Source organism: Paractinoplanes rishiriensis, from assembly GCF_016862375.1.
GTDB lineage: Bacteria > Actinomycetota > Actinomycetes > Mycobacteriales > Micromonosporaceae > Actinoplanes > Actinoplanes rishiriensis.
On record NZ_BOMV01000012.1, the window covers coordinates 114111 to 169094 of the forward strand.

Genomic DNA, 54984 nt, shown 5'->3' on the forward strand with positions numbered 1-54984 from the left:
GGCCGCGTTCGAGCTGGTCGACGGGGCCGGGGAGATCCGGGTGCGGGCTGAAGATCTCGGGGCGGACCTGTACCGGGTGGCCACCTCGGCGGGGAGCGGGGTCACACCGCGGGTGGACCGGGACGGGGCGGATCTCCAGCTTTTCCTGCCGCGCGGGGAGCACGGCGACGCACCGGCCGTCGATGTCTTGCTGAACGCAGACGTTCGGTGGTCGCTGCGGCTCAACGGTGGGGCTCACCGGATCACGGCGGATCTGTCCGCCACCCGGGTGGACTCGGTGGAGATCGGGGGCGGGGCGCGGGTTATCGAGCTGACGCTGCCGGCGCCGCGGGCGGTGGTGCCGGTGCGGATGACCGGTGGGGTGGATCAGTTCACGGTGGACCTGCCGGCGGCGACGCCGGTTCGGGTGCGGGTGGGATCGGGTGCCGGCCAGGTCAGCCTGGCCGGCACCACGCACCGGGGGATCGCGCCGGGGAAGTCGTTCACCACCGACGGGTGGCGGGACGGGGGTGCCACCGGGATCGACCTGGACGCGGCCGCCGGAATGAACACCCTGACCGTCACCGACCGTTAGGGGACTGCTTTCGCGTACACCTCAATCTCGCTCACCGTCATGTAGCCGCCCGGCCTGGCCGTGAGGACCACCCGGGCCGCGGTGGCCCGGGCATCGACCGGCACGTCGATGACCGGGGCGCCGTCGGCCGGCACCGGGATTTCGGCGCTGGCGTCGGTCCACGTTCCGTCGGGGCCCTGCACCTGCACGCGCAAAGTCTCCGCGGTGCTGACGTTGCTGCCGTCGCGGTAGAAGTAGGTGACCACCCGGGTCAGGTCCTTCGGGGCGGCCAGCGCGACCGTGATGGTGTCGGCTGGGTTCTTGGTGCCGGAGCGCCAGTTGGACCAGGCTTTCTCGGTGCGGTCGCCGTTGCGCAGCCCGGCCGTCGCATAACCCGGTTCCGTGTACGTGGCGCTCACCGTCACGCCCTGCTCGGTCGCGGCGTTCGCCTCCACCGGCTCGACCACCCGCACCCGGGCGGTGGCCGCCAGCCGGGTGCCGTCGACGACCGTGGCGGTGCCCCGCACGGTGACCGTCCCGAGCTGGTCGAAGGGGCCGGACGCCGCCCAGGTCACCGGCAGCGCCGCCCGTCCGCCGTGCCGGCCCAGGCCGGTCACCGTGGCCGGCAGCACGGGCTGCCCGCCGACATAGGTCGTCACCGCGACGGGCGCCGTGGCCACGAAGGTGTCGACGGTGACCAGAGCCGTCGCGGTGTGCTTGCGGCCGAGCACATCGGTGGCGACGCCACGCACCCGCACCTTGCCCGGTTTGCGCCAAGCGCTCGCCGGCGGCAGCGACCACACCACCGGCAGGCTGCCCCGCGCCCCGTCCGGGTACACCGGCGTGACGGTGGCGGGCAGCGTCGGCACCAGCTTCGGGACCGTGTACGCGACGACCTTCGACGTGCTCAGCACGGTCTCGTCGACGGCCGTCCAGCGCTGGTTGCCGCCGGATGTCGGCGTGTACGTGGACACCGGGCTGCCGTCCGCGGTCGCCTGCCCGGCCACGTCGATCAACCGGCCGGTCGCCACGTTGATCAGGGTCCAGGTGCCGTCGCCGGTGGTCGACAGGATCCACTCGGTGGCGGCGTCGGTGCCCGGGTCCAGGGTCAGCGTGCCGTCCCGGACGGCCAGCCGGGTGCCGGTCGCGGCGTTGACGACGGCGTAGCGGGCGCGGTTGCTGGTACCGCCGGCGAGCCGGGTGAAGGACCACAACTGATCCGCCGAGTCCGCGTTGTCCCGCAGGACGATGCCGGGCGCCAGGGATCGGCCACTCGCCACGCCCTCCAGGCGGTAGAAGTGGTCGGCGAGCAGCGGAGTGCCGGAGACTCCGGAAACACCGTCGACCAGGAACGTGGTCACGGATTGCCCCGGGACGGTCAGGACCGCCGACTTATGAGCAACCTTTACGGGCTTTCCGCGTACGAGACCACCGGAAGCGCTCGAAACGACCGGCGTGACCTTCGCGCCGGGCCGGATGGACCGGAAGCCTGAGAGATCCAGCGTGACCGAGCGGCTGTCGGCACCGGAGTTGACGTGGACCACGGTGACCCCGCGCGCGTTGACCGCCGCCACCGACGACGTGTCACTGACCTTGACGAAATGGTCGCCCGGCCGGATGAAGTGGGTGAAGTTGCGGATCGTGTCGTACTTGCTGTTCACCTGGATCGGGCAGTTCGCCGGGGTCGCGTCGGCCGGGCAGTTGAACGGCACGTGGATGCTGCCCCAGTTGCCGCCGCTCGCCTGCTGCGGCACCGAATCCTCGATCGGCTGCCAGAAGACCCACGCGGACGGCTCTAGTTCCCGGATGTCGTCGACGATCCGTCCCGCGATACCGAGTCCCGGCAGCATCCCGGTGTAGTCGGTGGTGCCCGGGCCCCAGTTGCCCTCGACCTCGCTCATCCACAGCTTCTTGCCGGCCGCCTTGGCCGCGTCCCGCACGCTGGTGCGCTGCCCGGTCCCGTACGTGTGCACATTCATCTGCTCGACCGCCGCGCGGGATTCCGCCGTGTACGCGTTCCAGTTCGTCATGAACGTGCCCGGGTTGGTCTCGTCCATCGCCGAGATCACGGCCCCGGTGTCCGCGTTGTTCAGCCGTTCCCGCAACGCCAGCAGCACTTGCTGTTGCAGCGCCGGCCCGGCGTGCGCGCCCTCCTGCCGCCCGCCGGTCGGCTGCCCGTCCGCGCCGAGCGTCGTGCCCCAGTAGTTGGTGTTCGGCTCGTTCAGCGGGTTGATCGTCGCGAACGAGATGCCGTGCCGCCGCTCGATCTCCTCGGTGACCCGCACCATGTACTCGGCGAACTCGTCCACCCGGTCGGCGCGGATCTGGTCGGTGCTCGGGTTGAAGCCGCCGGACACGTACCCGCTCACGGTCTGGAACCACGGCGGCGAGTTGCTGAACGCCTCCCAGTGCGTGACCTTGTCCTTGATCTGGTCGATCCACCAGCGCTGGTTGGCGTCGGCGTCCCAGTTCCAGTGGTCCGGGTTCGCGGGGTCCCACCACTCCATGTCGGCCTGCGTGGTGCCGGCCGGCGCCTTCCAGAAGCCGGGCATGGTGGCGCCCACCTTCATGTAGTCGTCGCGGACGCCGGGCGCGTTGCCGCCGCCGATGTTGTAGCGGGCGATGTTGAGGTTGAGGCCGTCGGCCCCGAACACCATGTCGACGAGCTTCTTCCGGATCTCGTCCGGATAGCCACCGGTGGCGTTGGACATCCACACCAGACTGGTGCCCCACCCCTCGAAGGTGGGCTGCCGGTAGGACGGATCGATGTGAACGTTAACTGAGTTTCCGATTGCGGCGGCCTGTGCGGGGGCGGGAGCGACGCCGAGGGTCGCGACCAGGAGCACGGCAGCCAGCATTCGGGAGGCGGCGATCATGGCGCTCCCTATCCGACAAAATTCCGCAGAACCGAACGCGACGCAACGTATAACAAAAATTGTTGCGGGTCGATGGGCTTGACGCCGGGCCGGAGAGGGGCTGACACTGACTGTTGGTGTGAACGCTAACAAGGCGCCGATGGCTCCCGGCGGCCTTCTTGGCGACCGAGTTGCAGGGCCGGGGGCGGATCACCGCTCCCGGCCCGCCACCCCCTACTGTTGCGGCTGCTGGGTGTCGCCGGCGCCGGTCCGCTTCTGCGCCTCGTCCACGCCCTTGTCCACCTGACCGGAGTACTTGTTGCCGGTGCGCTGGTCCACCTGGTCGCCGGCCTTCTCGAGGCCCTGGTCGACCTGCTTGTCGTGGTCGTCGGCGAAGTCCTTGGCCTTGTCCATGAAGCTCATCGCATGCTCCTCCGCTGGCTGTTCCCCCGGCGCATGCCCCGGACCGGCGGGGCTAAACGACGGCGCGGCCCCGGCGGCGCGCCGTCGGCAGCCTTGATCGCCTCGCGGTAGATCCCGTGGCCGTTGTCGGAGGTACCGAAGATCGGGGCGAGGCGGAGTACCGCGTCCTGGAAGCTGTCCCGGAGGCGCTCGACGGTCTCAGTGGGATCGCCCAGCGACATCACGGCGAGTTCGCGGTCCAGAGTCTCCCGGATGACGTCCGCGACCTGCACGAGAGATCGGGAAGCGAGCTCCGAGGCGGGTCGCCATCGGGCGGCCTGCCGCTCCTCCTCCTCGGCCTTCAGCGTCGCCAGGATCCCTCGCTGCGTCTCGATTCGTTCAGCAAGCAGAGCCCCGTCGATGAACCGCGGCGACGCCGGCGACGGCAGATCTCGGACAGCGAGCCGCGGGCGGCAGCCCGCCGAACCGCACGGCATGCTGGTGCCGTACATCGATTGAGGGAGTGAGATGACCCAGCAGCCTAGGGCTCTGGTGGTGCGCGGGGGTTGGGAGGGACATCAGCCGGTCAGGGCGACCGAGTTGTTCCTGCCGTTTCTCGAGCGGCACGGGTACGCGATCCGCGTCGAGGAGACGACCGAGGTCTACGCCGACGCCGGCGAGATGGGGCGCACCGACCTGATCGTGCAGTGCGTGACGATGTCGCAGATCGGTCGCGAGGAACTTGCCGGGTTGCGGGCGGCGGTCGCGGCCGGCGCCGGGTTCACCGGCTGGCACGGTGGCATCGCCGACTCGTTCCGGAACTCGTCCGACCATCTCCAGCTGATCGGCGGGCAGTTCGCCACCCACCCGAGCAAGGAACCGGGGCAGTGCGGCGGCGGGCAGGAGGACAACTACCTTCCGTACACCGTCAATCTCACCGCGCTGGGCCGCGAGCATCCGATCACCGCGGGCCTGGCCGACTTCGAGCTGGAGACCGAGCAGTACTGGGTGCTGCACGACGACCTGATCGACGTGCTCGCCACCACCACCCACCCGGTCCGGCCGTGGCACCCGTGGCACCGGCCGATCGTGTCGCCGGCGGTCTGGACCCGGCTGTGGGGAGCCGGCCGGATCGTGGTCACCACCCCGGGGCACAGCCTCGACGTCCTGGAGAACAGCAATGTCCGTACGGTCATCGAAAGGGGCATGGTGTGGGCGACCCGCACGGCATCGGCATCGTAGGGACCGGCTACATCTGCGGCGCGTACCTGGAGGTGCTCGCGACCAGCCCGGAGGTGCGGATCGCCGCGGTGGCCGACCTGGACGTCGCTCGGGCCGAGGCGGTGGCGGCCGGTCTGCCGGGCACCCGGGCGCTGCCGGTCGGCGGGCTGCTGGCCGATCCCGAGGTGCGCACGGTGCTCAACCTGACCATTCCGTCCGCGCATGCCGAGATTGCGCTCGCCGCCATAGCCAACGGCAAACAGGTGTACGGGGAGAAGCCGCTGGCCGCCGAGCTGGGGCCGGCCCGTGAGATCGTCGACCGGGCGGCCACGGCGGGGCTGTTGGTCGGCTGCGCACCGGACACCGTGCTGGGCACCGGCACCCAGACCGCGCGGCAGGCGATCGACGCGGGACTGATCGGGCGGCCGCTGGCGGCGTCCGCGGTGATGGTGACCGCGGGCCACGAGCGTTGGCATCCGAACCCGGACTTCTACTACGTGGCCGGCGGCGGCCCGCTGCTCGACATGGGTCCCTACTACCTGTCCGCGCTGGTGCAACTGCTCGGCCCGGTGCGCGCGGTGGTCGGCGCGGCCGGCCGGCTGCGGTCCGAGCGGGTGATCGGTTCGGGCCCGCGGGCGGGGGAGCGCATCCCGGTCGAGGTGGACACCCACGTGTCCGGCGTGCTCGAACACGCGAGCGGCGTGCTGTCCACGCTCACCACCAGCTTCGACGGGGTACGCACCACCGCGCAGCCGATCGAGGTGCACGGCGAGGCCGGCACGATCGCGGTGCCCGACCCCAACCGGTTCGACGGCGACGTCCGGGTGTTCGAGGCCGGCGCGACCGACTGGCGCGCCCTGCCGCCGTCCGCGGGATACGCCGGCGCCGGCCGCGGGATCGGCCTGCTCGACCTGGTAGCGGCCACCGCGGACCGCCCGCCCCGGGCCGGCGGCGACCTGGCGCTGCACGTGCTGGACGCGATGACCGGGCTGCTGCGCTCGGCCGCCGAGGGCCGCCGGATCGAGCTGAGCACCACGGTGGAGCGGCCGGCGCCCGTTCCCCTTTCCCAAAATTAGATGCACTAGTGAACCTTTCTCTGGGCACGGCCGTATCCACCGTCGATGCGTGCCGTGCTCCCGGGAGGTTTTGATGCTCCGTTCGTCACTCGCTCGACGCGCCGGCGCGGTGTTCGCCGGCGCCGCCGCCGTGCTGGCCGTGTTCGCCGCCCCGGCCGCGGCCGCGCCGGCGGTGCCGACCCAGCTGAACGCCGCCGACATGGCGCTGCTCAACGGCGTACGGCTGGCCGGTCTCTGGGAGATGCCGGCCGGGCAGATGGCCGCCGAGAAGGGCAGCTCCACCCGTGTGCGCGAGGTGGGCCGGGAGATCGCGAAGCAGCACGTCGCGCTGGACGAGCTGGTCACGGTCGCCGCCAACCAGCTGGGCGCGACCATCCCGGTCGACCCGACCGGGCAGCAGCAGGGCTGGCTCAAGGAGATGCAGAACGCGAAGGGCGTCCAGTTCGACCAGATCTTCGTGACCCGGCTGCGGGCCGCGCACGGCAAGATCTTCCCGGTGATCGGCGCGGTCCGCTCGGCCACCCGCAACCCGGTGATCCGCAAGCTGGCCGACGACGCCAACCGGTTCGTGCTGACCCACATGAGGCTGCTGGAGAGCACCGGCCTGGTCGAGTACGGGCAGCTGCCCCCGGCCGCCATGCCGCCCGCCGAGGACCTCTCCGCGATGGGTCTGGCGTCGGCAAACGCCGGCGTCGGCCCGCCGGTCAACCCGACCCTGCTGTGGTCGCTGCTGGTCGGCATGCTGGTGGTCGGCAGCTTCGCCACGTTCCGGTTGCTGCGCGGACGGTGATCCCGGCGGCACGGCGTGCCAGAGTGGAGCGGTGACAACGCAGACGACGCTGCCGGCGGGCGAGGACGAGGTGGTCGGCGCCCTGCTGGCGCTCAGCCGGGTCTTCGTCGGCGTGGCCGCCCGCTCCCTGGCCGAACTCGACGAGGACGTCACCCTGGCCCAGTTCCGCACGCTGGTGGTGCTGGGCGCCCGGGGCCCGCAGCGGATCGTCGACCTGGCCCAGGAGTTGTCGGTGACGTCGTCGACCGCGACCCGGATGTGCAACCGGCTGGTGCGTAAGGACCTGGTGGCCCGCGAGGAGCGCGCCGAGGACCGGCGGGCCGCCTGGATCACCCTCACCCCGACCGGCCGCGGCCTGGTCAGCGACGTGCTGGACCGCCGGCGCAAGGCCATCGCGACCCTGGTCGCCGACCTCACCATGACCCGGCCGCTGGCCTTCGCCGCGGTGGTCAACGCTCTGGTCGAAGCGGCCGGCGAGCCCACCGAGGCCGAGTGGCGGCGGCGCTGGCAGGAAAATTAGGTGTAGCAGTACACGCTTAGAGCACCGATCCGAACAGCCGCCGGGCCTGGTCGGCGCGCAGCGCGACGAACGTGCCGACCGCCTCGGCCAGCACCTCGTCCGGCTCGGCCACCGTGGTGATCCACCCGGTCGCGGTCACCCGGCGGCCCTCGACCGCGGTCACCTCGGCGGTCAGCCGCAGCTCGGTGAGCAGCGGCACCGGTTTCCGGTACGCGGTGTCCAGCTGCACGGTCATCCCCGGGTTGCCCGAGGCGCTCACCGCGTATCCCAGCATCTGGTCGAGCAGCATGGCGCTCACCCCGCCGTGCGCGTACGTCGGCGGTCCCTCGTACGCCATACCGAGGGTGCACCGGCCGACCGCGACGCCGTCCTCCTCGGCGATCCGCATCGGTGGCGCCAGCGCGCTGCCGGTGCCGGTCACCGGGTTGTACATCCGGATCCCGCCGAGCAGGTCGTCGGCGGCGGGCAGCACGCCGCGCTCGCGGACCCGCTCACCGAGCGGCGCGGCCACCCGGCGCACCCGCTCGGCGGCCGCCAGCAGCTCCACGGTCGGCGCCTCGGTGGTCGACGCGTACCCGATCAGTTGCCGCAGCGCCTCGCCCAGGTCGCTGATCGCCGCCCGCCGGTGCCGCAGGGCCGCCGCGGCGTCCTCGTCGACGGCACGCAGCCGGCGCCGCGGCACCGCGTCACGGTGCCAGGCGGTCGCATCACTATCGGTCACCGGGCGTTCTCCTTCAGGGTGTCGGCGCAACAGCATCAGGTTCTACCAACGTGCTCCGGAGGCGCCGTCACGGGCCTAGTGAATCTCATCACACTGCTATAACCTGTTCTAGTTCTGTGCGTCCGGCGGATGGGGATGGCATGGCGGTCACGGTGGAGTACGACGCGGTCGTGGTCGGTGCCGGTGCGGCTGGCATGGCCGGTGCGCTGGCGGCGGCCCGCAACGGGCTGCGCACGGTCGTCATCGAGAAGGCCGCGGTCTTCGGCGGCTCGGCGGCCCGCTCCGGTGCCGGCATCTGGGTGCCGAACAACGAGGTCCTGCTCGCGGCCGGCGTCCCCGACACCGCCGCCAAGGCCGGCACCTACCTGAGCGCCGTCGCGGGCGCCGGCGTACCGGCCGCGTTCCGGCAGTCCTTCCTGGCCAACGGCCCGCGGGCGATCTCGTTCCTGCTGCGCTGGACGCCGCTGCGGTTCCGCTGGATGGAGGGCTACTCGGACTACTATCCCGAGCTGCCCGGCGGCATGCCGAACGGCCGGTCGATCGAGCCGGCCGCGTTCGACGGCAACATCCTCGGCGCCGAACTCGCCAACCTCAACGCGCCCTACCTGGCCACCCCGGCTGGCACGGTGGTCTACACCACCGACTACAAGTGGCTGGCGCTGATCGCCCGGCACCCCAAGGGCCTCGCCACCGCCACCGAGATGACCTGGCGGTACCTGCAACTCGCCGCCCAGGGCCAGAAGCCGCTCACCATGGGCCAGGCGCTGGCCGGCGGCCTGCGGGCCGGCCTGCTCGCCGCGAACGTGCCGGTCTGGCTCAACACCCCGCTGGTCGACCTGATCGTCGAGGGCGGCCGGGTGGCCGGCGTGCGCGCGGTCCGCAACGGCCAGGAATACCTGATCCGGGCCCGGCGCGGGGTGCTGGTCGGCAGCGGCGGGTTCGAGCACAACGAGCGGATGCGCAAGCAGTACCAGGCCGAGCCGATCGGGGTGGACTGGACGGTCGGCACCGCGTCCAACACGGGCGACGGCATCGAGGCGGGCGAACGCGCCGGCGCCGCGCTCGGGCTGATGGACGACGCCTGGTGGGGACCGATGATCCCGCTGCCGGAGCCGGAGGGCCCGTACTTCTGCCTCTCCGAGCGCACGCTGCCCGGCAACATCTTCGTCAACCAGGCCGGCAAGCGGTTCGTCGACGAGGCCGCGCCGTACAGCGACGTCGTGCATGTCATGTACTCCAAGCACACCGCCGCGGTCCCGCACATACCGTGCTGGATGGTGACCGACCAGGAGTACCGCAACCGCTACCTGTTCAAGACCACGTCGCCGCTGCTGCCCTATCCGGATTCCTGGTACGCGAGCGGAGCCGTGCACCGGGACTGGACCATCGAGGGCCTGGCCACCCGGATCGGGGTGCCGGCCGCGGCGCTGCGGGCCACCATCGAACGCTTCAACGCCCAGGCCCGGGCCGGCCGGGACACCGACTTCGGCCGCGGCGACAGCGTTTACGACGCCTACTTCGCCGACCCCACCAACCGGCCCAGCCCGTGCCTCGCGCCGCTAGCCCTGCCGCCCTACTACGCGTTCAAGATCGTGCCCGGCGACCTGGGCACCAAGGGCGGCATGGTCACCGACGCCCGGGCCCGGGTGCTGCGCCCCGACGGCACGGTGATCCCCGGCCTGTACGCGGCCGGCAACGCCAGCGCCGCGGTGATGGGCCGCAGCTACGCCGGCGCCGGGTCGACCCTGGGGCCCGCCATGACCTTCGGCTACGTGGCCGGACTCGATCTCGCGACCGGTTGAGAGAAGCACCAGTCAAGGAGGAATGTCATGCCCAAGGTCAGTGTCTCCACCGAGACCAAAGCCGCACCCGAGCAGGTCTGGGCCGTGCTCACCGACCTGTCCCGCACGCCCGAGTGGAACGCCATGCACGAGGGCTTCACCGGCGACGTCCCGGCCACCGTGGGCGAGGGCTCCACCTACAAGCAGAAGGTCAAGCTGATGGGCATGCCCGCCGAGATGTCCTGGCGGGTCGTCACCGCGGACGCGCCGAAGCACTTCGAGCAGGCCGGCGACGGCCCGATGGGGGTCAAGGCCAAGAACCGCTTCCTGATCGAACCGACCGGCGAGGGCTCGCAGATCACGTACGAGATGGAATTCGCCGGGCCGGCCCTGAACGGACCGATGGCCGCCATGCTGGAGAAGCAGGCCGGCGCCTCGGCCAAGACCGCACTCGAGAAGCTCAGCGGCCTGCTGGGGTAGCCGCCTCGGCCTGGAGCAGCAGCCGGGTGGCCAGCTCGAGGTGGTTGACGACATCGTTCGCCGACGCCCGGCGGGTCACCCAGGCCACCAGGTTGGACAGCCACACGTCGCCGATCACCCGGGCCTTGGCGCGGTCGTCGGCGGTCGGTTCGCCGTCGTGCATGGCGCGGGTCACCATGTCCTCCATGGTGCGGGCCACCGCGTTGACCTCGCTGCTGGCCGACGGGTCGGCGAACATGAAGGCCCGGGTCATCGCCTCGGTGAGCAGCGGCTCGCGCTGCATGACCCGGGTCATCCGGCCGAGCACCGCGAGGGTCCGCTCGTACGGCGTGTCGCCGGTGATCGGCTTGCGGTCGAGCTTTTCCTGGATCGCCTCGAGCTCCAGCGACAGCGCGGAGACCAGCAGGTGGATCTTGGAAGGGAAGTACCGGTAGAGCGTGCCGAGCGCGACCTCGGCGCGTTCCGCGACCGTGCGCATCTGCACCGCGTCGTAGCCACCCTTGGACGCGAGCTGGAGCGTGGCCTCCAGGATCCGCCGCCGCCGATCGCGCTGCGCGGCCGAACCCTGCTCGGCGTCCGCACCGGTGAGTGCGGCCCGGCCGGTGCCACTGGTGGTATTCGTTCTCGCTGCTGCCATCGTTACCTCTCGCAAGGTCATCCGCGGTCGAGAGCCGCTTTTTCACTCGTTGTTCAAGGGTAGCAACGTTCTATTGCACACCTGTGTCACCCGTCGGTGGCGCCCAGGAAATGAAACATGTTCTAATCGGTCGGTGACCACTGCGGCGGAAACGGCGGCCGGGCCGGACTTCCGGCTGGACGAGGCGCAGGACACGATCGCCCGGCTGGCCGCCGAGGTGCTGTCCGGCGCGGCCGGCCAGCACCTCGACGGCCAGCCGGACCGGGCCTGGACGGCGTTGGGGCAGGCCGGGCTGCTCACCCTAGCGGTTCCGGAGGGCCTGGGCGGGGAGGGTCTCGGCCCGGCCGAGACCGCACTGGTGCTCACCGAGATCGGCCGGCGCGCGCTGCCGCTGCCGGCGCTGTCCACGCTGGCCCTGGGCGTGCTGCCGATCGCCCGCTGGGGCACCCCCGACCAGCAACGCGACCTCCTCGCCGACCTGGTCGAAGCCACCCCGAGCGCGGCCGAGCCGGGCGGGGGAGGCGCGGTCGCCGGCCGGGTGCTCACCGCCGCGGTCGCCGAGCCGGGCGCGCCGATGCCCGCCCACCCCACCGCGACTGCCACCAGGGACTGGCGGATCACCGGCCACGTGACCGGTGCGCCGGATGCCGAGCGCGCCCACCGCATCCTCATCCCGGTCCGCACGGCCGGCGACGGGCTCGCGGTCGTCGTGGTCGACCTGGCCGCGCCGGGCGTCACCGTCCGGCCCGGCTCGGTGCGCCTGGATGCGGCCGAGGCGGAGCCACTGGGTGGCGACACCACCGGCCGGGCGGTCGCCGACCTCTATCGCTTCGCGACGCTGGGTGCCTGTGCGCTCGGCGACGGCGCGCTGGCCGGGGCGCTCGACCTGACCGCCGGGCACGTGCGCACGAGGGAGCAGTTCGGCCGGCCGCTCGCCACCTTCCAGGCCGTCGCGCAGCAGATCGCCGACGTCTACGTCACCGCGCGCACCCTGCACCTGGCCGTGCAGGCCGCGTCCTGGGCGCTGGGCGCCGGCCGGGACGCCGACGCCGACCTCGCCGTCGCCGCGCAGTGGTTCACCGCCGAGGCGCCGCCGGCCGTGCGCACCTGTCACCACCTGCACGGCGGGCTGGGCCTCACCGCGGACTATCCGCTGCACCGGCACAGTTCCCTCATCCGCGACCTGGTCCGGTTCCTCGGTGGCAGCGAGCACTGCCTGCAGCGGCTGGGAGGGCACGTTGTTCATCGATCTCACTGAGGAGCAGCACGCGCTCCGGGCGCGCCTGCGCGCGTACCTCCACAACCTGCTCACCCAGGAGCAACGCGCCGCACTCCAGCGTGAGCGGCACGGCGCCGCGCATCGCGACCTGGTGGCCCGGCTCGGCCAGGACGGCTGGCTCGGCCTCGGATTCCCGGCCAAGTACGGCGGGAGCGGCGACGGTCCGGTCGAGCAACAGATCTTCGTGAACGAGGCGGCGCGGGCCGACGTGCCGCTGCCCGCGGTGACCCTGCAGACGGTGGCGCCCACGCTGCTCGCGCACGGCACCGACGAGCAGCGCGAGTTCTTCCTGCCGCGGATCCTGGCCGGCGAGTTGCACTTCGCGATCGGGTACACCGAACCGGAGGCCGGCACCGACCTGGCCGCACTGCGCACCCGGGCGGTCCGGGACGGCGACGAATACGTGGTGAACGGCCAGAAGACCTTCACCACCGGCGCGCACGACGCCGACTACCTGTGGCTGGCCTGCCGCACCGACCCGGACGCCGCCCGGCACCGCGGCCTGTCGATCCTGATCGTGGACACCGGCGATCCGGGCTACGCGTGGACGCCGATCATCACCTGCGACGGCGCGCACCACGTCAACGCCACCTATCTTACGGATGTACGGGTGCCGGTCAGCCGGCGGGTCGGCCCGGAGAACGGCGGCTGGAAACTGCTGACCACCCAGCTCAACCACGAGCGCGTGATGCTCGGGCCGGCCGGCCGACTCGGTGCCGTCTACGACCGGGTGCACGCCTGGGCCACCGCGGCCGGCGTGCTCGACCGGCCGGACGTGCGGCGCTCGCTGGCCCGCGCCTACGCCACGCTGCGGGTCAACGAGCTGCTCAACTGGCAGGTGTCCGGCGCCGAACCGCCACCCGCGGACGCCTCGGCCACCAAGGTCTTCGCCTCCGAGCGGTTGTTGCGCCTCGGCCAGGAACTGGAGGAGATGGTGGCCCGCTACGGCGACCCGGACGGCGACCTGCTCGCCTGGCTCGACCTGCAGGCCAAGCGCAACCTGGTGCTCACGTTCGGCGGCGGCGTCAACGAGATCCAGCGGGAGATCATCGCGGCCGCGGGCCTCGGCCTGCCCCGGGTGCCGAGGTAGGGAGGCCGGGATGGACCCGATCAGGCAGGCGGCGGCCCGGCTGACCGGCGAGTCGGCGCCGCGCGCCGGGCGCGACCCGGTCAACCGGCCGATGATCCGCAGCTGGCTGGAGGCGATCGGCGACGCCAACCCGCGCTACGAGCGCGACGGCACCGCGCCGCCCGCGATGATCCAGGTGTGGACCATGCGCGGCCTGCACCCGGCCGCCGACCCGGCCGACCCGCTGCGGGTCATGTCGGAGGTCCTCGACCAGGCCGGCTACACGTCCGTGGTGGCCACCAACTGCGAGCAGACCTACCACCGCTACCTGCGCGAGGGCGAGGAGGTCGCGGTCCGCAGCCGCCTGGTCGAGGTGACCGGTCCCAAGCGGACGGCGCTCGGCGAGGGCTGGTTCGTCACCACCGAGAGCACCTGGTACGCCGGCGCCGAACCGGTCGCCACCATGATGTTCCGGGTTCTCAAGTTCAAACCGGCCGACCGCCCCCTGGCCCGGCCACCGCAGACCCCGGACACCGCGTTCTTCTGGGCCGGCACCCGCCGGGGCGAGCTGCGCATCCAGAGCTGCGGCGAGTGCGGGGCGCTGCGGCATCCGCCGGGTCCGGCCTGCCCGGCCTGCGGCGCCACCAAACCGGCTCACGTGCTGGCGGCCGGGACCGGGGTGATTCACAGCTTCGTGGTGCATCACCATCCGCCGCTGCCGGGGGTTGCGCTTCCCGCGGTGGTCGCGCTGGTCGACCTCGATGAGGGGGTACGCATGGTAGGTGCGTTACGGGGTGCCGAGCCGGCCGAGGTACGCATCGGCGCCGCGGTCCGGGTGGAGTTCGTGCGGGTCGACAACGAGCTGACCCTGCCCGCGTGGCGGCTCGCATGAGCACCGAACTGCCGCCGTGGACCCTCGAGGTCTCCCCGACGCTGATCGTCAGCACCGCGCTGGCCACCCGCGACTTCCAGGACGTGCACCACGACCGGGACGCGGCCGTGCGTCGCGGCAGCCAGGACATCTTCCTCAACATCCTGACCACCACCGGGCTGGTGCAGCGCTACGTGACCGACTGGGCCGGGCCGCGGGCGGTGGTGCACGGCATCGCGATCCGGCTGGGCGCACCCTGCCACGCCTACGACACCCTCACCTTCACCGGCCGGGTCACCTCGGCCGCCGAGGGCGGCGAGTGGGTGGTCGCGGTGGCCGGGCACACCGCCGGCGGCGAGCACGTCTCGGGCACCGTACGGGTGACGCCGTGATCGCCCGGACCGCGGCGATCGCGGGCATCGGAGCCACCGAGTTCTCCAAGGACTCCGGCCGCAGCGAACTCCGGCTCGCGGTCGAGGCCGTCCGGGCCGCGCTCGACGACGCCGGCCTGTCCGCGGCCGACGTGCGGGGCCTGGTCACGTTCACGATGGACCAGAACGCCGAGATCGAGGTGGCCCGCGAACTGGGCATCGGCGAGCTGACCTTCCTGAGCCGGATCAGCTACGGCGGGGGAGCGGCGTGCGCGGTCGTCCAGCAGGCGGTGCTCGCGGTGGCGGCCGGCCTGGCGGAGGTGGTCGTCTGCTACCGGGCCATGAACGAGCGCTCCGGCCGCCGCTTCGGCCAGGCCACCACGCCGCCCGGGGTGGATGCCGGCTGGCACTACCCGATGGGCCTGGCCACGCCCGCGGCCCAGGTCGCCATGGTGGCCCGGCGCTACCTGCACGACTACGGTGCCACCACCGAGGACCTGGGCCGGATCGCGGTGGCCGGCCGCCGGCACGCCGCCACCAATCCGCAGGCCTGGTTCTACGGCCGCCCGATCACGCTCGACGACCATCGGGCGTCCCGCTGGATCGCCGAGCCGCTGCGCCTGCTGGACTGCTGCCAGGAGAGCGACGGCGCGGTGGCCGTGGTGGTGACGTCGGCGGCCCGGGCCCGCGACCTGCGCCGCCCACCGGCCGTGATCGCGGCCGCGGCCCAGGGCAGCGGCCCCGGCCAGTTCGTGATGACCAGCTACTACCGCGACGACATCGCGGCCCTGCCGGAGATGGGCGTGGTGGCCCGGCAACTGTGGGAGCAGTCCGGTTTCACCCCCGCCGACGTGCGCACCGCCGTGCTGTACGACCACTTCACCCCCTATGTGCTCCTGCAGTTGGAGGAACTTGGCTTCTGCGGCCGGGGCGAGGCGAGACACCTGATCGCGGACGGCGGCATCGAACTCGGCGGCCACCTGCCGGTGAACCCGCACGGCGGCCAGCTGGGCGAGGCCTACATCCACGGCATGAACGGCATAGCCGAGGCGGTGCGCCAGATCCGAGGCACCGCCGCAAACCAGATCAAAGGCGACGGCCCGGTCCTGGTAACGGCCGGCACCGGCGTCCCGACGAGCGGCCTGCTCCTCACCCGCGGTTGATCAGCCGAACGGTCCTGGCTCGCGGCTACGTGTCGCGCTGGGCCAGCTGGACGGCGATGTCGATCAGCTGGTCTTCCTGGCCGCCGACCAGACGGCGTTCGCCGGCCTTTACCAGGATCTCGGCGCCGGACACCCCATACCGCTGGCCCAGCGTGAAGGCGTGCATCAGGAAGCTCGAGTAGACCCCGGCATACCCCATGATCAAAGCCATCCGGTCCAGCTTGCACTCGTCCGGCATGGCCGGGCGCACCACGTCCTCGGCGGCGTCCACGATGGCGAAGAAGTCCACGCCCGTGCGGATGCCCAATTTGTCGCAGACGCCGACGAAGGCCTCGACCGGCGTGTTGCCCGCGCCGGCGCCGAACCGCCTCGTGCTGCCGTCGATCTGGGTGGCTCCGGCGCGGGCGGCCAGCACCGAGTTGGCCACGCCGAGGCCCAGGTTTTCGTGGCCGTGGAAACCCACCTGGGCGTCGTCGCCCAGTTCGGCCACCAGCGCGGCCACCCGGTCGCTCACCTGGTCGAGCACCAGCGCGCCGGCCGAGTCGACCACGTACACGCACTGACATCCCGCGTCGGCCATGATCCGGGCCTGCTTGGCCAGGTCGGCCGGGGGCTGCGAGTGGGCCATCATCAGGAAGCCGACCGTCTCCAGGCCGATCTCCCGGGCCAGGCCGAAGTGCTGGACCGCGATGTCCGCCTCGGTGCAGTGGGTGGCGATCCGGCAGACCGTCGCGCCGTTGCCGGCCGCCGCGCGGATGTCGTCGATCACGCCGACGCCGGGCAGCATCAGGAAGGCGATCTTCGCGCGGGTGGCGTTGGCGACCGCGGTTCTGATCAGCTCCTGTTCGGGGGTGTGGCTGAGGCCGTAGGTGAACGACGAGCCGCCCAGGCCGTCGCCGTGGGTCACCTCGATCACCGGGACGCCGGCCGCGTCCAGGGCGGTGACCACGGCGGCCACCTCGGCGGCGGTGAACTGGTGGCGCTTGGCGTGCGAGCCGTCGCGCAGGGACGAGTCGGTGATCCGCAGGTCCAGCTCTGCGGAGAAGTGTCGGGACAGCAACGTCAACCTCCCAGCGACTCGCCCACGCGGGTGGCGGCCGCGGTCATGATGTCGAGATTTCCGGCGTACGCGGGCAGGAAGTCCCCGGCCCCGGCGATCTCCACGAAGATCGCCACCCGGGTGGTGCCGCCGGGGACCGGGTCGAACTGGGGTTCGTTGAGCAGGCGGTACCCGGGGACGTAGCGGGCCACCTCGCCGGCCATCTCCTCGACCGACTTCGCGACCGCCGTGGTGTCGGCGTCCTCGTCGATCGCGCAGAAGATGGTGTCCCGCATGATCAGCGGCGGGTCGGCCGGGTTCAGCACCACGATGGCCTTGCCGCGGGCCGCGCCGCCGACGAGTTCCAGGCCCCGGCTCGTGGTGCGGGTGAACTCGTCGATGTTGGCCCGGGTGCCCGGCCCGGCCGAGCGGGACGCCACCGAGGCGACGATCTCGGCGTAGCTGACCGGGGTCACCCGCGACACCGCGTAGACCATCGGGATGGTGGCCTGGCCGCCGCAGGTGATGAGGTTGACGTTGGTGGCGTCGCGATGGTCGCCCAGATTCACTTCGGGGACCACGTACGGGCCCACCGCGGCCGGGGTCAGGTCGACGGCCCGGATGCCGGCCTCGGCGTAGCGCGGCGCGTTCGCCCGGTGCACGGCCGCCGACGTCGCCTCGAAGACCAGATCCGGCAGCGGGTCCTGGCGCAGCAGCCAGTCGGTGCCGTCGCTGCTCACCGCGAGCCCGGCATCGGCGGCGCGGCGCAGCCCGGGGCTGTCCGGGTCGATGCCGACCATCCAGCGCGGCTCGATCACCGGCGAGCGCAGCAGCTTGTACATCAGGTCGGTGCCGATGTTGCCGGAGCCCACGACGGCCGCGGTCAGCTCAGCCATGCTGTGTCCCTTCGAAGGTCAACCGGACCTCGCCGAGTCCGCTGAACGAGGCCCGGAACTCGTCGCCCGGCCGCGCGTCGATCGCCCGGGCGCAGGCACCGGGCAGCACCAGGTGCCCGGCCCGCAGGCGGACCCCAAAACCGGCGACCGTACGCGCGAGCCAGGCCACCGCGGTCGCCGGGTTGCCGAGCACCGCGTCGGACCGCCCCTGCGCCACGATCTCGTCGCCGCGATACAGCACCGCCTCGATCCCGCGCAGGTCGATCCGCTCCGGCGGCACCCGCGCCGCACCCACCACGAAGCCGGCCGACGACGCGTTGTCGGCGATCGTGTCGGCCAGGCTGATCTGCCAGTTCTCGATCCGGCTGTCGATCAGCTCGATGGACGGCGCCACCGCCTCGGTCGCATCCAGCACGTCCCGTTCGGTGCAACCCTCGCCCGGCAGGTCGGCGCCCAGCAGGAAGGCCACCTCGATCTCCACCCGCGGATAGCAGTACCGCCCCGCGTCGGCCGGCTCGCCCTCGGAGAGCCGCATGTCGGCCAGCAGGTGCCCGTAGTCCGGTTCGTCCACGCCCATCATCTGCTGCATGGCCTTGGACGACAGGCCCACCTTGTGGCCGACCACGGTGCCCGCCCGCCGCCGGATGTTGTGCAGCTGAATGGCATAAGCCTCGGCCGCTCCCAGGCCGGGCCGGTCCCGGGTGAGCGGCGGGATCGGCTTGCGGTCCCGTTCCGCGGCGGCCAGCCGTTCGGCCAGTTCCACGCAGTCAGCCTCGGTGAGCATGCAGTCCTCCCCGGTCCGGAACCGCCGCGTGCCGCCCGGCCCGCCGTCCGGACCACACGCAGTCGGCCAGCGACAACCCGCTCACATAGGAGCGGGAGCAGATCCCGGCGGCGGTCCGCCCGGCGCTGTAGAGCCCCGGCACGCCACTGCCGTCCGCCCGCAGCACCTGCCCGGTCTCCTCGTCGACCCGGAGGCCACCGAGGGTGAGCATGGGCGCGGGCACGGCGTTCCGCTTACGCACCGAGACATCAATGAGCGAGTACGGCGAACGCGCGATCGCCCGGACAAACGCGGCCGGCTTGCCGGAGGGGTCCGCCATCCCCGCACCCGACCCACCGAGGTGTCCGGCCCTGTCCGCGCCGGCCCTGTCCGCGCCGGCCCTGTCCGCGCCGGCCCTGTCCGCGCCGGCCCTGTCCGCCCCGGCCCTGTCCGCCCCTGCCTCGCGCGCAAATGCGGAAAGTCGGTTATATGCGGCCAAGGTAGTGGCCAGGCCGTCCGGGTCTACGCCGGCTTTGGCGGCCACCGCCGCGACCGTGCGGGCGCTCACCCGGCCGCGGCCCAGCAGCCAGCGGGCCTGGACGCGCTGGAACCACAGCGTCTGGCCGCGCACCTGGCGCCGGGCCTCGGCCAGGATCGCCGCGTCCACCAGCAGCCAGGCGTTGCCGCCGGCCCGGTGCAGGATGGCGGCGCCGATCGCGGCGCCGTAGCGGGACTCGTCGCAGACACGGCGGCCGGCGCGGTCGACCAGCAGGCCGCCGAGCAGGGCCGACGGCGGGCTCAGGAAGCGCCACAGCGTGACCCGGTCCAGGAACCTGGTGGCGCCGCCCGCGGAAATGCCCAGCCGGATGCCGGAGCCGTCGTCCCCGACCGTCCCCAGGCGCAGGCCGTCGCGGTAGGCCGGGGCGTGTTCGCGCATCATGTCCCGGTCGAACACGAAGCCGCCGGTGGTCAGCACCACGCCCCAGCGGCTCGCGATGCGCAGCGGCCGGGCGTACCGGCTCTCCAGGCCGGACACCCAGCGGTGCAGCGTGCGGCCCAGGCCGGCCAGGTAGACGCCGGGCTTCACCGACCAGCGGTGCAGCACGCGATGGCCGAGCCGGGCCCAGAGCGGGGCGTCGCGCAGCGTGCGGCACTCGACGCCGGTGACGCGGCCGGCCGGGTCGGTGGTGAGGGCGTCCACCCGGGTCTGCGGCAGGATGGTGGCGCCGGTGTCGCGGGCCGCGGTGGCCAGGCGGGCATAGAACGTCCGGCCGGACGTGCCGCGGGCCAGGGTCCGGTGGCCGCGGGCGGCGGGCGGGGCGACGTGGGCGAAGGACTGCTCGCTGCCGGACTGGTAGAGGTAGTGCCGATCGGTGGGATACGAGGTCTTGTACGGGCACAGCCGCGCGTCGAACGGCACGCCCCGGTCGGCCAGCCAGTCGAGCATGCCCGCGCTCTGCGCGCAGAACTGCCGCAGCGTGCCGGCCGAGACCGCGTCGCCGACCTCCTCGCGCAGGTACGCGTACATGGCCTCGGGTGTGTCCTGGACGCCGGCGACCTGTTGCTGCCGGGTGCCGCCGCCGGCATAGACGATGCCGCCCGAGATGGCTGTGGCGCCGCCGCCGGTGAAGCGGTCGAGCACGAGCACGCGGGCGCCGGACTCGGCGGCCTCGATCGCTGCGCACGCGCCGGCCGCGCCGAAGCCGACCACCACGACGTCCCACGTCTCGGTCACCGGCGTCCTCCGATCTGAAACACGTACCAGGCGGCAGGGGCCGCGACTCAGTGGTGTCAGAGCGGCAATAACTATAACCTGTTCTAGTGTCAGAAGAGGATGCTGTATTCGACCTGGTGGTGGTCGGCAGCGGCGCCGCCGGGATGACCGCGGCGCTGGCCGCGGCGCACCACGGGCTGACCGTGGTGGTCGTCGAGAAGGATGCGGTCTACGGCGGTTCGACGGCCCGGTCCGGGGGCGGGCTGTGGCTGCCGGGCAACGAGGTGCTGCGTGCCGCGGGCGTGGCCGACGATCCGGACGGCGCCCGCGACTACCTGGCGCACGTGGCCGGGCCCGAGATTCCGGCGGCGCGGCGGGCGGCTTTCCTGTCCCAAGGGCCAAAAATGCTGGAGCTGGTACGCGACCACACGCCGCTCGACTTCGCCTGGGTGCCCGGCTATCCCGACTACTACCCCGAGGCGGCCGGCGGCCGGCCCCGGGGGCGCACCGTCGAACCCCGGCCGCTGGACACCCGGCGCATCGGGCCCGACCTCGCGACGCTGGCCCCGCCGTATCTGGCCGCGCCGAACGGCATGGCGGTGACCGCGGTCGACTACCGGTGGCTGTCGCTCGGCGTCCGGCACCCGCAGGCGGTGCTGGCCGCGGCCCGGCTGGCCGCCGGCAGCGCGCTCGACCGGCTGCGCGGCCGGCGCCGGCTGACGATGGGCCAGGCCCTGGCCGCCGGCCTGCGGGCGGGCCTGCGCGCGGCGGGCGTGGAGGTGCGGCTCGGCACGGCGATGGCGGGCCTGCTGGTCGAAGACGACCGGGTGACCGGCATCGAGGTGACGGCCGGTGGCGGGTCGGCGGCCGGTGGCGGGTCGGCTGGCCGGCCGGCGCCGTCCGCCTCGGACGGGCGGCCGGGGCGGCTGCGGGCGCGGCTCGGGGTGCTGCTGGCGAGCGGCGGCTTCGAGCGCAACGGCGAGATGCGGGCGCAGTACCAGCGGATCGGCACCGAGTGGACGGTCGGCGCGCCGGGCAACACCGGGGACGGCATCGAGGCCGGCCACCGCCTCGGTGCCGCGCTCGACCTGATGGACGAGGCGTGGTGGGGGCCGTCGCTGCCGCTGACCGGTGGGCCGTACTTCTGCCTCGCCGAGCGGAACCTGCCCGGGTGCATCGTGGTGGACGGCGACGGCCGCCGGTTCGTGAACGAGGCGGCGCCATACGTGGACGCCGTGCACGCCATGCGCGACGGTCACCTGCCGGCCTGGCTGGTCGCCGACCAGACCTACCGGGACCGTTACCTGTTCGCCGGCCGGGGTCCGCGCCAGCCGCTGCCGCGCCGCTGGTACGCGGCCGGGATCGTGCACAGGGCGCCGACCCTGGACGACCTGGCCGGCCGGATCGGCGTGCCGGCCGGCGCGCTGGGCGAGACGGTGGACCGCTTCAACGGCTTCGCGGACGCCGGGAGCGACGACGACTTCGGGCGCGGCGAATCGGCCTACGACCGCTACTACGGCGACCCGCGGCAGCGGCCGAACCCGTGCCTGGGCGCGCTGCGCAAACCACCGTTCTACGCCTTTGCAATGGTCCCCGGCGACCTGGGCACGAAGGGCGGCCTGCGCACCGACGAGCGGGCCCGCGTCCTGCGCGCCGACGGCACCCCGATACCGGGCCTGTACGCGGCCGGCAACGCGAGCGCCGCCGTGATGGGCCGCAGCTACGCCGGCGCCGGCGCCACCCTGGGCCCGGCCATGACGTTCGGCTACCTGGCCGCCCTCGACCTGGCCGCCGCCCGAGCAACAGCCACCGCTTCCGCACCCGCCGGGGAGGACTGATGCCGATCGATCCGGACGTCGCCGTGGGGGCCGACCTCGGTGGGCGCGAGCTCAGCTGGACGTCGACCGACGTGCTGCTCTACCACCTCGCGGTCGGGGCGGGGGCGGACGAGTTGGGCTACGTCTATGAGCGGGAACTGCGTGGGGTGCTGCCCACATTTGCGACCGTGGCCAGCACGCTGCGGGACACCGGGCCGCCCAGAGTCTCCATGCCCGGCATTGAGATCGATCTGAGCCGGGTGGTGCACGGCCGGCAGGAGATCGTGCTGCACGGGCCGATACCGGCGGACGGCTGCGAGTGGGCCACGTCCCGGGTGGCGGCCGTCTACGACAAGGGCAGCGCCGCGGTTGTCGTCACCGAGACCAGCACGGCGTTGTTCACGAGCCGGATCAGCATCTTCGCCAAGGGGGAGGGCGGCTTCGGCGGCGACCGCGGGCCGTCGACCGCGGTGCCGGTGCCGGACCGCGCGCCCGACCATGAGGTGCTGTCGGCTACCGATCCGCGGCAGGCGCTGTGGTACCGGTTGTGTGGCGACCGGAACCCGTTGCATGTTGATCCGGCGTTCGCGGCCTCGGCCGGCTTTCCGCGTCCGATCCTGCACGGGCTCTGCACGTACGGCATCGTCGGCAAAACTGCCATCGACGTCGCGCTCCGCGGTGACGTCGCGCGCGTGGTCGCGTACTCCTGCAGGTTTTCGGGTGTGGTCTTTCCCGGCGAAACGCTGCGCACGCGGATCTGGCAGGAGGACGGGCATCTGGTGCTGACCGCCACCGTGGCCGACCGGGACGACGCGCCGGCGATCGCGGACGCGCTCATCCGGTGCTCGTGAGGCTTGGTCCGGTACGCGGCCGGATTGACAGCCGGTCCGGGCCCTCCAACCATCGAACCGTGCATCTTCGCCATCTCGGGCTGCCGGTCCGTGACCGGGACCGCAGCCTGCGCTTCTACGCGACGTACTTCGGCTTCGACCCGGCCACCGCCCAGGCCTACCCGGACGGCACCGTCATCGTGCGCGACGCCGACCGGTTCGACCTGGCCCTGCATCCGGCGACCGAGACCCCGCCAGCCGCGACCTTCCTGCACGTCGGGTTCGCGATGGCCGACGCGGACGCGGTCCGCGACCTGCGCACCCGCTTGGCGGACGACGGCGTGCCGATCGTCGAGCGCGACGACGAGCCGGACCTGGTCTCGTTCAAATGCCTCGACCCCGACGGCTGGCGGGTCGAGGTCTACTGGGAGCGCTAGCCGCAGCAGTCACCCACGTCCTGCCCGGCGGTGCGGATCTTCGGCGAGCCGCCGCATCGCGGGCCGACAGGACTGAGTGGTGGGGTCCGCCGTCGGCAACTGTTCGGGTCACGGCACTGCCGGGGTCTGACAAACCGCTCCATCGAAGGATTATCGGTTCATTAAGCCCGGTGCCGCGTCACCCGGCCCCATGGCGTGCGGCCAGCGCTATCGCACCTTATGAATATCTTAGGTCTGCGATCTTGAATGGGTTTGGCGAAACGTTGAACCCGGCCCGGGATCGGCCCGTGTCCTCGAATGCAGAGACGCGGGACCGGCCGGAGCGAGGTGCGCATGATCGTTCGGATCATGGATCGGGTGCAGGCGGCGGTGGCGCGGGCGCGGCCGAGACACGGCGGCTCCTACCCGCGGGTGCTGGCGGCTTTGCGGCGGATTGCCGGGATGCTGGCGCTGCACGGTCGGCCGCTGCCGGCGCGCCTGGCCGTGGTGCTGCTGCCGGTGACGCTGGTGGCGACGACGCTGGGGCTGCTGCGCGTCGCCGACACCCGGGCCGAGGGGCGGCCGCTCGCCGACGCCGAGCGGTACGTCGAGGTCAGCCGGGCCGCGGTGGCCGCCTCGAACGCCCTCGAGGACGAGCGTGACCTGGCCGCCCGGGCGGTGGCCGGCGGGCGCGAGCGGCTCGACCTGGACGGCGCGTTCGCGGCCTCGGACCAGGAGCTCAACCGGCTCGAGGCGGCGGTCGACCAGGTCGGCGACCCGTCGCTCGCGTTCGCCCGCGGGGAACTGCGCAGCCGGCTGCGCGGCCTCGACGAGCTGCGCATCGAGGGCTTCGGCCCGGACCTTCCGGCGACCACGACGGTGAGCAGGTACGGCGCCATCGTGCTGAACGTGATCCAGCTGGGCCGGGCGGCGGACGGGCTGGCCGTGCGGCACGGTGGGATTGCGGGGGACACCGCCGGGGTGTTCGACCTGCTGGTGGCGGCCGGTCTCAACTCGCAGCGCCGGGCGCTCGGCACCGCCCTGCTGACCCGCGGCAGCGCGGAACGGGGCGAACGGGCCACGCTCGGTGGCTTCACGGTCCTGGTCGACGTGCAGACCGAGACGTTCCGCTCGGTGGCGTCGGCCGGCACGCTGGCCCTCTTCCAGGCGGCCGGGGTCGAGGCCGCCGCGAGCGACGTCGACCTGCTGGCCCAGCGCATCGCCGCCGGCAGCACCGAGATCGCGGCCCGCGACTGGATCGACCTCACCACGCTGTACCTCGCCAAGGTGCGCCAGGTGATCCAGACCGTGGTGGACCGCGGCGCGGACCAGATCGCGGCACTGCGGGCGGCGTACGCGGAGGACCTGCGCCGGGACGTGGCGGTGGTGCTGGTCGTGCTGTTCGGCACGGTGCTCGCGGCCGGGCTGGTCGGCTACGGGCTGATCGCGGACCTGCGCCGGCTGCGGAACCGGATGCGGCACATCGCCGAGGAGCGGCTGCCCCGCGCGGTGGCGGCGATCGGTGCGGGCAGCCCGCCCGAACATCCGGACGACGCCCCGGCCCCTCCGGATGAGATCGGCGACCTGACCAGGGCCTTCGAAGTGGTGCAGGACGAGGCCATCCGGCTCGCGTCGGCCGAGGCGATGCTGCGGGTCACGATGGCCGGCGTGTCGCGGACCGTCACCCAGCGCACCGAGGACCTGGTGGCCCGCCAGCTGGAGCTGATCACCGACCTGGAGCAGCGCCAGGTCGAGCCCGCGACGCTGGAGCGTCTGTTCCAGCTCGACCACCTGTCCACCCGGATCCGGCGGCACAGCGACAACCTGCTGGTGCTGGCCGGCGCCGGGCCGGGCTGGCGGTGGCCCCGGCCGGCCATGCTGCAGGACGTGGTCCAGGCCGCCACGGCCGCGATCGAGCAGTACCGGCGGGTCGAGGTGGCCCAGCTGCCGGCCGTCGCGGTGGCCGCGCCCGTGGTGGTCGACATGATCCAGATCCTGACCGAGCTGATCGACAACGCGGCCAAGTTTTCACCGCCGGACCGGCCGGTGCGGGTCACGGCCGGGCCGCTGTCCGACGGCGGATACCGGATCGAGGTGCGCGACGCGGGCGACGGACTGGGCAGCCGCCGGGCTGCGGCCCTGAACGCCCGGCTGTCCCGCCCGGCCCTGGACGACCTGGGCGACGAGCCGACGCTGGGGTTGTACGTGGTGTCCGCGCTCGCGGCCCGGGCCGGGATCGGTGTCCACCTGATCCCGATCGAGCGCGGTTGCGTGGCGGCGGTGGCGGTGCCGGGCCGGCTGCTCACGGCGTCGGCCGCGCCGGCCGACCTGCGGCAGCGGGAGCCGCTGCTCGCGGCGGCCCGCGAAGCCCGGCCATGACGGGGGCGTGGATCTGCGAGCTGACCGCGTGGGTCAACGAGCGGACCGCCTGGGGCGCCGACCGGCAACCGGTCGTCACCCGGCTGGCCCGTCAGGGCAGCCTTGCTCACCCTCTGCCCGCCGCCCGCTCCGGCCGGATGGCATGCTCGTGACCACCCCGGACGTCGACCACGTGTTTCTGGGCCGGCCCGTGCCGCTGCGCCTGTTCCGCGACGTCGCGGCGCATCTGCGAACGTTGGGCGAGGTTCGCACCGGCGTGACCAGGACGCAGGTCTCCTTCGCCGCGAAGCGGCAGTTCGCCTGGGTGTGGCTGCCCACCCGCTGGACCACGAACCGGCCCGAGGACAGCATCGTCATCTCGTTCGCGCTGGCCCGCCGGGTCGAGCACCCGCGCGTCGTGGAGGCCACCGAGGCCCGGCCGGGGCGGTGGACACACCACGTGATCGTGCAGCGTGCGGCGGACCTCGGCCCTGAGGTGCGGCAGTGGCTGCGGGAAGCGTACGAGCAGGCATCGGCGTGACCTATCCGTATCTGCGCATCAGCTCGGAAATCTCCTCCTCGTCGGGTTTCTTGTCGAAGTAGCCGTACGGCGCCACCGAGACGCCCTCGACCACCACCCGCGGATCGTCGTCGGCGGCGGTGTCGTCGAGGTCGCCCGCGCAGCGTGAACCCATCGAGTAGATGGCGAAGCCAGGCTCGAAGTAATAGCCGATGTCGAACGGCTCGGCCGCATAGCCCCGGGCCGCCAGGTCGCGCAGCACGTCGTCCATGAAGCGGTAGGTCAGCTGGACGCCGTCGAAGAACACCTCCTCGCCGTCGCCGCCCGAATAGCCCAGTTCGACGATCTCGACAGTCTCGTCGCCGGCGTAGGTCAGCACCAGTATCGGGTTGGTGTCGTACACCGCTCGGCTGTCGCGGCCGGGATGCACGGGCCGGCCGATCCGCGCCTCGACCACGTCGCGGTGCTCGCCGACCTTGGCGCTGGGAACGCCCTCACCGGGCAGGATTTCCATGCCGTGGATGCTGCCACGGGGGTACGACAAAAATGCGCCCGCCGATCCACTGAGGAGGGTCGCGGTGCGCGGTCGATTCTGGTTGACTCCGGGGCCGGTTCTCGACGACGGGGGAAATTCCATGAGACGCCTGCTTGTTTCCGTGTCCGCGCTCGGCCTCGCCGCGCCGCTGCTGGGGGCGGTGCCCGCGGCGGCCGCACCGGTGCCCACCTTCTTCGCCCCGGTGGAGATCCGCAGCGTCGGTGCACAGCCCGCCGCGGTGGCCATCGGCGACGTTACCGGTGACGGCCGGCCGGACGTGCTGATGACCACCAACAACACGTCGCACCCGGACAGCGACAAGGTCCTGGTGTTCGCCCAGAACGCCGCCGGCGGGCTCGGCGCTCCGGTCTCGTACCAGACCCGCATGTCGTTTTTTGACCACGACGGACGCGGGCTCGCCCTGCTCGACAACGACGGCGACGGCCGGCTGGACGTGGCGCTCGGCACGCTCGCCGGGGTCGAGATCCTGCGGCAGACCGACGCCGGCACGCTGGTCAGCCAGGGTGTGCTGCCCGGATCGCCGCAGGCCGGGCAGATCATGGCCGCCGACGTGGACGCCGACGGCGACACCGACCTGGTCACCAGCACCAACGCGCTGGCCGGCAATGCGCGCGCCGGAATCCGCCTGCTGACCCGGGAGCCGGGCGGTTCCTACACGCTGTCGACCGTTTCCACCGACGAGACCGAAGGCCTGGGGGTCGGCGACCTCGACGGCGACGCACAGGCCGAAATCGTCGGCTGGAACATTCGCAGCCTCTACATCATGGATCGCACCGGCACCGGCTGGTCGCGCCGGCTGCCGCCCGAATCCGGAAAGGGCGCGAACGGCGTCGAGGTCGCCGATGTCACCAACGACGGCCGCGACGACATCATCGCGACCCGAGGCGGCAACTACCTCCCCAACGTGGCCGTCTTTCCGCAGTCCGCGACGGGGACCATAGGCGCGCCGGCCGGCTATTTGACAAAAGACATTCCGGAGCCCGTACGCGCTGCCGACCTCGACAACAACGGCCGCGCCGACCTGGTGCTCGCGCACGGCGGCTGGTACACGATGAGCACCCTGCTCCAGATCAGCAACGGAATGGCGCCCCCGGTCGAGGAGCCGTTGCCGTACGCGTCCAGCTACAACGCCCAGGGCCTGGCCGCCGGCGACATCAGCGGCGACGGAAAAGCGGACGTGGTGATAGCCGACTACAACCACGGTCTGCTGGTGCTGCGCAACGCCCTCCCGATCTGATTCACGGATGCCCGGCGCGCGCCGGAGCGCCCGCGGCGGTGGTGACGGTGCCGAGGTCGGGGAGGCGCGCGCCGGCCCGGGGTGGCCATGAGGGCGAAAATCGCGGAGATCGGGGCGGGCGCGGTGCCGATGCCGGTGTAAGTCGGACACGTCCCGTTGACAGGTGTGGCTTACTTTGAACATTCGATTTCGCTGGGGAGGGCGTCATGTCGGCCGAGCATGAAGTGAGATCTCCGAAGCTGCCGCCGCGCTGGTTCATCCGGGCCGCCTGGGCTGTCCATCGTGGCATCTACAAGGTGTTTCGCGGGCGGGTCGGGCTCTGGGCGCCGCGCGCGGGCAAGTGGGGCACCTGCCGGCTCAGCACCGTGGGCCGGCGCACCGGGCAGGAGCGCAGCGTCATCCTCGGCTACCTCGAGGACGGACCGAACTTGTACACACTGGCCATGAACGGGTGGGGCGAGGGCGAACCGGCCTGGTGGCTCAACCTGCAGGCCCAGCCGGACGTGACCGTCGAGACCGTGCAGGGCCGCCGGCCGGTGCGCGGGCGGGCCGCCGTCGGCGAGGAGCGCGCCCGGCTCTGGCAGATATGGCAGGGCATCGACAAGGACCTGGACGCCTTCGCGGCCCGCCGCTCCACCGAGACCGCCGTGGTGATCCTCGAACCGCGCGCCTAGGCACACGCCTTCAGCAGGGCGTTCAGGACCTCGCGGGTGTGCGGCTCGTCCAGCGACTCACGGATCCACGCCTCGGCCGCCGTCTGCGTCGGGGTGCGCTCGTTCGGCTCCAGCCAGTCGTTGGCGGCCAGTTCGACGATGTGGCCCAGCTGGGCGATCAGCATCGAGAACTGGCCGGCCCGGGTCAGCGTTCCCGGGCCGCCGGCATCGGCGTACGCCGCCGTTAAGGCTCTTGCCCGGCCCGGATCTGACCGGCCGAATTCGAACACCACGCAGCCCAGCTCCTGGCTCGGATCCATGGCACCGCTGTTCTCCCAGTCGATCACGCAGATGCCGCCCTGCGCGGTGGGCAGGACGTTGTCGGCCCACAGGTCGCGGTGGCAGGTCTGCAGCGACGCCGCCGGTTCCAGCCATGACTCGAGCGCGACCAGTTCGTCCCGCAGGTCGGCGAGCCGTCCCGCGAAGGGGGCGCCGGCCGCGTACAGCCTTGAAATCAGCGGGTCCCAGCCCGCCGCGCCGACCGGTTCCGTGTACCAGGCGTCCGGCACCCCGCCCGGCAACCGCACGCTGTGTATGCGCGCCACCGCCGAGCCGACCTGCTCCGGGTCGAGGCCGGTGGTGGGCGGCAGCAGGTCGGCCCACGAATAGACGCGCACCTGCCGTCCGCCGATCAAAGCAAAGATCAAACCATCGGTGGTACGCCGTACGAGCGGAGCGGGCACCCCGGCCGCGCACGCCGCCTCCTGGAAAGACGTGGCAGCGCGTACCGAATCCTCGGTGGTCTGGTGAAACGGCACCTTGACCGCCCACCGGCCGTCGGCCGTCTCCAGCTGCCACACCGAACCCTGCCGGCCCCGCGCCACCGGGCCGTCCGACAGTCGAATCGCGCGGCCGAGACCGAACCGGTCCGCAAGTTCCACGGCATCCACGCGGTCCACTAGAGCACACCGGCATGATCGGGGGCATGGAGTTTTTCGTCTACCACCGGGACCGGCCGGGATCGCTGGCGCTGCGCGCGGAACTCGTCGAGGCGCACTGGGCGTACATGGACCGGTTTGCCGACCGGATGATCGCCCGCGGCCCGACCTTCACCGGCGACATCCCGACCGGCAGCATGCACATCGTCGACCTGCCCGACCCGGCGGCCGCCCGCGCGTTCGCCTTCGACGAGCCCAGCTACCAGGCCGGCGTCTACCGCGACGTGCTGATCCGCCGCTGGCACCGGGTGCACGGCGGCGGCACCGGAGAGGGCGACCGATATCTGGTGCTGGGCCTCGGGCAGGGCGAGGCGCCGCCGGCTCCGCAAAACCCCAAGGGCCTGATCGCGTACGGCTCACTGCTGTCGGACGACGGCGCGGCCTGGCTCGGCACCGCGGCTCTCACCACCGCGCCCGCCGTGCTGAAACCCGAACACTACGCCGCGATAGAGGTGCACAACTGGACCGTCGGCGGCCGCCGGTAGGGGACCACAGATGTGCACTGTGGACGGTATCGTGTCCGGATGGCCCGGATCGAGCTGAACACCGAGGTTCCGCACTCCGCCCGCATCTACGACTACCTGCTCGGCGGCAAGGACAACTTCGTGGCCGACCGGGCCGCCGCCGCGGCGATCACGGTGGACTGGCCGCACCTGGCCATCTCGATGCGGGCCAACCGCAACTACATGGCGAGGCAGGCCCGGTTCATCGCGGCCGAGCTGGGCATCCGGCAGTTCCTCGACATCGGCGCCGGGCTGCCGACCGCCCCCAACCTGCACGAGGTGGTGCAGGAGGTCGCGCCGGAGTCGCGGGTGCTCTATGTGGACAACGACCCGCTGGTCCTGGTGCACGCCCGGGCCCTGCTCACCGGTTCGCCGCAGGGCCGCACCGCCTACCTGGACGCGGATCTGCACGACCCGGACGCGATCGTCCGCTCCGCGGAGTTCCACGAGACCTTCGACCTGACCCGCCCGGTGGCCCTGAGCCTCATCGCGATCCTCCAGTTCATCGTCGACGACGCCGAGGCGCACCGCATCATCGACACCCTGATGGCGCCCCTCCCGCCGGGCAGCGTGCTGGCCCTGTCCACGGTCACCGCGGCGAGCGCACCCGACGAGGTCAACCGGGGCGTGGCCGCGTACGTGGCCCGCGGCATCGACGAAAAGGCCCGCGACCGCGCCGAGGTCGAGAAACTGTTCCGCGGCCTCGATCTGATCGACCCGGGCGTCACCCTGGTCAACCACTGGCGCCCGGACGAGGCAGCCCGCGCGGTCCCGGACGCCCACGTGCACATGTACGGCGGCGTCGCGGTCAAACGCTAGGCAGCCGCCCGGAAGGTTCAGCGGAGTCGCGCCGGCCCCGGAAGCTGTTCAGTGGCCGATGCCCTGGTAGTGGCGTAGCTGCCGGCTCCAGAAGAGGTACGCCAGAGTGAACAGCGCCACCCCCACCACCGGCGTCAAATAGCCCAGCGCCGCCGGGACCGCCAGCTCGTCCGTCTGGCCCAGCACCACGCTCGCGGGCAGGAAGGCGATGAACGCGACCGGCAGCGCGTATGTCAGCACCTGTTGGATGCCGGAACCGAAAATGCCGAGGGGATACGAGGCCAGTGTGTCGATCGTGTCGTAGGCGGCGGTGCGGATGGCCCACGTGCTGATCACCCGCACTGCGATCCCCGCGATCAGCACGGTCACCGACGCCTCGATCAGCGCGCCGCCCACTACGGCCAGGATCAGGAACAGCACCGAGCCGGGGGACCAGTTCACGTCGCCGATCGTCACGGCCAGCACGAAGATCAACAGACCCATCGAGAGATCGCCGTACGGGAGCAGCGAGCGGCTCGTGTTGGCCAGGTGGGACAGCGTGTTGACGGGGCGCAGCAGCATCCGGTCGAAATGGCCGTCCCGGATCGCGCCGTCGGCCTGCGTCACCCCGTCGAGCGTCACCAGCCAGAGCGCGTGCGAGAGCAGCCTCATCCCGTACAGGAAAGCGATTTGCCCGAGCGTCCATCCGGCCACCGTGCCGAAGGTGTGCAGCAAAACCCAGACAAAGGCAAAACCACTGCCCTGGTACGCGGCGCCGGCCAGCACCATGACGGCGATGTTGCCCCGGTACTGCAGGGCGCTGCGCAGGGCCGCACCCCGCATGGTCAGGTAGAGCCGGATCTCCCGGCGCAGGTCAACCACCGTGCACCATGGTTTTCCGGTATGCGCGGCGCCAGATCAGGCCGGTCAGCGCGACGAGCACCACGACCCACCCGGCGGCGAGCGCGAACCCCTGGATCATCTCCCGGCCGTGCACCTGCCCGACGTAGATGGCCGCCGGTTGGTAGGCGATGAAGCGGAACGGCAGGGCCCCGGCCAGCGCCCGCAGCGGCCCCGGCATCAGGGTCAGCGGCACGCTGGCGCCGGCCAGGAACGCCGCGATGAAGCGGAACAGCGTGGACAGCCCCATGTTGTCGACGGTCCAGAACGCGGACAGGCCGATCAGGAACGTGAGCAGCGCGTTCAGCAGCCAGCCGAACAGCACCGCCACCGGGTAGAGCAGACCCGCGGCCGCGCTCGCCGGTGCGGCCAGCCCGCCGAGCAGCGCCGCGAGCGGGGCGACCAGCAGCACGATCGAGGTCTGGGTCAGCGTCTGACCGGCCTGCAGGGCGAGCATCTGCCCCGGGTAGCTGAGCGGCCGGCTCACGTCGAAGACCACCTCGCCGCTGCGCACCCGGCCGGCGATGATGTGCGCCAGCGGCGAGATGATGATCATGGCCTGCAGGCTGCTCAGCGTCAGGTAGACCACCATCTGGTCCAGGGTGAACCCGGCCACCGCGGGCCGGTCCTGGTAGGCGGCGGTCCACAGCCGGGTGAGCAGCACGATCCAGAGCAGGGTCACGAACGCGAAGGCGAAGATGACCACCCGGTACTGCAGCGCCATCCGCACCGACGCCCGCATGTAGGCGCGGTACGCGCGTACCTGCCTCATTCGCCGCGCCGTTCCCGGTACAGCTCGCGGACCACGCTCTCCAGGTTCGACTCCTCGACCGCGAGGTCGCGCACCTGCCAGCCGTCGCTGACCGCGACCAGCAGGTGGTGCACGGGCTGGTCGCGGCGCACCCGGAACCGCCAGCGGCCGTCCGCCTCCCGCTCGCCGGTGAACCCGCCGAGCGTCCAGCGTTCGCCCGCCGGCTCGGCGGCGCCGTCCAGCCGGATCCGGACGTCCTGGTACGGCGCGTACCGGGCGACCAGCCCGTCGACCGGCCCGTCGTAGAGCACCCGGCCGTGGTCGATGAGCAGGATCCGCTTGCAGAGCCGTTCCACGTCGGCCAGGTCGTGGGTGGTGAGCAGGATCGTGGTGCGCCCGCTGCGGTTGGCGTCCTCGACGAAGCCGCGCACCGCCTCCTTGGCCAGCACGTCCAGCCCCACGGTCGGCTCGTCGAGGTAGAGCAGCGGCGGGTCGTACAGCAGCGCGGCCGCCAGGTCACCCCGCATCCGCTGGCCGAGGCTCAGCTGCCGCACCGGCGTCTGGAGGAAGGGATCGAGGTCGAGCAGATCACGCAGGCGCGCCAGGTTTTGCCGATAACGATCAGGAGGTACGTCGTACATCGCGCCGACCAGCCGGAACGACTCGACCAGCGGCAGATCCCACCACAGCTGCGTCCGCTGCCCGAACACCACCCCGACCTGCCGCGCGTGCCGCTGCCGGTCCCGCCACGGCACGATCGGCCCGCCCGGCCCGGCCACCTCGACGGTCCCGCTGGTCGGCCACAGCACCCCGGTGAGCAACTTGATGGTGGTGGACTTGCCGGCCCCGTTGGGCCCGAGATAACCGACGACCTCACCCTGCTCGATGCTGAAGTCGATGTGGTCGACCGCCGTGGTCCGCACCTGCTGCCGGGTGAACAGCGTCCGCACCGCCCCGAACCGCCCCTCGACGGGCCTGGTCCGTACGTACTCTTTGGTCAGTTGGCGGACGTCGATGAGCGGCACACGCCCCTGTCTAACGAACCGCTTCCACGACCGTCAAACGGATTTGCCGCTCCGGCGGTGGCGCAGCACGGCGCGGATCGCGTAGACGAGGGCGCCGAGGATCAGCAGGAAGCCGATCATGCCGAGGCCCGGTGAGTCGTCGTAGCCGCCACCCAGGACGGCGAGGACGCCGACCACGATGAGGGCCAGCGCGATGGCGAAGGGTTTCATCAGACTTCCTCCTGAGGGGTGGGCGCGGCGCCGCCAGGAGACGTCGGCGGCCAGACCGCGCAGCATGCGGGAAAGCAGGGTCAGCGCGATCCGCCGCTCGCTGGTGCCGCGGTCGCGTTCGTAGGCGATGTGGTCGTGCAGGTCGGCGCCGATCTCGTCGAGCCGGCGTTCGGCGACGGGGGCGGGCAGCCGCCGGGTGTAGTGCCGCACCCACCGGGTGACCAGCCCGGCGGCGCGTTCGGGAGTCACGCCGGCCCCGGGGCGATGCGCGGGACCCGGCCGGCGGCGCGGTCGGCGCCGGCCCGCTCGGCGGCGTGCACGCCCCGGCCGGTGAGTTCGTAGAGGCGGCGGCGCGGCCGGCCCTCGGACTCCGGGTTTTCCTGCCAGGCCGAGCTGAGCAGGCCGAGTTCCTCGAGCCGGCCCAGCGCCTTGTAGAGGGTGCCGTGCGCGGTCAGCGACCGGGAACCCTGCTGCTCGCGCATGGCCTGGGCCAGCCCGAACCCGTGGAACGAGCCCTGGCCGGTGCGGTGCATGGCCAGGGCCGTGGTGAGGATCTCGACCTCGAGGGGGAGCAGCGTCCCGGGTTTCCGCGGCGGCATGCCAGCCATGTTAGGAAGATATCTTCCTAACGGCAAGTGGGCAGGTTGGCCAACGAGAGCGTCTCGATCGACCGAGGGCTTGACGCCGAGGCGTCACGGTTCACGCAGAAGACTGCGGCGGAACAGCGATCAACAGGATCTGCCGATGCGCGGGCGGAATAGGCAGTATGCGAACCTTGCGCCGTGAGTGCCCCGGACTGCGGAAAGATCACCCAATTCGGGACGGCGGGACCCGGGAAGCGCTGCTCAGGGGACGGTGACCACCACGTTGCCGACCTTGCGGCCGGTGTCCACGTAGCGGTGCGCCGTGACGATCTCGGACAGCGGATAGGTGCGGTCGATCACGATCCGCAGCTCCTCGCGGTCGAGCAGGCCGCGCAGCTCGGCGAGCGCCTCGTGCTTGCGCACCGAGAAGCCGGTCTTTACCCGCCGGGTCCGCAGCGCGTGCACGTTGTTGACCAGCCCGGTGGTGGGCAGATAGACGCCGCTCCCGCTGAGCACCGGCCGGCACCGTCCGAACGAGCTGCGCCCGACCGTGTCGAACACCGCGTCGTAGCGCTCGCCGCTGGTCGTGAAGTCTTCGGCGGTGTAGTCGAAAACCCGGGCCGCGCCGAGCGATTCGACCAGCTTGACGTTGCGCCCGCTGCATACGCCGTGCACCTCGGCCCCGGCGCGGGCGGCCAGCTGGACCGCGTACGTGCCGATGCTGCCGGACGCGCCGATCACGAGAACCCGCTGCCCGGCCCGGATCCCGGCGAGTTTGTGCAGGAAGTACCAGGCCGTGGTGAACCCGTCGACCGTAGCGGCGGCCTCCGCATACGGCACATCGGCCGGGACGGTGGTCAGCGACGCTTTTTCGGACAGGCACTTGAACTCGGCATTGGCACCGACCCCGAACCCGGTGAAACCGAAAACCCGGTCGCCGGCCCGGTATGTTGCGGCGTCCGGCCCGGTCGCGGCGACCTCACCGGCGAACTCCAGCCCGAGCACCCGGATCGCCCGGCGCGGCCGGACCGGCCCGATGATGACCCGCCCCCAGCGCGGCTCGCCCCGGCGCATCCCGCACTCGGCCGACGTGACCGTGGTGGCGTGCACCCGGATCAGCAGCTCGTCGCCGCGCGGCACCGGCACGGGCAACTCGGCCTGCCGCAGCACCTCCGGCGGACCGTATCTGTCGAAGACCACCGCTCGCATGCCGGCCAGTGTGCGGATCCCCGCCTGTGACGACGCTGAGCCGTTGGTCAGTAGTAGGTGACGCTCACGTGCTCCGAGCGGGGCAGCGCCTGGCAGGCCAAAATGTAGCCGTCGGCGAAGTCCTCCTCCTCGAGCACCTCGTTGTTGACCAGCTCGACCTCGCCGTCCAGCAGGCGGAGCGCGCACGCGCCGCACTGGCCCTGGCGGCAGGAGAACGGCGGGTTCAGGCCGGCCGCCACGATCACGTCGAGCAGCCGCTTGCCGGCCGGCCACGGCAGCAGGTGGGTCTGTCCGTCCAGGGTGACCTCGGCGGTGGCGTCCGGACCGTCGCCCGCGACCGCCTCGAGTTCGAACCGCTCGACGCGCACCCGCTCCGCGGGCACGCCGGCCTTCTGCAACGCCTGCTGAGCGACCACCACGAACGGTTCCGGGCCACAGACAAAGGCTTCGCGATTGCCGTACGCCTGCACGGCGCCGGCAAGTGCGGCGGCCGTCGGCGCCCCGCGCTCGCTGTCCAGCCAGTGCACCACCTCCAGCCGGTCACCGGCCAGGGCGGCCAGCTCGGCCCGGAAGATGACCGAGTCGGCGTCCCGGTTCGCGTACACCAGCGCGAGCCGCCCGGTGCCGCCGGCCAGCACCGACTTGATGATTGCCATGACCGGCGTGATGCCGCTGCCGCCGGCCAGCAGCAGCAGGTCGTCGTCCAGCGAGCCGGGTGTGAACGTGCCGGCCGGCGGCGCCAGGTCCAGCGTGCTGCCGGGGCGTACGTGATCGCAGATCCAGTTCGACGCCTGGCCGTCGCGTACCCGCTTGATCGTGATTTTGGGCTGCTCGCCGGTGTGCGGCGAGCTGGACAGCGAATAGCAGCGCGCCACCGGACCGCCGTCATCGGGCACCCGGACCGTCAGGTATTGCCCGGGCCGGTAGGCGAATGCGGCGGCCAGCGCGGGCGGCACCGCGAGCACGAGCGAGTGCGCGTCGGGCGTCTCGGTGATGACGTCGGCCACCCGGATCCGGTGGAACGGCGGGGGAGCCGTCATCCGGTCACCTCCAGGCGGCCCTCGCGCACCGCGCGGTCCAGGCTGTCGCGCAGGTCGGGGCAGGTGGGCACGAGCGCCGCCGGCCGGTCGCCGGCGGCCGCGGCGAGCCGGGGGCAGGCACCGGCCGAGGGCGTCGTCCACTGCACGCTGGTCTGCATCGGGCTGAGCTTGCGGGCCCGGACCACGGTGCCGCAACTGCCGCACTCGACCTTGGTGAGATTGCCGTCCAGGTACGCGCGGCGCTCGGCCAGCGAGTCGGCGCGGGTCATGTGGCCGGCTCGGCGGCCTGGCGGGCCTGATTTTCCGCCACCTCGGCCTCCCAGGTCTGCACCGCGCGCGCGGTGTCGACCTCGAACTCGTAGCGCGCCACCATGTCGTCGGTGATGTCCTCGACGTCCACGTAGAACTGCTCGTACCAGCGGCGCAACTGGTAGACCGGGCCGTCCTCGGCGCACAGCAGCGGGTTGTCGATCCGGCTCTTGTGCTTCCAGATCTCCACGTCCTGCATGAAGCCCAGCCCGATGCCCTTGGCGAACTTGCCGGCCGCCTTGGCCGCCTGCTCGGTGGTGAGCCCCGGCAGTCGCTTGACGATCACGCCCCACTGGAGCACGAACGAGTTCGGCGAGACCGGGTAGTGACAGTTGATCAGCACCGACTCGACGTCGATGCCGTGCCAGTTGTGGTACAGGTTGTCGATCATGTAGGACGGGCCGTAGTACGCCGCCTCGGACCGCAGCGTGGCGTCGCCCGACTGGCTCACGCCGGCCGGCACGTCCGGCCGCGGCCGGGTGTGCAGGAACTGCGCCGCCACGTGCCCCTCCAGCACGTTCTTGAAGAACGTCGGGAAGGCGAAGTGGATGTAGAAGAAGTGCGCCATGTCGACCACGTTGTCGATGACCTCGCGGCAGTTCGCCCCGTCGATCCGGATCGAGTCCCAGGTCCAGTCGCTCCACTCGTCGCTGAACGCGCCCTCGATGCGGGGGATCACGATGCCGGCCGGCGGCGGCTTGCCCTGCGGGTCGTTCCAGACGAACAGCTGGCGATTTTCCTCCAGCGTGGTCCACGACCGGGTGCGGGCGCGCATCGGCACCCGGTACGCGTACGGGACCGACTCGCACCGGCCGTCGCCCCGCCACCGCCAGTCGTGGAACGGGCAGGCGACGGTGTCGCCCTTGATCGTCCCCATGGTCAGGTCGCCGCCCATGTGCCGGCAGTACCCGTCCAGCACGTGCAGGGCGCCGGCCGAGTCGGCGAACACCACCAGCTTGGTGCCGAACGCCTCGATGGCGTGCGGCTTGCCGTCGCGGTAGGTGTCGGCCAGGCCGAGGCAGTGCCAGCCGCGGGCGAACCTGGCCGGCGGGGCCCCGGTGTCGATCGTGCGTGGTTGGCTCATCAATCGCTCCCAGGTGTGGAACGCGTTGCGATGCGGAGACGTCAGCTGTGGTCCGAAGAGTAGAACGTGTTCTAGTATAGGGGCCGTCTAGGAGCCGGCCAACCCGGTGGAGGGGATCACATGGAGCCTGCCGTCGTTTCCGCGGTGCGCGAGCTGTTACCGGTTCTGCGGGACCGGGCACAGGACGTCGAGGACCGCCGGCAACTGGCACCCGAGACCGTCAAATCGCTCGCCGAGACCGGCTTCTTCCGGCTGCTGCAACCCGCGAGGTTCGGCGGGTTCGAGGCCGATCCGCGGACGTTCCTGACCTGCGTGCGGGACATCGCCGGGGCGTGCGGCTCGACCGGCTGGGTGGCCTCGGTGATCGGGGTGCACAACTGGCAACTCGGCCTGTTTCCCGACCAGGCCCAGCAGGACGTCTGGGCCGACGACCAGGGCATCCGGATGTCCTCGTCGTACGCGCCCACCGGCAAGATCAGGGCGGTCGACGGCGGTTACCGGGTGAGCGGCCGGTGGAGTTTCTCGTCCGGGTGTGACCACGCCACCTGGGTGCTGCTCGGCGGCATCGTCCCGCCCGGCGAGGACGGCGCGCCGGCCGACTTCCGCACGTTCCTGCTGCCGAACACCGACTACCTGATCGAGGACGTCTGGAACACGGTCGGGCTGCGCGGCACCGGGAGCAACGACATCGTGGTCAAGGACGCGTTCGTGCCGGCCTACCGCTCGCTCAGCTTCAACGACACGGCCCGCTGCCTGTGCCCCGGCCAGGAGCAGAATCCGGCCCCGCTCTACAAGATCCCGTACGGCTCCATTTTCTCGTACGCGATCACCACGCCCATCATCGGCATGGCCACCGGTGCCTACGAGGCGCACGTGAGCTACACCCGCGAGCGGGTCCGCGCCGCCTATGCCGGGGTGCGCGCCGCCGAGGACCCGTACTCGCAGGTCCGGGTGGCGAACGCGGCCAGCGACATCGACTCGGCCTGGCTGGCGCTGGAAAACAACATGCGCGAGCTGATGGCGCACGTCACCGCCGGCACCAAGCTGCCCATGCCGCTGCGGCTGCGGGTCCGGCGCGATCAGGTACGCGGTACCGAGCTGGCGATCCAGGCGGTGGACCGCCTGTTCGAGAACTCCGGCGGCCGGGCGCTCGCGGTGGGCACCCCGATCCAGCGGTTCTGGCGGGACGCGCACGCCGGCCGGGTGCACGCGATCAACGACCCGGAACGGGCACTGTCCATGTACGGGCGCGGCGAGTTCGGCCTGTCCACCGCGGACGCGATGGTGTGAGGTGGCGATGACGACGACTCTGCACTTCCACCGGTCCGGTCCGGCCGGGCATCACCCGGTGGTCCTGCTGCACGGCGGCGGTCCCGGTGCGTCGGCGTCGAGCAATTTCGGCCGTACGGTGCCGGTGTTCGCGAAACGGTTCGACACGATCGCGGTGGACCAGCCCGGCTACGGCGGCTCGAGCGGCGTCCCGATCACCGGGCAGTACTTCACGTCGTCCGCGGACGCGCTGCTCGGCCTGCTCGACGACCTCGGCCTCGACCGGGTCGACCTGGTCGGCAACTCGCTGGGCGGCGGCACCGCGGTCCGGTTCGCGTTGCGGCACCCGGACCGGGCCGGCCGGCTGCTGTTGATGGGGCCCGGCGGCCTGAGCCTCAACGTCTTCCACGCCGACCCGACCGAGGGCGTCAAGCGCCTGGCCGCGTTCGGCGCTCCGCCCGGCCCGACCCGCGACAAGCTGGCCGCGTTCCTGCGCACCCTGGTCTTTGATCCGGCCCTGATCACCGATGAGCTGATCGACGAACGCTTCCGCGCCGCCAGCACCCCCGAGGCATTGCAGGCGATGCGCGCGATGGGCCGGTCCTTCACCGACCCCGAGCGCTACGAGGAGGGCCTGCTGTGGCGCGACGCGCACCGGCTGCGCCACGAGGTGCTGCTGGTGTGGGGCCGGGAGGACCGGGTCAACCCGCTGGACGGCGCGCTGGTCGCGCTCAAGCTGATCCGGCGCGCCCGGCTGCACGTCTTCGGCGGCTGCGGCCACTGGGCCCACCTGGAGAAATTCGACGAGTTCAACCGCTTGGCGATCGACTTCCTGGAAGGGGACCGTCCGTGAGTCTCATCCGCTCCCTCGGCTACCTGCGCGTCGAGGCCACCGACGTGGACGCGTGGCGCGAGTTCGGCGTCAAGGTGCTCGGCATGGTGGCCGGCCGCGGGCCCGACCCGTCGGCGGCTTATCTGCGCATGGACGACCTGCCGGCCCGGATCGTGGTGGTACCCGGCGAACGCGACCGGCTGGCCGCCTCGGGCTGGGAACTGGCCGACCCGGCCGCCCTGGCCCGGCTCACCGCGGTGCTGGAGGAGTCCGGTACGGCGATCAAACCGGCCGGCGCCGACGAACTGGCCGAGCGCCGGGTGGACCGGATGATCAGCGTGGACGACCCGTCCGGTAACCGCCTGGAGTTCTTCTGCGGCGCGGCCCTCGACACGCGACCGGCGATTTCCTCGTACGGGAACAGGTTTGTCACCGGCGATCAGGGCATGGGCCACGTGGTGCTCCCGGCGACGGACGATGCCGCGGCGCTGCGCTTCTGGGGCGAGGTGCTCGGCTTCCGGCTGCGCGACTCGATGCGCCTGGTGCCCGAACACATCGGCATGCCACCGAGCGACAAGCCGATGTGGATGCGCTTCCTGGGCTGCAACCCCCGCCACCACAGCGTCGCGCTGGCGCCGATCCCCGCACCCTCCGGCCTGATCCACCTGATGGTCGAGACCGAGACCATCGACGACGTGGGCCTGGCCATGGACCGCTGCGCGCGCAACAAGGCCCCGCTGGTCTCCACCCTGGGCCGGCACGCCAACGACGCGATGATCTCGTTCTACCTGCGCACCCCCAGCGGCTTCGACATCGAATACGGCACCGGCGGCCGCACGGTAGACGACACCACGTGGGTGGCCCGCCAGACCACCGCGCACAGCGTGTGGGGTCACCGTTTCCTGCGCGGCGGCGGGCATTAGTGGCGGCTGCCCCGGTGGGCTTCGACACCCGGCGCTTCCGCCGGGTGTTCGGCCACTTCTGCACCGGCGTCACGGTGATCACCACGGCCGACGCCGCCGGCCCGGCCGGCTTCGCCTGCCAGTCCTTCACCCCGCTGTCGCTGGACCCGCCGCTGGTCCTGTTCTGTCCCCAGCAGACCTCGGCGACGTGGCAGCGCATCCGTTCCGCGGGCGTGTTCTGCGTCAACATCCTGGCGGACGAACACCGCGACGTGTCCCGGACCTTCGGCACCAGCGGCCCGGACAAGTTCGCGGGCCTGGCCTGGCGCCCGGCACCGTCCGGAGCGCCGATCCTGCCGGACGCACTGACCTGGGCGGACTGCCAGATCACGGAGATCCATCCGGGCGGCGACCACGACATCGTGGTGGGCCGCGTGACGTCGCTGGGTGAGTGCCGCGATGCGGGGCCGCTGCTGTTCTACCGGGGCCGCTACACGGGGACGGCACCGGTGTCGCCGCACGAGGTCCCCGAGGTGGTCGACACGCTGCTGGCCTGGCCCCGCCACACCGACTGGATCTAGATCACCGTGACCGGAGGGTAGGCTGCGGCTGACGGAGGCGTCTCGGACTGGGGGTAAGGCGCATGGGCGCGGAGCCGGTGGTCGAATGGCCCATCCCGCCTGCCGAAGGCTACTTCGCCGAGGACCTCGATCGGATCCCCGGCCTTCCGTCGCGCACCGAACTCATCGACGGAACCTTGGTGCACGAGAGCCCGCAGAAGCTCTTCCACGAACGGGTGAAGCTTTCGCTGCCGTTCGCCATCGACATCGACCTCACGGCGATCGATCGCATGTGATCGTCCGCTACCGCAGCAAGCTGGCGGCCAGGCGTTCGATGTGGGTGGCGGGGGTGCCGAACAGCTGGGCCGACGACCATGCTCGGCGCAGGTAGAGGTGGGCGTCGTGTTCCCAAGTTATGGCCAGGCCGCCGTGCATCTGGGTCATCTCGGCGGCGATCGCCTGCAGGGTCTCGGAGCAGGTGACCTTGGCGACTGCCGCGCGTTCGGAGGCGTCGGGGGCTCCGGACACCAGGGCGTCTGCCGCGGCCTCCGCGGCGGCGGTTGCGGCCTCCAGGCGTACGTGTGCCTCGGCCAGCCGGTGTTGCAGCACCTGGAACGAGCCGATCGGGCGGCCGAACTGGACGCGGGTTTTGGTGTAGTCGAGCGTGAGCTCGAGGGCTCGGGTCGCGGTGCCCACCTGCTCGGCGGCCAGTGCCACCAGGGCGGTGTCGCGCAGAGCCGGCAGCGGATTGTCGCCGGGCAGGCGGCGGCCGGGCGTGTCGTCCAGGGTGACCGTGCCGAGGCGGCGGGTGGGGTCGAGGGCGTCGGCGTCCCGGGCGGTGAGGCCGGGCGCGGCGGCGTCCACCTCGTAGAGGGCGTCGCCGGTGGCCACCAGGAAGGTGTCGGCGGCGGACGCGTCCAGGACCTGGTGCGCCTCGCCGGTCAGCCTGGAGCCGGCGGCCCCGACAGGATCCAGGATCACGACGGCGGTGCGGTCGCCGGTGGCCAGGCCGGGCAGCAGGCGGGCGCGGGCCTCCTCGTCGGTGGTCAGCAGCAGCGCCTGCCCGGCGAGGACCGTGGAGAACAGCGGGGCGGGCATCAGGGTGCGGCCCAGTTCGGCCAGCACCACGCAGCTTTCCAGCAGGGTCGCGCCGGCGCCGCCGTACTCCTCCGGTACGGCCAATCCCGCGACCCCGATCTCCTTGCACAGCCGCGTCCACAACGCGGGGTCGTATCCGGCGGGAAGCGAGGCCGCCTGCCGTGCGTCGTAGCCGGACAGCAGGCCGCGCACCGCGTCGGCGAGCGCCCGGCGTTCCTCGGTCTGTTCCATGCTCACCTCGTCAGTTCCGCCATCAGCCGGGCCCGGTGCTGGGCGGACGTGCCCCAGGCCAGTTCGAGAACCCGCACTTTTGTCAGCCATCGGCCCAACCCGTGCTCGTGCGTGTAGCCGATGGCCCCGTGCACCTGCAGCGCCGCCCGCGCGGCCCGGTGCGCGGCGTCACCGCACGCAACCTTGGCCGCCGAGACGTCACGCGCCGTGCCGGTGACCGCCGCCGCGTAGAGCAACGGCCGCGCAAACTCGAGCCCCACCGCGACGTCGGCCAGCAGATGCTGAACGGCCTGGAACGACCCGATCGCCCGGCCGAACTGCCGGCGCGTCCTCGCATACTCGACCGAGGTTTCGAGGAGCGCCCGCCCGGCGCCGAGCAACTGCGCAGCGGTGGTCAGGGCGCCAAGATTCACGGCGCGCTCGACGGCGGCGGCCGCACCGGTCGCGAGGGTGCCGGCCGCGGTGACCTCGACCAACCGCCGGGACGGATCCATGGAGGCGTGTGCCCGGCCCGGTCGTGCCAGCTGCACGGTGTCGCCCGCGGTGAGCAGGATGAGGTCGGCCTCCTCGGCGAGCGGGAGCCACGGTGGTCCCGCGAGGGAGGCGACGACGCGGCCGGCGGCGAGTTCGGGCAGCCATTTGTCGCAGAGGGCGTCGTCGCCGAGCGCGATCAGCAGGGCGGGCACCGCGGCGACGGACGCCGCCACCGGGCCTGGGGTCGCGTGGTGGCCGAGTTCCTCGGCGGCGACGACGAGGTCGGCGGGTGTGCCGTCCCCGCCACCCCACCGGGCCGGGACCAGCAGCCCCGTCACCCCGATGTGGGCTAGGCGCTCCCAGGTGGTGCGGTCGCCGTCGGCCAGGAGGTCGTGCAGGGTCGCGGCGAAGGCGGTCTGTTCCGGGGCCGGGGTGAGGTTCATCGGGGCAGGCCCAGCACTCGCTGTGCGAGGATGTTGCGCTGGATCTCGTTGGTGCCGGCGTAGATCGGGCCGGCCAGCGCGAACAGGTAACCGTCCGTCCACTCCGGAGAGATCTCGGCGCGCGGGCCCAGCACGTCCAGCGCCGACTCGTGCAGGGCCACGTCCAAGGTCGACCAGAACAGCTTGGTGGCGCTCGGGGCGGCGTCCACGCCGGTGAAAGCGCGCATCCGGTAGGCCTGGCTCGCGATCCACGCGTCGGCCACCCGGTCCCGTAGCGCGGGGTCGGCACCGCAGGACTGCCACAGGGTCACCAGGCGGGCTGCGGCGGCGACGTACCGGCCGGGGCTGCGGAGGGTGAGGCCGCGTTCGTGACCGGCGGTGCTCATCGCCACCCGCCAGCCGTCGCCGGGAGTGCCGATCACGTCGTCGTCGGGGACGAAGACGTCGTCCAGGAAGATTTCGGCGAAGCCCGGGTCGCCGTCCAGCTGGGCTATCGGGCGTACGGTCACACCCGGGGCTCGGAGGTCGAACATCAGGTAGGTCAGGCCGTGGTGGCGGGACGCCGCGGGGTCGGTGCGGAACAGGCCGAACGCCCGGTCGGCCACCACCGCGCGGGAGCTCCACGTCTTCTGGCCGGTCAGCAGCCAGCCGCCGTCGGCCCGGCGGCCGCGGGAGCGGATGGCGGCCAGGTCGCTGCCGGCCTCCGGCTCGGACCACGCCTGGGCCCAGACGACCTCGGCGCGGGCCATCGGCGGCAGGATCCGGTCGCGCTGCTCGAGAGTGCCGTGTGCCAGCAGTGTGGGCGCGAGGAGGAACAGGCCGTTCTGGCCGATCCGGACCGGCGCGCCGGCGGCGTAGTACTCCTCCTCGAACAGCAGCGCGTGCAGCGGGGGTGCCTCGCGACCGCCGTAGGCGACGGGCCACGAGACGACCGCGAGTCCGGCCGCGGCGAGGCTCCGCTCCCAGGCCCGGTGCGCCTCGTTGCCCTCCGGGGTGTCCACGCTGGGCAGCGGCGGCGGCACGTGGGAGGGCAGCCAGGAGCGCACCTCGTCGCGAAAGGCGACCGCGTCCGCGTCCAGGTCCAGATTCACTGGGCGGCCTTCTTCATCGCGGCGGGATCCATGCCGGCCAGCGGATCGGCACTCACCTCGGCGTTGTGCGCGTGGGCGACGTGGTGCAGGCCGAAGACCGCGTCCATGCCGGTGCGCATGCCCATACAGTCCTCGCACTGGTTGATCGCGCGCTTGGCCAGCGCGAGGCCGAACGCGGGCATCGCGGCGATCTTCTCGGCCAGTTCGAACGTCGAGGTTTCGAGCTCGGCGCGGGGCACCACCCGGTTGACCATGCCGATCTCGTACGCCCGCCGCGCGCTGAACCGTTCGCCGGTGAAGAGCACCTCGCGGGCGAACCGCGGGCCGAGCACCCAGGGATGGGCGAAGTATTCGACACCGGGAATGCCCATGCGCAGCACCGGATCGGCGAAGAACGCGTCGTCGGCCGCCACGATCAGGTCGCACACCCACGCCAGCATCAGGCCGCCCGCGATGCACGCGCCCTGCACCATGGCCACGGCCGGTTTCGGCATCTCCCGCCAGCGCCGGCACATGCCCAGGTAGACCTCGGTCTCCCGGGCGTACCGGCGGTCGGCGCCGGCCTTGTCGGTGTGGTCCCACCAGAGCGCGGCGCGGCGCTCGAACGACGTGTCGGCGTCCCGTTCGGGTGTGCCGATGTCGTGGCCGGCCGAGAAGTGGTCGCCGGCACCGGCCAGCACGATGACAGCCACCTCGGGGTCGTCCACCGCTCGTCCGAATGCCGCGTCCAAGGCGTACGTCATCTTGGAATTTTGGGCATTGCGGTAGCGCGGCCGGTTCATGGTGACCAGGGCGATCCGGCCACGGGTTTCGTACTGCACCACGTCGGTCATGGCGTCGCCTCCGCGCGCAGCAGGTATTTGAGGACCTTGCCGGAGGCGTTGCGCGGCAGGCCGGCCCGGAACCGCACGGCGCGCGGCACCTTGTAGTTGGCCAGGCGTCCGCGGCAGAAGCCGATCACCTCCAGCTCCGAAAGATCAAAACCAGGACGGCGGACGACGTACGCGGTGCCGACCTCACCCATGCGCTCGTCCGGCACACCGACCACGGCCGACTCGGAGATCCCGGGCATCGCGGCCAGGGCGCGTTCCACCTCGGCCGGGTACACGTTGAAGCCGCCGCAGATGTACATGTCCTTGAGCCGGTCGGTGATGCTGAGGTAGCCGCGGGAGTCCAGCCGGCCCACGTCCCCGGTGTGCAGCCAGCCGTCCGGGTCGATCGCGGCGGCGGTGGCCTCCGGGTCGTCGAGGTAGCCGAGCATCAGGTTGGGCCCGCGCAGCAGCACCTCGCCGTCCTTGTCGCCGATCCGCACCTCGAACCCGCCCGCGGCCCGCCCGCACGTGTGCGCGATGGTGTGCGCGTCGTCGCCCGGCCGGCACATGGTGGCCACCACGGCCTCGGTCAGCCCGTACGCCGTCAGGACCGTCTCCATGCCCAGCTCGGACCACATCCGCTCGATGAGCGCGGGCGGCACGGTGGCCGCACCGGTGACCGCGAGCCGCAGCGTGGACAGGTCGTGTGCCGCGCGCTCCGGATGATCGAGAATGCTGGTGTAGAGGGTGGGCGGCCCGGGCAGCACCGTGATCCGCTCACGCGCGATGAGCTCCATCGCCTGAGCCACGTCGAAAACCGGCTGCGGAACGATGGTGGCGCCGCTGACCAGACAGGCCAGGATGCCCGCCTTGAGCCCGAAACTGTGGAAGAACGGGTTGATCACGAGGTACCGGTCGCCGGGCCGCAGTCCGCCGATCCGGGCCCAGTCGGCCGCGACGGCCAGCGACTGCCGGTGCGCGCTCATCGCCCCTTTGCTGCGCCCGGTGGTCCCGGAGGTGAAGAGGATGTCGCTGACGTCATCGGGCGAAATATCCGGCAACACCGAATCATCGGCGCGGAGAAGGAGGGCGCTCCAGGCGAGCGCGGCGGCGGAGGCACCGCGGGCAGCCGAGGCCGAGTGTCGGGCCGCGCCGGGCTGCTCGCCGGAGCTGCCCGGGCTTGGCAGCTCCACTATCAAGCCGGGGAGCGGCACCCCAGCCTCCGTTGCCGCTGCCCGCAACGCCGCCAGCCGGTCCACTCCCAGGAAAGGCCCGGTCACCACCAGCGCGGTCGCGCCGCTGCGGCCGATGATGTCGAGCGCCTCGACAGCGGTGAAGCGCGTGTTGACCGGCACCAGCGTCGCGCCCGCGCGGCTCGCGCCCAGCGCCGCCAGCACCCAGTGCGCCGTGTTGGGCGCCCAGATCGCGACCCGCTCGCCCGGCCGCACCCCGCTCGCCGCGAACGCCCGCGCCACCACGCCGGCCTGCTCATCCAGTTCCGCGAAAGACCATCGGCCGGCCGCCGGTTCGACCAGGGCGGGCGCCGGTCCGTAACGCTGCGCGGCGGCCGCCAGGGCCGCCGGGATGGTGTCTCCCAACCTGGCCTCCCACGGGTCATCGCGGTCATGGTCAGCCAAGCAAGTGCTTGGTAGGGTGAGCCTACGCGCGGTCCGGGAGGTGGCGCCAGTGGACGGTGACGAGGAGTTCCGCCGCGAGGTGCGCGAGTGGCTGGCCGAGAATCTGACCGGCGAGTTGCGCGGCGCCGGCGGTCCCGGCCGGGAAAACGAGGCGTTTCCGCAACGGCTCGCGTTCGCCCGCCGGCTCGCCGCGGACGGCTGGAGCACCCTCGCCTGGCCGGTCGAGCACGGCGGCCGCGGTGCCCCGCTGAGCCGGCAGGTGATCTTCCACGAGGAATATGCGAAGGCCGGCGCCCCCAGCCGGGTCGACCACATCGGCACCACCATGGTCGGCCCCACCCTGATGGCGCTCGGCACGCCCGGGCAGCAGCGCCGCTTCCTGCCCCGGATCGCCGCGGTCGACGAGTTGTGGTGCCAGGGCTATTCCGAACCCGGCGCGGGCTCCGATCTGGCCGGCGTCACCACCCGGGCCCGGCTGGACGGCGACCAGTGGGTGCTGACCGGGCAGAAGGTGTGGACGTCCCTCGCGCACGTGGCCGACTGGTGCTTCGTGCTGGCCCGCACCGAGCCGGTCCCGCCCGGCGCTTCCCGGCACGCCGGACTGTCCTACCTGCTCGTGCCGATGCGCCAGCCGGGCGTCACGGTCCGCCCGATCCGGCAGTCGACCGGCGACAGCGAGTTCAACGAGGTCTTCTTCGACGGCGCCCGCACCGGCCGCGACCTCGTGGTCGGCGAGCCGGGACAGGGCTGGCGGGTCGCCATGGCCACCCTCGCGTTCGAGCGCGGCGCCGCGACCGTGGGCCAGCAGGTCGGGTTCCAGCGCGACCTGGACGACCTGGTCGACCTGGCCCGGCGCACCGGCGCGGCGGCCGACCCGGCCCTGCGCGAACGGCTCACCCGGGCCTGGATCGACCTGTCGGCGCTACGCGCATACACGATGCGGGCGCTGTCCGCCGCGGAGCCGCCACCGACCACCGCCTCGGTCATCAAGCTGCTCTGGACCCGCTGGCGGCAGGGCGTCGGCGAACTGGCCATGGACGTGCTCGGCCCGGCCGGCGCGGCCGCCGTGGCGGGGGACGCCGACGTCGAGCGGTGGCGGCGGTTCTTCCTGTTCAGCCGGGCCGACACCATCTACGGCGGGTCCAACGAGATCCAGCGCGGCATCGTGGCCGAGCGGGTCCTCGGGCTGCCCCGCCAGGACCGCCGATGACTGGACCGCCGATGACTGGACCGCTGGGGCACGCCCTGCTGGACGGCAAGTCCGTGGTGGTCACCGCGGCCGCCGGCACCGGGATCGGCGCCGCGGTGGCGCGCCGCTGCCTCGACGAGGGCGCCCGGGTGGTGCTCAGCGACAGTCACGGGCGGCGACTGGACGAGGCCGCCGGCAAACTGAGCGGTGAATACCCGGGGAGAGTCTGGGCGGTCCCCTGTGACGTGACCGACGAAGACGCCGTTCAAAAACTGATCAAGACTGCCGCCGACCGGTGCGGGCGGATCGACGTCCTCGTCAACAATGCGGGCCTCGGCGGCAACCGGCCGGTCATCGAGATGGCCGACGAGGAGTGGCACCGGGTCCTCGACGTCACGCTGACCGGCACCTTCCGCTGCACCCGGGCCGCGCTGCGCCACATGATCGCGCAGGGCGGCGGCGGTGCGGTGGTCAACAACGCCTCGGTGCTGGGCTGGCGCGCGCAGGCCGGGCAGGCCCACTACGCGGCGGCCAAGGCGGGCGTCATGGCGTTCACCCGCTGCACCGCGCTCGATGTGGCCGCGTACGGCATCAGGGTCAATGCGGTGGCACCCAGCCTGGCCACCCACCCCCACCTCAGCAAGGTGATCAGCGAGGAGGAACTCGCCGGGCTGGCGGCGCGCGAGGCCTTCGGCCGTGCCGCCCGGCCCTGGGAGGTGGCCACCGTGGTCGCGTTCCTGGCCAGCGACTACGCGTCCTATCTCACCGGCGAGGTGATCTCCGTGAGCAGCCAGCACCCGTGACCGGGACGGTGGTGTGGCGGCTGCGCGTGGCCACCGGTTGCGTGCTGCTCACCGCGCTGTCGTTCCTGCAACAGCCGGGCCGGATCGCGGCCGACACCAAGGTGGATCTGGTGGTCTCGCCGCTCGCCTGGCTGGGGCGCGCGCTGCACGCCTGGGATCCGGCCGGCAACTTCGGGCAGATGCAGAATCAGGCGTACGGATACCTGTTCCCGATGGGGCCGTTCTTCGCTCTCGGTGATCTGCTCGGGATGCCGGCCTGGGTGGTGCAGCGGCTGTGGTGGGCGCTGCTGCTGTGTGTGGCGTTCACCGGTGTCGTGGTGCTGGCCGGACGGCTCGGGATCGGCACGCCCGCGGCCCGCCTGATCGGGGGAGTAGCGTTCGCGCTGTCGCCCCGCATCCTCAGCGAACTGGGTCCGGTCTCGGTCGAGGCCTGGCCCAGCGCGGTGGCGCCCTGGGTGCTGGTGCCGCTGGTCACCCGCGCGCCGGGCTGGCGGGCGCTGGCCCTCTCCGGCCTGGCGGTGGCCGCGGCCGGCGGGGTGAACGCCACCGCGGTGCTGGCCGTGCTGCCGCTGGCGGTGTTGTGGCTGCGCCGGCTGACCCTCGTGATCGGCTGGGGCATCGCGGTGGCGCTGGCCACCGCCTGGTGGGTGGCGCCGCTGCTGCTGCTCGGCCGGTTCAGCCCGCCGTTCCTGGACTACATCGAGACCGCCGGCACCACCACCCGCCCCACCGACGCGGTGTCCACGCTGCGCGGTGCGTCGCACTGGCTGGCGTACCTCTCCGGTGTCTACGGCCCGGGCTGGCCGGCCGGCTGGCAACTGGCCACCGGGACCACGTTCGTGCTGGCCACCGTGGCGGTGGCCGGCTTCGGCATCGCCGGGCTGTGCCGGCGCGGGATGCCGCACCGGCGCTTCCTGATCACCGGCGTGCTGGCCGGCGTGGCGATCGTCGGGCTGGGCCATCTCGGGCAGATCAACGGCCTGTTCGCGTGGCCGCTGCACCAGTGGCTCGACGGCGCCGGAGCGCCGCTGCGCAACCTGCACAAGTTCGATGTGGTGCTGCGACTTCCGCTCACGCTGGGTTTCATCCATTTTGCCGCTACGGCGTTCCGGGCGGTTGCCATGTCCGGCAGGTGGCACCGCGGGGCGCCGGCTGGTGCCGCCGGGGGGTGGCAGGGTGCGTCGCCGGCCGGTGCCGCTGGGTGGCAGCGTGGGTCAGCGGCCGGCCCCGGCGGGTGGCAGCGCGGGGCGCTGGCCGGTGCCGCCGCGTTGGCGGCTGTGGCGGTGGCGGCCGGGCCGGCGCTGACCGGCGGGCTGGTGGGGAACGGCAGCTTCCTCAACGTCCCCGGCTACTGGCGCAACGCCGCCGCGTGGCTGGACGCGCACGCCGGCACCGGGCGGATTTTGGTGGTGCCGGGCGCGCGGTTCCCGAGCTACCTTTGGGGCGCACCGGGAGACGAAATGGTGCAGCCGCTGTTGCGGTCGGCCTGGGCCGTGCGCAACTCGATTCCGCTCGTGCCGCCGACGACGGTTCGGATGCTCGACACGGTGGAGACAGCCCTGGCCGCGGGCCGGGGGTCGACGGGCCTGGCCTCGCTGCTGGCGCGGTCCGGGGTGCGTTATCTGCTGGTGCGGGCCGACCTGGACACCGGCCGGTCCGGTGCGGCGCGGCAGCTGGCGGTGCGGTCCGCGCTGGAGTCGTCGCCCGGCTTCACGCCGGTGGCCAGGTTCGGGCCTGCGGTCGGTGGGCAGCCGGCCGACTCGTTCCTGGACAACGGCCTGGACGTGCCGGTGCCGGCGCTGGAGGTCTTTGCGGTCACGCCGGCGGCTTCCGGCGGCGCTCCCGGGGCGGCCCGCGCGGCGGTTCCGGGGGCTTCGGGGGCGGCCCGGGCGGGGGCTTCGGGGGCGGCCCGGGCGGGGGCTTCGGGGGCGGCCCGGGCGGGGGCTTCTGGTGCGGCCCGGGCGGCGGTTCCTGGTGCGGCCCGGGCGGTGGCTCCGGTGGCGGCTTTTGACGTGGCCGACGCTCGGACCGTGGTGGGTGGGCCGGAGTCGCTGCTCGCGCTGGCCGACGCGGGGCAACTGGGGCCGGGGCCGGCGGTGCTCGCGGGTGACCTGCCGGCCGGGGTGACGACCGGCGGCACCGTGCTGACCGACGGGTTGCGGCGCCGGGAGGTGACGTTCGGGCAGGCGCGGGACAACGCGTCGGCCACGCTCACCGCGGAGCAGCCTTACCGGCTGCGCCAACCCGCGCACGACTACGGTCCGGCGTGGGCTTCCGGGCGCGAGACCGTCACGCGATTTTTGGGCGTACGCGACGTCACGGCGTCCAGTTCGTACGCGCAGGCCCTGCCGCTCACCGGGAACCGGACCGAGCACCACCCGTTCGCCGCCCTGGACGGCGATCCCGGCACGTCGTGGCGCTCGGCGCCGGGCACGGCCGGGATCGGGCAGTGGCTGGAAGTCGCGTTCGAGCGACCCCGCACGGTCCGCCAGGTGCGGCTGACCGTCGACCGGGGCGCCGACGCGATACCGACCCGGGTCACCGTGCAGGCCGGTCACGAGCGGCAGAGCGCCGACCTGACCGGTGAGTCGGTGACCGTGTCGCTGGACGGCCTGCTCGCCGTGGACCGGGTGCGCGTGACCGTGGACCAGGTGTGGAGCGTACGGCTCGGGTACGGCGGGGTGGGCATCAGCGAACTGGCCGTTCCCGGCCTGAAGGCGCACCGCACGCTGGTCCTGCCCGGCCCGCGACCCGCCACCGGCGGCCTCACCCCGGTGGCCGCGGTGACCGGCCCGTCCACGGTGGTGGCCGCCGCCGCGCCGTCCACGCCGGCCTGCTATTTCCTCGCGTCGCGGCCGTACTGCTCATCCGAGGCCGGCCGGGCCTCCGAGGACGGCGGCGTCCTCGACCGCACCATCCCCGGCGCCACCGGCGACTACGACCTGCGGCTGTGGGCCCGCCCGCGCGCCGGACCGCAGCTGTCCACGGCCATCGACAACGCACTGGCCGGCCTCAACACACCCCGGGTCACCGCGTCGTCGGTGGGCCTGTCCGAACCCGCGGCCCGCCCCGGCGCCGCGCTCGACGGCGACCTCGACACCGCCTGGTACGCCGCCGACGAGGACCGCAACCCGTGGCTGCGCCTGGACTGGTCGTCGTCCCAGATCCTCACCGGCATCCGGGTCGGCCTGGGCCCCCGCACGGCCGCGTCCCGGCCGTGGTCGGTGACGGTCCTGACCGACTCGGGCCCGCGAACCGGAACCCTGGACCGAACCGGACTGCTCAAGTTCGAACCCCGCGTCCACACGAACGACATCACGGTCCTGTTCACCGGCGGCACGGCCGCGTTCTCGTTCGCGCCCTACTCGGCCCGCACCGAGCGCCTGCCGATGGCCGTGGGCACACTCGCGGTCCTGCCCGACAACGCCACGGTCGACGGCGACCGTGACACGGTGGTCCGCCTGCCCTGCGGCTCCGGCCCGTCGGTGTCATCCGGCGACCGGGTCATCAAGACGGCTTTCACCGCAACGGTCGACGACCTGCTGCAACGGCGCGAACTCCCGATGCGACTGTGCGGCCCGGACGCCCCGCTGTCGTTGAGTGGTTCCCGGGTGGTGGCCACCGCGAGCCGCTACGCCGAGCCGACCCGCCTGACCCTGCTCCCGCCGAACGCCGGACCCCCGTCCGCCACCCCGATCGACACGGTCCAGTCGATAGACCGGTGGTCCCCGACGTCCCGCGAAATCACCCTCGACCATTGGCCCAACCAGCGAATCCTCCTCGTCCGCGAAAACACCAACCCGGGCTGGGAGGCGCGACTGGCCGGCCAGCGCCTCGAGCCGCTGGTGGTCGACGGCTGGCAGCAGGGCTGGATCGTCCCCGCCGGCGTCTCCGGACCGGTCCAGATCGTGTTCGCCCCGGACCGCCTCTACCGAACGGGGCTGATCGTCGGCGGCGTCCTCGCATTGGGCCTGGTGCTGACCGTGCTGCTGATTCCCGCCTCGCCGCTCTCGCGGCCACTCGAGAGACGTTCGGGGCGGCGGTCCGTCCTGTTGCTTGTCATCGGCGCGGTGGCGCTCGTCGGCGTCGGTGGCTATGCCGCGACGGGGCTCATGGCCGCCGGACTCGCGCTTCTCGTCGCCGTCAACCTGGCCGGCCGGGGCGGGACCCCGGGCGTCCGGCGGGGGTTTCTGCGCGTTGAGTGGTGGGCCGCGAGCACCGCGTTCGCCGTCGCGGGGCTGTTGAGCGTACGGGCTAATGAACCTCATGTGGCCGCGGCGCCGCAGCTTGCCGCCCTGGCCGCACTCACGCTGCTCTGGCTTTCGCTCTGGCGCGGGCCCGCCGCGGGTGGCCGAGGAACTGCAGTGGCTTCTCCAGCAGATACCAGCTCAGCGACGCCAGGATCAGCGCCCCCGCCACGGTGAGCGCGTACGTCACGGCGAAGCCCCGCGGTGGCAGCACCGTCAGCACCAGCGGATGCCAGAGGAAGAGGCCGTACGAGACCAGGCCGAGCCAGCGCGCCACCGGGCCGGACAACGACGACCGCACCGGGCCGGCGGAAACGAACGCGACCGGGGCGACCACCGCGACCGCGACGCCAAGGAACAGCACCATCCGCGCCCCGAACTCGCCCGCCGTCGGCTCGGCCAGGTCGCGCGGGCCGGTCAGCGGGGTGCTCGCGATCAGCAACAGGCCGGCGGCCAGGGCCCAGCAGGTCAGCGGCGCCCGGCCCACGTCGGCGAAGCGGGTCCAGCGGCCCTGCGAAACCGCTACGTGCACCGTGGCCAGCGCCATCCCGGCCGCGAACCAGGTCGCGAAGGACGGCAGCCACATCGTGTGCAGGCCCATGTCGAGCCAGCCGGCCGCCATCGCCGCCAGCCAGCCCCCGGTCACCAGCGCCCCGCCCAGGCACAGCACCGTCACCGTCCAACTCGGACGCCATCGCCGGTGGGGCAGCACCAGCACGGCCAGCAGCGGCAGCAGCAGGTAGAACGCGGCCTCGGTGGCCAGGCTCCAGGTGTGCCCCAGCGCCTCGCGCAGGTGGTGCGGCTGGTAGATCTGGGTGAGCGTGACGTGCCGCAGCCAGTCCGCGCGGGTCGCGTCGGCGTTGCCGGGCAGCAGCAGGAGGCAGGCCGCGACGGTCAGCCAGTACGCCGGCAGGATGCGCAGCGCGCGGCGCCACAGGTAGCGGCCCGTGCCGGGGCGGGGTGCGCCGGTCGCGGCGGCGTGCGCGTGCGGGCGGAACAGCAGGAACCCGGACAGCACGAAGAAGATGGCGACGCCGACGTCCAATCTGGCCAGTACGCCGCCCCACACCGGCTGGAACGTCGCGCCGGTCGCGAAACCGACGTGCGTGCCCACCACGGCGGCGGCGCCGACGGCACGCAGGGCGTCCAGCGCGGGGAGCCTTCTCAGTGCTTCGGAAGACATCGGACACCAGGGCTTCCGCTGAATGTTACGGGGCAGTAGATTGTAACGCGTTCTACTTCCTTGGAGGGCGCCATGAAGCGGCGGATCGCGGGTGCGGCACTCTTCGGGCTGGGACTGCTCAGCCTCATCGTCGCCGCGGCCCTGGCCTGGGTCATTGTTCCGGCTCAGAAACAGGTGCCGTACGACCTCCAGCCGCCGGACGTTGTGGTGGAAG

Annotated in this window: 57 protein-coding genes (2 of these 57 running past the window's edge); 31 read left to right on the forward strand and 26 right to left on the reverse strand. The window is 72.3% G+C overall.

Annotated elements, in window-relative coordinates; translation table 11 throughout:
- Positions 1-574, forward strand: partial view of a hypothetical protein gene (locus Ari01nite_RS08835; protein ID WP_203780624.1) — the 3' end only. Its footprint begins 1328 nt before the window's first position; the window shows 574 of its 1902 coding nt (coding positions 1329-1902); its start codon lies beyond the left edge, outside the window; the stop codon is at positions 572-574.
- Here Ari01nite_RS08835 and Ari01nite_RS08840 read toward each other — a convergent pair.
- The 3 genes from Ari01nite_RS08840 to Ari01nite_RS08850 form a co-directional block, all read right to left on the reverse strand.
- Positions 571-3429, reverse strand: a complete 2859-nt coding sequence (locus Ari01nite_RS08840; RefSeq protein ID WP_203780625.1) for an RICIN domain-containing protein — start codon at positions 3427-3429, stop codon at positions 571-573. The two genes, Ari01nite_RS08835 and Ari01nite_RS08840, sit on opposite strands and share 4 nt — an antisense overlap.
- A gap of 213 nt (positions 3430-3642) precedes the next feature.
- Positions 3643-3831 carry an antitoxin gene (locus Ari01nite_RS08845; protein WP_203780626.1) on the reverse strand — a complete coding sequence of 63 codons (189 nt, stop codon included), beginning with the start codon at positions 3829-3831 and terminating at the stop codon, positions 3643-3645.
- A complete protein-coding gene (locus tag Ari01nite_RS08850; protein ID WP_203780627.1) occupies positions 3828-4322 on the reverse strand; it encodes a hypothetical protein in 495 nt (164 codons plus the stop codon). The genes Ari01nite_RS08845 and Ari01nite_RS08850 overlap by 4 nt, the downstream gene beginning before the upstream one ends.
- Positions 4323-4338: 16 nt before the next feature.
- On the opposite strand from Ari01nite_RS08850, the gene Ari01nite_RS08855 reads away from it, so the two are divergent.
- The 4 genes from Ari01nite_RS08855 (at position 4339) to Ari01nite_RS08870 (ending at position 7417) form a co-directional block, all read left to right on the forward strand.
- Entirely contained in the window at positions 4339-5052 is a 714-nt protein-coding gene (locus tag Ari01nite_RS08855) for a ThuA domain-containing protein (protein WP_203780628.1), read from the forward strand.
- Positions 5022-6107 (forward strand): Gfo/Idh/MocA family protein, encoded by a 1086-nt coding sequence (locus tag Ari01nite_RS08860; RefSeq protein ID WP_203780629.1) that lies wholly within the window; start codon positions 5022-5024, stop codon positions 6105-6107. Before Ari01nite_RS08855 ends, Ari01nite_RS08860 begins: the two co-directional genes overlap by 31 nt.
- A 73-nt stretch (positions 6108-6180) precedes the next feature.
- On the forward strand, positions 6181-6897 hold the full coding sequence (locus Ari01nite_RS08865) for a DUF4142 domain-containing protein (RefSeq protein WP_203780630.1): 717 nt from the start codon (positions 6181-6183) through the stop codon (positions 6895-6897).
- 31 nt (positions 6898-6928) lie between these two features.
- Positions 6929-7417 (forward strand): MarR family winged helix-turn-helix transcriptional regulator, encoded by a 489-nt coding sequence (locus Ari01nite_RS08870; RefSeq protein WP_239162592.1) that lies wholly within the window; start codon positions 6929-6931, stop codon positions 7415-7417.
- 16 nt (positions 7418-7433) lie between these two features.
- Here the strand turns inward: Ari01nite_RS08870 and Ari01nite_RS08875 are convergent, their stop codons facing one another.
- Positions 7434-8099 (reverse strand): PaaI family thioesterase, encoded by a 666-nt coding sequence (locus tag Ari01nite_RS08875; RefSeq protein WP_239162600.1) that lies wholly within the window; start codon positions 8097-8099, stop codon positions 7434-7436.
- Positions 8100-8278: 179 nt separating this feature from the next.
- On the opposite strand from Ari01nite_RS08875, the gene kstD (Ari01nite_RS08880) reads away from it, so the two are divergent.
- Both kstD (Ari01nite_RS08880) and Ari01nite_RS08885 read left to right on the forward strand, forming a co-directional pair.
- On the forward strand, positions 8279-9940 hold the full coding sequence (gene kstD, locus Ari01nite_RS08880) for a 3-oxosteroid 1-dehydrogenase (RefSeq protein WP_203780632.1): 1662 nt from the start codon (positions 8279-8281) through the stop codon (positions 9938-9940).
- 27 nt (positions 9941-9967) lie between these two features.
- On the forward strand, positions 9968-10399 hold the full coding sequence (locus Ari01nite_RS08885) for a type II toxin-antitoxin system Rv0910 family toxin (RefSeq protein ID WP_203780633.1): 432 nt from the start codon (positions 9968-9970) through the stop codon (positions 10397-10399).
- Here Ari01nite_RS08885 and kstR read toward each other — a convergent pair.
- Complete coding sequence (gene kstR / locus Ari01nite_RS08890) at positions 10380-11036, reverse strand: cholesterol catabolism transcriptional regulator KstR (RefSeq protein WP_203780634.1); 657 nt, start codon at positions 11034-11036, stop codon at positions 10380-10382. The genes Ari01nite_RS08885 and kstR overlap by 20 nt on opposite strands.
- A 133-nt stretch (positions 11037-11169) precedes the next feature.
- Between kstR and Ari01nite_RS08895 the strand changes: the two genes are divergently transcribed.
- From Ari01nite_RS08895 to Ari01nite_RS08915, 5 genes are read left to right on the forward strand one after another with little or no spacing between them, the layout of a single operon-like run.
- Positions 11170-12294 (forward strand): acyl-CoA dehydrogenase family protein, encoded by a 1125-nt coding sequence (locus Ari01nite_RS08895; protein WP_203780635.1) that lies wholly within the window; start codon positions 11170-11172, stop codon positions 12292-12294.
- Positions 12275-13405: an acyl-CoA dehydrogenase family protein gene (locus Ari01nite_RS08900; protein WP_203780686.1), complete on the forward strand. Its 1131-nt coding sequence runs from the start codon at positions 12275-12277 to the stop codon at positions 13403-13405. Before Ari01nite_RS08895 ends, Ari01nite_RS08900 begins: the two co-directional genes overlap by 20 nt.
- A 10-nt stretch (positions 13406-13415) precedes the next feature.
- Complete coding sequence (locus Ari01nite_RS08905; RefSeq protein WP_203780636.1) at positions 13416-14276, forward strand: bifunctional MaoC family dehydratase N-terminal/OB-fold nucleic acid binding domain-containing protein; 861 nt, start codon at positions 13416-13418, stop codon at positions 14274-14276.
- Positions 14273-14647: a hotdog family protein gene (locus tag Ari01nite_RS08910; protein WP_203780637.1), complete on the forward strand. Its 375-nt coding sequence runs from the start codon at positions 14273-14275 to the stop codon at positions 14645-14647. Before Ari01nite_RS08905 ends, Ari01nite_RS08910 begins: the two co-directional genes overlap by 4 nt.
- The gene (locus tag Ari01nite_RS08915) at positions 14644-15789 is read left to right on the forward strand and encodes a lipid-transfer protein (protein WP_203780638.1); all 1146 of its coding nucleotides are present in this window, start codon (positions 14644-14646) and stop codon (positions 15787-15789) included. Before Ari01nite_RS08910 ends, Ari01nite_RS08915 begins: the two co-directional genes overlap by 4 nt.
- A 25-nt stretch (positions 15790-15814) precedes the next feature.
- On the opposite strand, the gene dmpG is transcribed toward Ari01nite_RS08915, so the two are convergent.
- The 4 genes from dmpG to Ari01nite_RS08935 are packed head-to-tail and all read right to left on the reverse strand — an operon-like array spanning position 15815 to position 20330.
- The gene (gene dmpG, locus Ari01nite_RS08920) at positions 15815-16849 is read right to left on the reverse strand and encodes a 4-hydroxy-2-oxovalerate aldolase (protein ID WP_239162593.1); all 1035 of its coding nucleotides are present in this window, start codon (positions 16847-16849) and stop codon (positions 15815-15817) included.
- A 2-nt stretch (positions 16850-16851) separates the two neighbouring features.
- Entirely contained in the window at positions 16852-17724 is an 873-nt protein-coding gene (locus Ari01nite_RS08925) for an acetaldehyde dehydrogenase (acetylating) (protein ID WP_203780639.1), read from the reverse strand.
- Positions 17717-18508, reverse strand: coding sequence for a 2-keto-4-pentenoate hydratase (locus Ari01nite_RS08930; RefSeq protein WP_203780640.1), 792 nt, complete (start codon positions 18506-18508; stop codon positions 17717-17719). The genes Ari01nite_RS08925 and Ari01nite_RS08930 overlap by 8 nt, the downstream gene beginning before the upstream one ends.
- The gene (locus tag Ari01nite_RS08935) at positions 18492-20330 is read right to left on the reverse strand and encodes an FAD-binding protein (RefSeq protein WP_275410834.1); all 1839 of its coding nucleotides are present in this window, start codon (positions 20328-20330) and stop codon (positions 18492-18494) included. Before Ari01nite_RS08935 ends, Ari01nite_RS08930 begins: the two co-directional genes overlap by 17 nt.
- On the opposite strand from Ari01nite_RS08935, the gene kstD (Ari01nite_RS08940) reads away from it, so the two are divergent.
- The 6 genes from kstD (Ari01nite_RS08940) to Ari01nite_RS08965 all read left to right on the forward strand — a co-directional run bounded on the left by kstD (Ari01nite_RS08940) (position 20309) and on the right by Ari01nite_RS08965 (position 26163).
- Positions 20309-22039, forward strand: coding sequence for a 3-oxosteroid 1-dehydrogenase (gene kstD, locus Ari01nite_RS08940; RefSeq protein ID WP_239162594.1), 1731 nt, complete (start codon positions 20309-20311; stop codon positions 22037-22039). The two genes, Ari01nite_RS08935 and kstD (Ari01nite_RS08940), sit on opposite strands and share 22 nt — an antisense overlap.
- A complete protein-coding gene (chsH3, locus tag Ari01nite_RS08945) occupies positions 22039-22869 on the forward strand; it encodes an enoyl-CoA hydratase ChsH3 (protein ID WP_203780642.1) in 831 nt (276 codons plus the stop codon). The genes kstD (Ari01nite_RS08940) and chsH3 overlap by 1 nt, the downstream gene beginning before the upstream one ends.
- Before the next feature lie 59 nt (positions 22870-22928).
- The gene (locus Ari01nite_RS08950) at positions 22929-23285 is read left to right on the forward strand and encodes a VOC family protein (RefSeq protein ID WP_203780643.1); all 357 of its coding nucleotides are present in this window, start codon (positions 22929-22931) and stop codon (positions 23283-23285) included.
- A gap of 333 nt (positions 23286-23618) precedes the next feature.
- Positions 23619-25643, forward strand: coding sequence for a nitrate- and nitrite sensing domain-containing protein (locus tag Ari01nite_RS08955; RefSeq protein WP_203780644.1), 2025 nt, complete (start codon positions 23619-23621; stop codon positions 25641-25643).
- Positions 25640-25795, forward strand: a complete 156-nt coding sequence (locus Ari01nite_RS08960; protein WP_203780645.1) for a hypothetical protein — start codon at positions 25640-25642, stop codon at positions 25793-25795. The genes Ari01nite_RS08955 and Ari01nite_RS08960 overlap by 4 nt, the downstream gene beginning before the upstream one ends.
- On the forward strand, positions 25786-26163 hold the full coding sequence (locus tag Ari01nite_RS08965) for a DUF5655 domain-containing protein (RefSeq protein ID WP_203780646.1): 378 nt from the start codon (positions 25786-25788) through the stop codon (positions 26161-26163). The genes Ari01nite_RS08960 and Ari01nite_RS08965 overlap by 10 nt, the downstream gene beginning before the upstream one ends.
- Before the next feature lies 1 nt (position 26164).
- On the opposite strand, the gene Ari01nite_RS08970 is transcribed toward Ari01nite_RS08965, so the two are convergent.
- Positions 26165-26656, reverse strand: a complete 492-nt coding sequence (locus tag Ari01nite_RS08970; protein WP_203780647.1) for a hypothetical protein — start codon at positions 26654-26656, stop codon at positions 26165-26167.
- Positions 26657-26777: 121 nt separating this feature from the next.
- Between Ari01nite_RS08970 and Ari01nite_RS08975 the strand changes: the two genes are divergently transcribed.
- Complete coding sequence (locus Ari01nite_RS08975; RefSeq protein ID WP_203780648.1) at positions 26778-27935, forward strand: FG-GAP repeat domain-containing protein; 1158 nt, start codon at positions 26778-26780, stop codon at positions 27933-27935.
- A gap of 206 nt (positions 27936-28141) precedes the next feature.
- The gene (locus Ari01nite_RS08980) at positions 28142-28609 is read left to right on the forward strand and encodes a nitroreductase/quinone reductase family protein (protein WP_203780649.1); all 468 of its coding nucleotides are present in this window, start codon (positions 28142-28144) and stop codon (positions 28607-28609) included.
- Here Ari01nite_RS08980 and Ari01nite_RS08985 read toward each other — a convergent pair.
- Positions 28606-29538: a phosphotransferase gene (locus tag Ari01nite_RS08985; RefSeq protein ID WP_203780650.1), complete on the reverse strand. Its 933-nt coding sequence runs from the start codon at positions 29536-29538 to the stop codon at positions 28606-28608. The two genes, Ari01nite_RS08980 and Ari01nite_RS08985, sit on opposite strands and share 4 nt — an antisense overlap.
- A 35-nt stretch (positions 29539-29573) precedes the next feature.
- Here Ari01nite_RS08985 and Ari01nite_RS08990 point away from each other — a divergent pair, with 35 nt between their 5' ends.
- Together Ari01nite_RS08990 and Ari01nite_RS08995 are read left to right on the forward strand one after the other, a co-directional pair.
- Positions 29574-30071, forward strand: a complete 498-nt coding sequence (locus tag Ari01nite_RS08990) for a YciI family protein (RefSeq protein ID WP_203780651.1) — start codon at positions 29574-29576, stop codon at positions 30069-30071.
- Positions 30072-30110: 39 nt separating this feature from the next.
- Positions 30111-30908, forward strand: a complete 798-nt coding sequence (locus tag Ari01nite_RS08995) for an SAM-dependent methyltransferase (RefSeq protein ID WP_203780652.1) — start codon at positions 30111-30113, stop codon at positions 30906-30908.
- A 48-nt stretch (positions 30909-30956) separates the two neighbouring features.
- On the opposite strand, the gene Ari01nite_RS09000 is transcribed toward Ari01nite_RS08995, so the two are convergent.
- From Ari01nite_RS09000 to Ari01nite_RS09040, 9 genes are all read right to left on the reverse strand, one after another.
- A complete protein-coding gene (locus tag Ari01nite_RS09000) occupies positions 30957-31769 on the reverse strand; it encodes an ABC transporter permease (RefSeq protein WP_203780653.1) in 813 nt (270 codons plus the stop codon).
- Positions 31762-32559, reverse strand: coding sequence for an ABC transporter permease (locus Ari01nite_RS09005; RefSeq protein WP_203780654.1), 798 nt, complete (start codon positions 32557-32559; stop codon positions 31762-31764). The genes Ari01nite_RS09000 and Ari01nite_RS09005 overlap by 8 nt, the downstream gene beginning before the upstream one ends.
- Positions 32556-33563: an ABC transporter ATP-binding protein gene (locus Ari01nite_RS09010; RefSeq protein WP_203780655.1), complete on the reverse strand. Its 1008-nt coding sequence runs from the start codon at positions 33561-33563 to the stop codon at positions 32556-32558. Before Ari01nite_RS09010 ends, Ari01nite_RS09005 begins: the two co-directional genes overlap by 4 nt.
- A 33-nt stretch (positions 33564-33596) precedes the next feature.
- On the reverse strand, positions 33597-34022 hold the full coding sequence (locus Ari01nite_RS09015; RefSeq protein WP_203780656.1) for a hypothetical protein: 426 nt from the start codon (positions 34020-34022) through the stop codon (positions 33597-33599).
- Positions 34019-34372, reverse strand: coding sequence for a helix-turn-helix transcriptional regulator (locus Ari01nite_RS09020; protein WP_203780657.1), 354 nt, complete (start codon positions 34370-34372; stop codon positions 34019-34021). Before Ari01nite_RS09020 ends, Ari01nite_RS09015 begins: the two co-directional genes overlap by 4 nt.
- A gap of 246 nt (positions 34373-34618) precedes the next feature.
- Positions 34619-35566: an NAD(P)-dependent alcohol dehydrogenase gene (locus Ari01nite_RS09025; RefSeq protein ID WP_203780658.1), complete on the reverse strand. Its 948-nt coding sequence runs from the start codon at positions 35564-35566 to the stop codon at positions 34619-34621.
- Positions 35567-35613: 47 nt separating this feature from the next.
- Positions 35614-36606 carry a ferredoxin--NADP reductase gene (locus Ari01nite_RS09030; protein WP_203780659.1) on the reverse strand — a complete coding sequence of 331 codons (993 nt, stop codon included), beginning with the start codon at positions 36604-36606 and terminating at the stop codon, positions 35614-35616.
- Positions 36603-36875, reverse strand: a complete 273-nt coding sequence (locus tag Ari01nite_RS09035; protein ID WP_203780660.1) for a hypothetical protein — start codon at positions 36873-36875, stop codon at positions 36603-36605. Before Ari01nite_RS09035 ends, Ari01nite_RS09030 begins: the two co-directional genes overlap by 4 nt.
- Entirely contained in the window at positions 36872-37999 is a 1128-nt protein-coding gene (locus Ari01nite_RS09040) for a 3-ketosteroid-9-alpha-monooxygenase, oxygenase component (RefSeq protein ID WP_203780661.1), read from the reverse strand. The genes Ari01nite_RS09035 and Ari01nite_RS09040 overlap by 4 nt, the downstream gene beginning before the upstream one ends.
- A gap of 120 nt (positions 38000-38119) precedes the next feature.
- Here Ari01nite_RS09040 and hsaA point away from each other — a divergent pair, with 120 nt between their 5' ends.
- The 5 genes from hsaA to Ari01nite_RS09065 all read left to right on the forward strand — a co-directional run bounded on the left by hsaA (position 38120) and on the right by Ari01nite_RS09065 (position 41858).
- The gene (gene hsaA, locus Ari01nite_RS09045) at positions 38120-39289 is read left to right on the forward strand and encodes a 3-hydroxy-9,10-secoandrosta-1,3,5(10)-triene-9,17-dione monooxygenase oxygenase subunit (protein ID WP_203780662.1); all 1170 of its coding nucleotides are present in this window, start codon (positions 38120-38122) and stop codon (positions 39287-39289) included.
- A gap of 7 nt (positions 39290-39296) precedes the next feature.
- Positions 39297-40121 carry a 4,5:9,10-diseco-3-hydroxy-5,9,17-trioxoandrosta-1(10),2-diene-4-oate hydrolase gene (gene hsaD, locus Ari01nite_RS09050; RefSeq protein WP_203780663.1) on the forward strand — a complete coding sequence of 275 codons (825 nt, stop codon included), beginning with the start codon at positions 39297-39299 and terminating at the stop codon, positions 40119-40121.
- Positions 40118-41023, forward strand: a complete 906-nt coding sequence (gene hsaC, locus Ari01nite_RS09055; RefSeq protein ID WP_203780664.1) for an iron-dependent extradiol dioxygenase HsaC — start codon at positions 40118-40120, stop codon at positions 41021-41023. The genes hsaD and hsaC overlap by 4 nt, the downstream gene beginning before the upstream one ends.
- Positions 41023-41583, forward strand: coding sequence for a 3-hydroxy-9,10-secoandrosta-1,3,5(10)-triene-9,17-dione monooxygenase reductase subunit (hsaB, locus tag Ari01nite_RS09060; protein ID WP_239162595.1), 561 nt, complete (start codon positions 41023-41025; stop codon positions 41581-41583). Before hsaC ends, hsaB begins: the two co-directional genes overlap by 1 nt.
- A gap of 62 nt (positions 41584-41645) precedes the next feature.
- On the forward strand, positions 41646-41858 hold the full coding sequence (locus Ari01nite_RS09065; protein WP_203780665.1) for a hypothetical protein: 213 nt from the start codon (positions 41646-41648) through the stop codon (positions 41856-41858).
- Between the two features lie 7 nt (positions 41859-41865).
- Here Ari01nite_RS09065 and Ari01nite_RS09070 read toward each other — a convergent pair whose 3' ends face one another.
- Genes Ari01nite_RS09070 through Ari01nite_RS09090 form a run of 5 tightly spaced genes read right to left on the reverse strand, consistent with a single transcriptional unit; the run spans position 41866 to position 47309 of the window.
- Positions 41866-42891, reverse strand: a complete 1026-nt coding sequence (locus tag Ari01nite_RS09070) for an acyl-CoA dehydrogenase family protein (RefSeq protein WP_203780666.1) — start codon at positions 42889-42891, stop codon at positions 41866-41868.
- A 2-nt stretch (positions 42892-42893) separates the two neighbouring features.
- Entirely contained in the window at positions 42894-43808 is a 915-nt protein-coding gene (locus tag Ari01nite_RS09075; protein ID WP_203780667.1) for an acyl-CoA dehydrogenase family protein, read from the reverse strand.
- Positions 43805-44899: an acyl-CoA dehydrogenase family protein gene (locus tag Ari01nite_RS09080; protein WP_203780668.1), complete on the reverse strand. Its 1095-nt coding sequence runs from the start codon at positions 44897-44899 to the stop codon at positions 43805-43807. Before Ari01nite_RS09080 ends, Ari01nite_RS09075 begins: the two co-directional genes overlap by 4 nt.
- Positions 44896-45732, reverse strand: a complete 837-nt coding sequence (locus Ari01nite_RS09085) for an enoyl-CoA hydratase (RefSeq protein WP_203780669.1) — start codon at positions 45730-45732, stop codon at positions 44896-44898. Before Ari01nite_RS09085 ends, Ari01nite_RS09080 begins: the two co-directional genes overlap by 4 nt.
- Positions 45729-47309, reverse strand: coding sequence for a FadD3 family acyl-CoA ligase (locus Ari01nite_RS09090; protein WP_203780670.1), 1581 nt, complete (start codon positions 47307-47309; stop codon positions 45729-45731). Before Ari01nite_RS09090 ends, Ari01nite_RS09085 begins: the two co-directional genes overlap by 4 nt.
- Positions 47310-47364: 55 nt before the next feature.
- On the opposite strand from Ari01nite_RS09090, the gene Ari01nite_RS09095 reads away from it, so the two are divergent.
- The 3 genes from Ari01nite_RS09095 to Ari01nite_RS09105 are packed head-to-tail and all read left to right on the forward strand — an operon-like array spanning position 47365 to position 53764.
- Positions 47365-48558, forward strand: coding sequence for an acyl-CoA dehydrogenase family protein (locus tag Ari01nite_RS09095; protein ID WP_239162596.1), 1194 nt, complete (start codon positions 47365-47367; stop codon positions 48556-48558).
- 11 nt (positions 48559-48569) lie between these two features.
- Positions 48570-49340, forward strand: coding sequence for an SDR family oxidoreductase (locus Ari01nite_RS09100; RefSeq protein WP_239162597.1), 771 nt, complete (start codon positions 48570-48572; stop codon positions 49338-49340).
- Entirely contained in the window at positions 49337-53764 is a 4428-nt protein-coding gene (locus tag Ari01nite_RS09105; RefSeq protein ID WP_203780673.1) for an alpha-(1->3)-arabinofuranosyltransferase domain-containing protein, read from the forward strand. The genes Ari01nite_RS09100 and Ari01nite_RS09105 overlap by 4 nt, the downstream gene beginning before the upstream one ends.
- Here the strand turns inward: Ari01nite_RS09105 and Ari01nite_RS09110 are convergent.
- Positions 53646-54770 carry an acyltransferase family protein gene (locus tag Ari01nite_RS09110; protein WP_203780674.1) on the reverse strand — a complete coding sequence of 375 codons (1125 nt, stop codon included), beginning with the start codon at positions 54768-54770 and terminating at the stop codon, positions 53646-53648. The two genes, Ari01nite_RS09105 and Ari01nite_RS09110, sit on opposite strands and share 119 nt — an antisense overlap.
- 72 nt (positions 54771-54842) lie before the next feature.
- On the opposite strand from Ari01nite_RS09110, the gene pgfA reads away from it, so the two are divergent.
- Positions 54843-54984 carry the beginning of a cell envelope lipid trafficking protein PgfA gene (gene pgfA, locus Ari01nite_RS09115; RefSeq protein ID WP_203780675.1) on the forward strand. The gene runs 914 nt beyond the window's last position, so the window shows 142 of its 1056 coding nt (coding positions 1-142); its start codon is at positions 54843-54845; the stop codon falls past the right edge of the window.

What these genes read in the sequence shown, in the direction of transcription:
- Ari01nite_RS08865 (WP_203780630.1), top strand. Translation starts at nt 6,181, where the DNA reads ATGCTCCGTTCGTCACTCGCTCGACGCGCCGGCGCGGTGTTCGCCGGC.
- Ari01nite_RS08925 (WP_203780639.1), bottom strand. Translation starts at nt 17,724, where the DNA reads ATGGCTGAGCTGACCGCGGCCGTCGTGGGCTCCGGCAACATCGGCACC.
- Ari01nite_RS09035 (WP_203780660.1), bottom strand. Translation starts at nt 36,875, where the DNA reads ATGACCCGCGCCGACTCGCTGGCCGAGCGCCGCGCGTACCTGGACGGC.
- Ari01nite_RS09005 (WP_203780654.1), bottom strand. Translation starts at nt 32,559, where the DNA reads ATGAGGCAGGTACGCGCGTACCGCGCCTACATGCGGGCGTCGGTGCGG.
- Ari01nite_RS09075 (WP_203780667.1), bottom strand. Translation starts at nt 43,808, where the DNA reads ATGAACCTCACCCCGGCCCCGGAACAGACCGCCTTCGCCGCGACCCTG.
- Ari01nite_RS09100 (WP_239162597.1), top strand. Translation starts at nt 48,570, where the DNA reads ATGACTGGACCGCTGGGGCACGCCCTGCTGGACGGCAAGTCCGTGGTG.
- Ari01nite_RS09070 (WP_203780666.1), bottom strand. Translation starts at nt 42,891, where the DNA reads ATGGAACAGACCGAGGAACGCCGGGCGCTCGCCGACGCGGTGCGCGGC.
- Ari01nite_RS09030 (WP_203780659.1), bottom strand. Translation starts at nt 36,606, where the DNA reads ATGACGGCTCCCCCGCCGTTCCACCGGATCCGGGTGGCCGACGTCATC.
- Ari01nite_RS08990 (WP_203780651.1), top strand. Translation starts at nt 29,574, where the DNA reads ATGGAGTTTTTCGTCTACCACCGGGACCGGCCGGGATCGCTGGCGCTG.
- Ari01nite_RS08965 (WP_203780646.1), top strand. Translation starts at nt 25,786, where the DNA reads ATGCTCGTGACCACCCCGGACGTCGACCACGTGTTTCTGGGCCGGCCC.
- Ari01nite_RS08955 (WP_203780644.1), top strand. Translation starts at nt 23,619, where the DNA reads ATGATCGTTCGGATCATGGATCGGGTGCAGGCGGCGGTGGCGCGGGCG.
- Ari01nite_RS08910 (WP_203780637.1), top strand. Translation starts at nt 14,273, where the DNA reads ATGAGCACCGAACTGCCGCCGTGGACCCTCGAGGTCTCCCCGACGCTG.
- kstD (WP_203780632.1), top strand. Translation starts at nt 8,279, where the DNA reads ATGGCGGTCACGGTGGAGTACGACGCGGTCGTGGTCGGTGCCGGTGCG.
- kstR (WP_203780634.1), bottom strand. Translation starts at nt 11,036, where the DNA reads ATGGCAGCAGCGAGAACGAATACCACCAGTGGCACCGGCCGGGCCGCA.
- Ari01nite_RS08885 (WP_203780633.1), top strand. Translation starts at nt 9,968, where the DNA reads ATGCCCAAGGTCAGTGTCTCCACCGAGACCAAAGCCGCACCCGAGCAG.
- Ari01nite_RS09085 (WP_203780669.1), bottom strand. Translation starts at nt 45,732, where the DNA reads ATGACCGACGTGGTGCAGTACGAAACCCGTGGCCGGATCGCCCTGGTC.
- Ari01nite_RS09025 (WP_203780658.1), bottom strand. Translation starts at nt 35,566, where the DNA reads ATGCGAGCGGTGGTCTTCGACAGATACGGTCCGCCGGAGGTGCTGCGG.
- hsaD (WP_203780663.1), top strand. Translation starts at nt 39,297, where the DNA reads ATGACGACGACTCTGCACTTCCACCGGTCCGGTCCGGCCGGGCATCAC.
- Ari01nite_RS09020 (WP_203780657.1), bottom strand. Translation starts at nt 34,372, where the DNA reads ATGCCGCCGCGGAAACCCGGGACGCTGCTCCCCCTCGAGGTCGAGATC.
- hsaA (WP_203780662.1), top strand. Translation starts at nt 38,120, where the DNA reads ATGGAGCCTGCCGTCGTTTCCGCGGTGCGCGAGCTGTTACCGGTTCTG.
- Ari01nite_RS08970 (WP_203780647.1), bottom strand. Translation starts at nt 26,656, where the DNA reads ATGGAAATCCTGCCCGGTGAGGGCGTTCCCAGCGCCAAGGTCGGCGAG.
- Ari01nite_RS08995 (WP_203780652.1), top strand. Translation starts at nt 30,111, where the DNA reads ATGGCCCGGATCGAGCTGAACACCGAGGTTCCGCACTCCGCCCGCATC.
- Ari01nite_RS09040 (WP_203780661.1), bottom strand. Translation starts at nt 37,999, where the DNA reads ATGAGCCAACCACGCACGATCGACACCGGGGCCCCGCCGGCCAGGTTC.
- Ari01nite_RS08845 (WP_203780626.1), bottom strand. Translation starts at nt 3,831, where the DNA reads ATGAGCTTCATGGACAAGGCCAAGGACTTCGCCGACGACCACGACAAG.
- Ari01nite_RS08960 (WP_203780645.1), top strand. Translation starts at nt 25,640, where the DNA reads ATGACGGGGGCGTGGATCTGCGAGCTGACCGCGTGGGTCAACGAGCGG.
- Ari01nite_RS09065 (WP_203780665.1), top strand. Translation starts at nt 41,646, where the DNA reads ATGGGCGCGGAGCCGGTGGTCGAATGGCCCATCCCGCCTGCCGAAGGC.
- Ari01nite_RS08975 (WP_203780648.1), top strand. Translation starts at nt 26,778, where the DNA reads ATGAGACGCCTGCTTGTTTCCGTGTCCGCGCTCGGCCTCGCCGCGCCG.
- Ari01nite_RS08930 (WP_203780640.1), bottom strand. Translation starts at nt 18,508, where the DNA reads ATGCTCACCGAGGCTGACTGCGTGGAACTGGCCGAACGGCTGGCCGCC.
- Ari01nite_RS08980 (WP_203780649.1), top strand. Translation starts at nt 28,142, where the DNA reads ATGTCGGCCGAGCATGAAGTGAGATCTCCGAAGCTGCCGCCGCGCTGG.
- Ari01nite_RS08905 (WP_203780636.1), top strand. Translation starts at nt 13,416, where the DNA reads ATGGACCCGATCAGGCAGGCGGCGGCCCGGCTGACCGGCGAGTCGGCG.
- chsH3 (WP_203780642.1), top strand. Translation starts at nt 22,039, where the DNA reads ATGCCGATCGATCCGGACGTCGCCGTGGGGGCCGACCTCGGTGGGCGC.
- Ari01nite_RS09110 (WP_203780674.1), bottom strand. Translation starts at nt 54,770, where the DNA reads ATGTCTTCCGAAGCACTGAGAAGGCTCCCCGCGCTGGACGCCCTGCGT.
- Ari01nite_RS08850 (WP_203780627.1), bottom strand. Translation starts at nt 4,322, where the DNA reads ATGTACGGCACCAGCATGCCGTGCGGTTCGGCGGGCTGCCGCCCGCGG.
- Ari01nite_RS08840 (WP_203780625.1), bottom strand. Translation starts at nt 3,429, where the DNA reads ATGATCGCCGCCTCCCGAATGCTGGCTGCCGTGCTCCTGGTCGCGACC.
- Ari01nite_RS08855 (WP_203780628.1), top strand. Translation starts at nt 4,339, where the DNA reads ATGACCCAGCAGCCTAGGGCTCTGGTGGTGCGCGGGGGTTGGGAGGGA.